At 60.5% G+C, this 57671-nt stretch carries 43 protein-coding genes, 1 tRNA gene and 1 other RNA gene (1 of these 45 running past the window's edge); 7 read left to right on the top strand and 38 right to left on the bottom strand.

All coding sequences use genetic code 11. From position 1 onward, the window contains the following. The 11 genes from wzxE to trxA all read right to left on the bottom strand — a co-directional run. Nucleotides 1-110, bottom strand: the 5' portion of a protein-coding gene (gene wzxE / locus M6G53_RS12470) for a lipid III flippase WzxE (protein WP_253331842.1). 1141 nt of this gene lie to the left of the window's left edge; the window shows 110 of its 1251 coding nt (coding positions 1-110); the start codon lies at nt 108-110; its stop codon lies off the left edge, out of view. 1 nt (nt 111) lies between these two features. Then, nucleotides 112-1242 (bottom strand): dTDP-4-amino-4,6-dideoxygalactose transaminase, encoded by a 1131-nt coding sequence (gene rffA / locus M6G53_RS12465; RefSeq protein ID WP_253331839.1) that lies wholly within the window; start codon nt 1240-1242, stop codon nt 112-114. Beyond that, a complete protein-coding gene (gene rffC, locus M6G53_RS12460) occupies nt 1229-1960 on the bottom strand; it encodes a dTDP-4-amino-4,6-dideoxy-D-galactose acyltransferase (protein WP_253331837.1) in 732 nt (243 codons plus the stop codon). The genes rffA and rffC overlap by 14 nt, the downstream gene beginning before the upstream one ends. Next, entirely contained in the window at nt 1938-2819 is an 882-nt protein-coding gene (rfbA, locus tag M6G53_RS12455) for a glucose-1-phosphate thymidylyltransferase RfbA (protein ID WP_253331835.1), read from the bottom strand. Before rfbA ends, rffC begins: the two co-directional genes overlap by 23 nt. Nucleotides 2820-2867: 48 nt before the next feature. Then, nucleotides 2868-3941, bottom strand: a complete 1074-nt coding sequence (gene rffG, locus M6G53_RS12450) for a dTDP-glucose 4,6-dehydratase (protein ID WP_253331833.1) — start codon at nt 3939-3941, stop codon at nt 2868-2870. After that, nucleotides 3932-5194 (bottom strand): UDP-N-acetyl-D-mannosamine dehydrogenase, encoded by a 1263-nt coding sequence (gene wecC, locus M6G53_RS12445; protein ID WP_253331831.1) that lies wholly within the window; start codon nt 5192-5194, stop codon nt 3932-3934. The genes rffG and wecC overlap by 10 nt, the downstream gene beginning before the upstream one ends. Next, on the bottom strand, nt 5191-6321 hold the full coding sequence (gene wecB, locus M6G53_RS12440; protein ID WP_253331829.1) for a non-hydrolyzing UDP-N-acetylglucosamine 2-epimerase: 1131 nt from the start codon (nt 6319-6321) through the stop codon (nt 5191-5193). Before wecB ends, wecC begins: the two co-directional genes overlap by 4 nt. Before the next feature lie 79 nt (nt 6322-6400). Then, on the bottom strand, nt 6401-7459 hold the full coding sequence (gene wzzE, locus M6G53_RS12435; RefSeq protein ID WP_253331827.1) for an ECA polysaccharide chain length modulation protein: 1059 nt from the start codon (nt 7457-7459) through the stop codon (nt 6401-6403). 27 nt (nt 7460-7486) lie between these two features. Beyond that, nucleotides 7487-8584 carry a UDP-N-acetylglucosamine--undecaprenyl-phosphate N-acetylglucosaminephosphotransferase gene (wecA, locus tag M6G53_RS12430; protein WP_253331826.1) on the bottom strand — a complete coding sequence of 366 codons (1098 nt, stop codon included), beginning with the start codon at nt 8582-8584 and terminating at the stop codon, nt 7487-7489. A gap of 296 nt (nt 8585-8880) precedes the next feature. Further along, nucleotides 8881-10140, bottom strand: a complete 1260-nt coding sequence (gene rho / locus M6G53_RS12425) for a transcription termination factor Rho (protein ID WP_004934188.1) — start codon at nt 10138-10140, stop codon at nt 8881-8883. A gap of 400 nt (nt 10141-10540) precedes the next feature. Continuing rightward, on the bottom strand, nt 10541-10867 hold the full coding sequence (trxA, locus tag M6G53_RS12420) for a thioredoxin TrxA (RefSeq protein WP_004934187.1): 327 nt from the start codon (nt 10865-10867) through the stop codon (nt 10541-10543). A 131-nt stretch (nt 10868-10998) separates the two neighbouring features. Between trxA and rhlB the strand changes: the two genes are divergently transcribed. Both rhlB and ppx read left to right on the top strand, forming a co-directional pair. After that, on the top strand, nt 10999-12285 hold the full coding sequence (rhlB, locus tag M6G53_RS12415; RefSeq protein WP_253331824.1) for an ATP-dependent RNA helicase RhlB: 1287 nt from the start codon (nt 10999-11001) through the stop codon (nt 12283-12285). Nucleotides 12286-12290: 5 nt separating this feature from the next. Then, nucleotides 12291-13787: an exopolyphosphatase gene (gene ppx / locus M6G53_RS12410; RefSeq protein ID WP_253331822.1), complete on the top strand. Its 1497-nt coding sequence runs from the start codon at nt 12291-12293 to the stop codon at nt 13785-13787. Nucleotides 13788-13833: 46 nt separating this feature from the next. Here ppx and rep read toward each other — a convergent pair whose 3' ends face one another. Continuing rightward, the gene (gene rep / locus M6G53_RS12405) at nt 13834-15858 is read right to left on the bottom strand and encodes a DNA helicase Rep (RefSeq protein ID WP_253331820.1); all 2025 of its coding nucleotides are present in this window, start codon (nt 15856-15858) and stop codon (nt 13834-13836) included. A gap of 109 nt (nt 15859-15967) precedes the next feature. On the opposite strand from rep, the gene ppiC reads away from it, so the two are divergent. After that, entirely contained in the window at nt 15968-16249 is a 282-nt protein-coding gene (ppiC, locus tag M6G53_RS12400) for a peptidylprolyl isomerase PpiC (RefSeq protein ID WP_004934175.1), read from the top strand. A 25-nt stretch (nt 16250-16274) separates the two neighbouring features. Here ppiC and M6G53_RS12395 read toward each other — a convergent pair whose 3' ends face one another. The 9 genes from M6G53_RS12395 to bcsR form a co-directional block, all read right to left on the bottom strand. After that, entirely contained in the window at nt 16275-17777 is a 1503-nt protein-coding gene (locus tag M6G53_RS12395) for a M16 family metallopeptidase (RefSeq protein ID WP_253331818.1), read from the bottom strand. A 260-nt stretch (nt 17778-18037) separates the two neighbouring features. Next, on the bottom strand, nt 18038-19324 hold the full coding sequence (locus M6G53_RS12390; RefSeq protein WP_253331816.1) for a dicarboxylate/amino acid:cation symporter: 1287 nt from the start codon (nt 19322-19324) through the stop codon (nt 18038-18040). Between the two features lie 273 nt (nt 19325-19597). Next, nucleotides 19598-21604 (bottom strand): biofilm formation regulator HmsP, encoded by a 2007-nt coding sequence (hmsP, locus tag M6G53_RS12385; RefSeq protein ID WP_253331814.1) that lies wholly within the window; start codon nt 21602-21604, stop codon nt 19598-19600. Nucleotides 21605-21831: 227 nt separating this feature from the next. Beyond that, complete coding sequence (bcsC, locus tag M6G53_RS12380; protein WP_253331812.1) at nt 21832-25305, bottom strand: cellulose synthase complex outer membrane protein BcsC; 3474 nt, start codon at nt 25303-25305, stop codon at nt 21832-21834. Continuing rightward, entirely contained in the window at nt 25287-26399 is a 1113-nt protein-coding gene (bcsZ, locus tag M6G53_RS12375; protein WP_253331904.1) for a cellulose synthase complex periplasmic endoglucanase BcsZ, read from the bottom strand. The genes bcsC and bcsZ overlap by 19 nt, the downstream gene beginning before the upstream one ends. A 5-nt stretch (nt 26400-26404) precedes the next feature. Next, nucleotides 26405-28711: a cellulose biosynthesis cyclic di-GMP-binding regulatory protein BcsB gene (gene bcsB, locus M6G53_RS12370; RefSeq protein WP_253331810.1), complete on the bottom strand. Its 2307-nt coding sequence runs from the start codon at nt 28709-28711 to the stop codon at nt 26405-26407. Between the two features lie 62 nt (nt 28712-28773). Then, nucleotides 28774-31377 carry a UDP-forming cellulose synthase catalytic subunit gene (bcsA, locus tag M6G53_RS12365; RefSeq protein ID WP_253331809.1) on the bottom strand — a complete coding sequence of 868 codons (2604 nt, stop codon included), beginning with the start codon at nt 31375-31377 and terminating at the stop codon, nt 28774-28776. Continuing rightward, nucleotides 31374-32114: a cellulose biosynthesis protein BcsQ gene (bcsQ, locus tag M6G53_RS12360; protein ID WP_253331807.1), complete on the bottom strand. Its 741-nt coding sequence runs from the start codon at nt 32112-32114 to the stop codon at nt 31374-31376. Before bcsQ ends, bcsA begins: the two co-directional genes overlap by 4 nt. A gap of 3 nt (nt 32115-32117) precedes the next feature. Next, nucleotides 32118-32309 (bottom strand): cellulose biosynthesis protein BcsR, encoded by a 192-nt coding sequence (gene bcsR, locus M6G53_RS12355; RefSeq protein ID WP_253331805.1) that lies wholly within the window; start codon nt 32307-32309, stop codon nt 32118-32120. A gap of 189 nt (nt 32310-32498) precedes the next feature. Here bcsR and bcsE point away from each other — a divergent pair, with 189 nt between their 5' ends. From bcsE to bcsG, 3 genes are read left to right on the top strand one after another with little or no spacing between them, the layout of a single operon-like run. Further along, complete coding sequence (bcsE, locus tag M6G53_RS12350; RefSeq protein ID WP_253331803.1) at nt 32499-34067, top strand: cellulose biosynthesis protein BcsE; 1569 nt, start codon at nt 32499-32501, stop codon at nt 34065-34067. Next, nucleotides 34054-34257, top strand: coding sequence for a cellulose biosynthesis protein BcsF (gene bcsF, locus M6G53_RS12345; protein WP_004934139.1), 204 nt, complete (start codon nt 34054-34056; stop codon nt 34255-34257). The genes bcsE and bcsF overlap by 14 nt, the downstream gene beginning before the upstream one ends. After that, entirely contained in the window at nt 34254-35909 is a 1656-nt protein-coding gene (bcsG, locus tag M6G53_RS12340; RefSeq protein ID WP_253331801.1) for a cellulose biosynthesis protein BcsG, read from the top strand. The genes bcsF and bcsG overlap by 4 nt, the downstream gene beginning before the upstream one ends. A gap of 284 nt (nt 35910-36193) precedes the next feature. Here bcsG and dppF read toward each other — a convergent pair whose 3' ends face one another. From dppF to M6G53_RS12270, 14 genes are all read right to left on the bottom strand, one after another. Next, complete coding sequence (dppF, locus tag M6G53_RS12335; protein WP_015376237.1) at nt 36194-37183, bottom strand: dipeptide ABC transporter ATP-binding subunit DppF; 990 nt, start codon at nt 37181-37183, stop codon at nt 36194-36196. Then, nucleotides 37180-38160: a dipeptide ABC transporter ATP-binding protein gene (gene dppD, locus M6G53_RS12330; protein WP_038874024.1), complete on the bottom strand. Its 981-nt coding sequence runs from the start codon at nt 38158-38160 to the stop codon at nt 37180-37182. The genes dppF and dppD overlap by 4 nt, the downstream gene beginning before the upstream one ends. A gap of 15 nt (nt 38161-38175) precedes the next feature. Then, the gene (dppC, locus tag M6G53_RS12325) at nt 38176-39078 is read right to left on the bottom strand and encodes a dipeptide ABC transporter permease DppC (protein ID WP_253331799.1); all 903 of its coding nucleotides are present in this window, start codon (nt 39076-39078) and stop codon (nt 38176-38178) included. Between the two features lie 11 nt (nt 39079-39089). Further along, entirely contained in the window at nt 39090-40109 is a 1020-nt protein-coding gene (dppB, locus tag M6G53_RS12320) for a dipeptide ABC transporter permease DppB (protein WP_253331797.1), read from the bottom strand. Nucleotides 40110-40279: 170 nt separating this feature from the next. Then, nucleotides 40280-41887, bottom strand: a complete 1608-nt coding sequence (gene dppA, locus M6G53_RS12315) for a dipeptide ABC transporter periplasmic-binding protein DppA (RefSeq protein WP_033645061.1) — start codon at nt 41885-41887, stop codon at nt 40280-40282. A gap of 602 nt (nt 41888-42489) precedes the next feature. Then, the gene (gene chiA / locus M6G53_RS12310) at nt 42490-44181 is read right to left on the bottom strand and encodes a chitinase ChiA (protein ID WP_253331795.1); all 1692 of its coding nucleotides are present in this window, start codon (nt 44179-44181) and stop codon (nt 42490-42492) included. Nucleotides 44182-44605: 424 nt separating this feature from the next. Continuing rightward, nucleotides 44606-44735, bottom strand: a non-coding RNA gene (locus M6G53_RS12305) — RtT sRNA. A 34-nt stretch (nt 44736-44769) separates the two neighbouring features. Beyond that, a tRNA-Pro gene (locus M6G53_RS12300) sits at nt 44770-44846 on the bottom strand. Between the two features lie 120 nt (nt 44847-44966). Further along, nucleotides 44967-46298: an MFS transporter gene (locus M6G53_RS12295; protein WP_253331793.1), complete on the bottom strand. Its 1332-nt coding sequence runs from the start codon at nt 46296-46298 to the stop codon at nt 44967-44969. 95 nt (nt 46299-46393) lie between these two features. Then, a complete protein-coding gene (uhpB, locus tag M6G53_RS12290) occupies nt 46394-47938 on the bottom strand; it encodes a signal transduction histidine-protein kinase/phosphatase UhpB (protein ID WP_253331791.1) in 1545 nt (514 codons plus the stop codon). Continuing rightward, a complete protein-coding gene (gene uhpA / locus M6G53_RS12285; protein WP_123893069.1) occupies nt 47935-48525 on the bottom strand; it encodes a response regulator transcription factor UhpA in 591 nt (196 codons plus the stop codon). Before uhpA ends, uhpB begins: the two co-directional genes overlap by 4 nt. Nucleotides 48526-48643: 118 nt before the next feature. Next, complete coding sequence (eptB, locus tag M6G53_RS12280) at nt 48644-50338, bottom strand: kdo(2)-lipid A phosphoethanolamine 7''-transferase (RefSeq protein ID WP_253331789.1); 1695 nt, start codon at nt 50336-50338, stop codon at nt 48644-48646. Between the two features lie 223 nt (nt 50339-50561). Then, the gene (locus tag M6G53_RS12275) at nt 50562-50987 is read right to left on the bottom strand and encodes an organic hydroperoxide resistance protein (protein WP_253331788.1); all 426 of its coding nucleotides are present in this window, start codon (nt 50985-50987) and stop codon (nt 50562-50564) included. Between the two features lie 160 nt (nt 50988-51147). Next, nucleotides 51148-51612 (bottom strand): MarR family winged helix-turn-helix transcriptional regulator, encoded by a 465-nt coding sequence (locus M6G53_RS12270; RefSeq protein ID WP_253331786.1) that lies wholly within the window; start codon nt 51610-51612, stop codon nt 51148-51150. A gap of 96 nt (nt 51613-51708) precedes the next feature. Between M6G53_RS12270 and M6G53_RS12265 the strand changes: the two genes are divergently transcribed. Next, on the top strand, nt 51709-52308 hold the full coding sequence (locus tag M6G53_RS12265) for an HD domain-containing protein (RefSeq protein ID WP_253331784.1): 600 nt from the start codon (nt 51709-51711) through the stop codon (nt 52306-52308). Here M6G53_RS12265 and M6G53_RS12260 read toward each other — a convergent pair whose 3' ends face one another. The 3 genes from M6G53_RS12260 to bglF form a co-directional block, all read right to left on the bottom strand. Continuing rightward, nucleotides 52309-53703 (bottom strand): carbohydrate porin, encoded by a 1395-nt coding sequence (locus tag M6G53_RS12260; RefSeq protein ID WP_253331902.1) that lies wholly within the window; start codon nt 53701-53703, stop codon nt 52309-52311. 128 nt (nt 53704-53831) lie between these two features. Beyond that, the gene (locus tag M6G53_RS12255; RefSeq protein ID WP_253331782.1) at nt 53832-55235 is read right to left on the bottom strand and encodes a glycoside hydrolase family 1 protein; all 1404 of its coding nucleotides are present in this window, start codon (nt 55233-55235) and stop codon (nt 53832-53834) included. 14 nt (nt 55236-55249) lie between these two features. Further along, nucleotides 55250-57112, bottom strand: coding sequence for a PTS beta-glucoside transporter subunit IIABC (gene bglF, locus M6G53_RS12250; protein ID WP_253331780.1), 1863 nt, complete (start codon nt 57110-57112; stop codon nt 55250-55252). Nucleotides 57113-57671 lie beyond the last annotated feature (559 nt).

Below are 57671 nucleotides of genomic sequence, written 5' to 3'. Positions count from 1 at the left end.
ACCCCGCTGGGGCCAAATGCCACCGCCAGCAGTTTCACCACCAACAGCCCCACCCCGATTTTGATCAGCGTGGAGCCGGCAGTCCATATCGACGCTTTTGCCAACGACATATCAGGCGAAGAAGCTCAGAATGGTATTGATTACCGTACGCTGATTGACATCGGACATATTGTAGAACAGCGGCAAGCGCACCAGGCGCGCGCTTTCCTGCGTGGTGTAACGGTCTTCGCCGGCAAAGCGACCGAACTGTTCGCCGGCCGGGCAGTCATGCAGCGGGATATAGTGGAACACCGCCATGATTTCGGCTTCCTTCAGGTAGTCGATAAAAGCGGTGCGGTCGTCGATATCGCGCAGTTTGATGTAGAACATGTGCGCGTTGTGCACACACTCTGCCGGCACGCTCGGCAGTTCGATGCGGCCGGCCTTCGCCAGCGGCAAGAAGCTGTCATAGTACTTCTGCCACAGCGCCAAACGGCGCAGGTTGATGCGTTCCGCCACTTCCAGCTGGCCCCACAGGTAGGCGGCCTGCAGATCAGACATCAGATAGCTGGAGCCGATGTCGCGCCAGGTGTATTTGTCCACCTGACCGCGGAAGAACTGACTGCGGTTGGTGCCCTTCTCGCGGATCACTTCCGCCCGATCGACCAGGGCCGGATCGTTCACCAGCGTCGCACCACCTTCGCCACCGGCGGTGTAGTTTTTGGTTTCATGGAAGCTGAAGCAGCCGATATGGCCAATGGTGCCCAATGCCTTGCCTTTATAGGACGACATCACGCCCTGCGCGGCGTCTTCCACCACGAACAGGTTATATTTCTTCGCCAGCGCCATGATGGTATCCATCTCGCAGGCAACGCCGGCGTAATGCACCGGCACGATCGCGCGGGTTTTATCGGTGATCGCCGCTTCGATTTTGGTTTCATCGATGTTCATGGTGTCCGGGCGCAGATCGACGAACACCACTTTGGCGCCACGCAGCACAAAAGCGTTGGCGGTTGAAACGAAGGTAAAGCTCGGCATGATCACTTCATCACCCGGCTGAATATCCAGCAGGATGGCGGCCATTTCCAGCGACGCGGTGCAGGAAGGCGTCAGCAACACTTTCGCGCTGCCGAAACGCTGTTCCATCCACTGCTGGCAGCGTCGGGTAAAGCCGCCGTCGCCGCACAACTTGCCGCTGCCCATGGCAGCCTGCATATATTCCAGTTCAGTGCCAACAACCGGTGGAGCGTTAAATGGAATCATGTCTACCTCTGTATAACCAGTATGCGGTGCTTTCAATCACGGCACCCTGTCGTTGATAGAGTCGTAATGCGGCGGTATTGCCTGCCTGGGTTGCCACCCGCAGACGCTGCATGCCCTGACGCCGACAGTCGGCGATCGCCGCCGCCATCAGCCTGGAGCCAATGCCGCGGCCGGATGCGCCGGGAAAAGCCGCCAGCAGGCCGATGCGCGTTTCCCGCTCGCCCAGATTACGCAGGCTGACGAATCCCTCTGGCTGCCCCTGTTCGTCCAGCGCCAACAGACACTGGTGATCGAAGGCGCCCAGAACGGCCTTTTCGATCCACAAGGCATAAAACCGGCCGCTGTCATCAGGTTGATACCAGGGCGCACGAAAGCGGCTGACGGTGAACGCCTGAGCCGCCGCGGCGCGCAATGCCGGGATATCGGCCTCGGTCGCCAGACGGGAAGGCTGAGCACCGCCGCCGGGCTCACCCGCTCGGCCGCTCTCGAGATCCAGAACCAAATCGACCTCGCCCTCAGCCAGGCGGAATCCCAAATCTGCCAGGCCATCCGCCAACGCCAGATGCTGAGCGGGGATTTTTGCCTGTACCAGGGCGTAAGCCGCCAAATCGGCCTCGGCAAGCGCCGGGGCCGAAGGGGAGAAGCTGAGTTTCGCGCTGTCCAGCGCGAAAAACTCGCTTTCCCACGGCAAAGGCTCAATAGTGGCGTGGACGTACATGCAACAGATCCGACAAATACTTGCCGTAGCCGGTTTTGGACAACGAGTTGGCGGCGCGTTTCAGCCCCTTGTCATCCAGCCAGCCATTGCGCCAGGCGATCTCTTCCAGACAGGCGATTTTAAAGCCCTGACGCTTTTCTACCGTCTGCACAAAGCTGCTGGCTTCCAGCAGGCTGTCGTGGGTGCCGGTGTCCAGCCAGGCGAAACCACGCCCCAGCAGCTCGACGGTCAGTTCACCGCGCTCCAGATACATCTGGTTGATGCTGGTAATTTCCAGCTCGCCGCGCTCGGAAGGCTTCACCTGCTTGGCGAACTCCACCACCTGGCTATCGTAGAAGTACAGGCCGGTCACCGCCCAATCGGATTTCGGTTTCTTCGGCTTTTCTTCGATCGACAGCGCGCGGAAATTGTCGTCAAACTCCACCACGCCAAAGCGTTCAGGATCCATGACCTGATAACCGAACACGGTGGCACCTTCGGTGCGGGCCGCCACGGCTTTTAATTTCGGGCTGAAGGACTGGCCGAAGAAAATGTTATCCCCCAACACCAGGCAGCAAGAGTCGCCGTTGATAAACTCCTCGCCGATCAGGAACGCCTGCGCCAGGCCTTCCGGCTTAGGTTGCTCGGCGTAGCTGAGGTTGACGCCGAACTGCTCGCCGTTACCCAACAAACGTTCGAAGGACGGCAAATCTTCCGGGGTCGAAATGATCAAAACATCACGGATCCCCGCCAGCATCAGCACCGACAACGGATAATAGATCATCGGTTTGTCGTAGATCGGCAGCAGTTGCTTGGACACACCACGAGTAATCGGATGCAGACGCGTGCCGGAACCGCCGGCCAGAATAATACCTTTCATACTTACTCCAAAAACCGCCCTACCGCCGCAAAGCGGCACTGCGTTAAATTAATCTGACAACCCCAAACGCTCACCGGTATAAGAACCGTCTTGCACGCGGCGCCACCAGGTTTCGTTAGCCAAATACCAGGCTACCGTCTTGCGAATGCCGCTTTCGAACGTCTCCTGCGGCCGCCAGCCCAACTCACGATCGATTTTGCCGGCATCGATGGCGTAACGCATGTCGTGGCCCGGACGATCCTTGACGTAAGTGATCAGATCGCGGTAGTTCGCCACGCCCTGTGGCTTGTTCGGCGCCAGCTCTTCCAGCAGTTCGCAGATGGTCTGCACCACTTCGATATTCTTGCGCTCATTATGGCCGCCGATATTGTAAGTTTCGCCTACCACCCCTTCGGTCACGACCTGATAGAGCGCACGGGCGTGATCTTCGACATACAGCCAGTCGCGCACCTGCGCGCCGTTGCCGTATACCGGCAGCGGTTTGCCGGCTACCGCGTTCAGGATCACCAGCGGGATCAGCTTCTCAGGGAAGTGATAAGGGCCGTAGTTGTTCGAACAGTTGGTCACGATGGTCGGCAAACCGTAGGTGCGCAGCCAGGCGCGCACCAGATGATCGCTCGATGCCTTGGAAGCGGAATACGGGCTGCTCGGCGCATACGGCGTGGTTTCGGTGAACAGATCGTCGGTGCCGTGCAGATCGCCATACACTTCGTCGGTGGAGATATGATGGAAGCGGAAAGCCTGCTTCTTCTCCGCCGCCAGCGGCTGCCAGTAGTGGCGCGCCGCCTCCAGCAGGGTGTAGGTGCCAACCACGTTGGTCTCGATAAAGGCCGCCGGGCCGTCGATAGAACGATCGACGTGGCTTTCAGCCGCCAGGTGCATCACTACGTCCGGCTGATACTGGGCGAACACCCGATCCAGCTCGGCACGATCGCAGATATCGACCTGTTCGAAAGCATAGCGATCGCTCTCGGCCACCACCGCCAGGGACTCGAGATTACCGGCATAGGTCAGCTTATCCACCACTACCACGCTGTCGCCGGTAGCCTCAATGATGTGCCGCACGACTGCGGAGCCAATAAAACCGGCACCACCGGTAACTAAAATACGTTTCAACGCCATACTCCTTTGGTATCAATAACCCATGTTTGTTTTACATCTTCCGGCCGAATGGCCTTGAACTGCTGGTGATCGACCAACATCACGATGACGTCGGCCTGTTGCAACGCGTCGGCAACGGACTTCAACGCCACATGGCCCGCCAGCGATGCCGGCAACTGTTCGACGTTCGGTTCTACCGCCAGCGTTTCGCCAACGTGCCATTCGGCGATCAGGTGTGCCACTTCCACCGCCGGGCTTTCACGCAGATCGTCGATATTCGGCTTGAAGGCCAGACCGAAGCAGGCGATTTTCACCTCGGACGCACGCTTGTCGGTGGCGGCCAGGCAATCGGCCACCGCCGCTTTCACACGGTCAACCACCCACAGCGGTTTGCCGTCGTTCACCAGACGCGCGGTGTGGATCAAGCGCGACTGCTGCGGGTTCTGCGCCACGATAAACCACGGATCGACGGCGATGCAGTGGCCGCCGACGCCCGGCCCCGGCTGCAGAATATTCACCCGCGGGTGACGATTCGCCAGGCGAATCAGCTCCCAGACGTTGATCCCCTGTTCGGCGCAAATCAACGACAGCTCGTTGGCGAACGCGATGTTCACGTCGCGGAAGCTGTTTTCCGTCAGCTTGCACATCTCGGCGGTGCGCGAGTTGGTGATCACGCATTCCCCCTCGAGGAAAATCTTGTACAGCGCGCTGGCACGCGCCGAGCACGCCGGCGTCATACCGCCGATCACGCGGTCGTTTTGAATCAGTTCCACCATCACCTGGCCCGGCAACACGCGCTCCGGGCAGTAGGCGATATTCACGTCCGCCGCTTCGCCCGCTTGCTGCGGGAAGCTGAGATCGCTGCGCGCCTGCGCCAGCCATTCTGCCATCTGTTCGGTGGCGCCCACCGGCGAGGTGGACTCGAGGATCACCAGATCGCCTTTTTTCAGCACCGGCGCCAGCGATTTCGCCGCTGCCTCGACATAGGCCAGATCCGGCTCATGGTCGCCCTTGAACGGCGTAGGCACCGCGATCAGGAACGCGTCTGCCGCCAGTGGCTTGGTCACCGCCCGCAGGAAACCGCCCTCGACGGCGTCCTTGACCACTTTGTCCAGATCCGGCTCGACGATGTGGATCGCACCACGGTTAATGGTATCTACAGCGTGTTGGTTAACATCTACGCCCACCACTTTTTTCTTGCGGGAAGCAAACGCTGCCGCGGTTGGCAAGCCGATATAGCCCAGGCCGATAACCGAAATCGTGTCAAAACTCATAGTGTCACCTGATGATTCTTCAAAGCTTCGAGAATACGCTGACAGGCATGCCCGTCACCGTATGGGTTGTGCGCCCGACTCATCGCATGATATTCGCTTTCGTCCGTCAGCAGCCGGGTCACCGCTTCAACAATTTTGGCGACATCGGTGCCCACCAAACGCACCGTGCCTGCATCTACCGCCTCCGGGCGCTCCGTGGTATCGCGCATCACCAGCACCGGCTTGCCTAACGATGGCGCCTCTTCCTGAATGCCGCCGGAATCGGTGAGGATCATGTACGCATTGCTCATCAGATAGACAAACGGCAAATAATCCTGCGGCTCGATCAGCATGACGTTGTCGATGCCTTTCAATATGCGGTTCACCGGCTCACTGACGTTCGGATTGAGATGCACCGGATACACCACTTGCACTTCCGGGTGGCTACGGGCGATTTCCGCCAGCGCGCTGCAAATTCGCTCAAAACCGCCGCCGAAACTTTCACGGCGATGGCCGGTGACCAGAATCAGCTTCTTGCTGGCCTCGAGGAACGGGTAACGCTGCGCCAGGCCAGCCTGCAGTGCGGCATCGCTCATCACGCGATCGCGCACCCAGAACAGCGCGTCGATCACCGTGTTACCGGTCACGAAAATACGGTTGTCCGGCAACAGCTCGCGCAGCAGGTTCTGGCGCGAGTTCTCGGTCGGCGCAAAGTGGTACATCGCCAAATGGCCGGTCAGTTTGCGGTTGGCCTCTTCCGGCCAGGGAGAATACAGATTGCCGGTGCGCAGCCCGGCCTCGACATGCCCGACGGGAATACGTTGATAGAACGCCGCCAGACTGGTCGCCAGCGTGGTGGTGGTATCGCCGTGCACCAGCACCACGTCCGGTTTGAAGTCTTCCAGCACCCCTTTCAGCCCTTCCAGGATGCGGCAGGTGATCTCCGTCAGCCCCTGGCCGGGTTTCATGATGTTCAGGTCGTAATCCGGCGTTATCTCAAATAACCGCAAGACCTGATCCAACATCTCGCGATGCTGTGCCGTTACGCAGACTCTTGCGTCAAAGGCCTCATCCTGGGCCAATGCATGTACCAGCGGCGCCATTTTAATGGCTTCAGGCCTGGTGCCGAAAACAGTCAACACTTTCACAGCGAATCTCTTTTGGTCGGTTAATCGCAGGCCCCGCCTGCGAATGGGGCGCTCACGCGCCCTGCATCAGATTATTATATTATTTTTCACTACGCGGCCGACGCGCCAAGGCAACCCCTGCGCCAACCAAAGCGCCCATCGCGCCCCACAAAATCAGCCAGAATACCCGGCGTGGGCTGTCGCGCTTTACCGGCTCTTCCGGCGTACGCAAATAGCGATAGGTCTGGAACTTTTCATCCAACGTCGGGCCAACGTTCAGCGTCGCCAGCATCGCGCGATTCTGATCGTAATCCAGATCGTAGGCCGGGCCGGAAGCCTGCAAGCCTTCCAGGCGCGCCTGCAGCATTGGCCGGCCCAGCAGGAACAGATCCGAATCCGGCAGCTGCTCGGCCGGGGTATCGGTTTGCGTGCGGCTGATCCCCTGACTCTCGGCGATCTTCAGCGCCTGCTGCGTGGTGTTCAACTCGCGCTTGTAAACCGACTCCGCTACCGCTTCCTGGCGCTTGACCTGCGCCTTCATCGAGGTGGTGCGAGCGGCCCACGCCCCCTGAATCTCTTCGTTCAGGTGCAGAGCGGCGCGGTGACTGGCGAAGGCCACGTATTGACGCAGCAGGCGGTTGGCGTCCGCGGCGGTTTCCGCCGTCAGCTTCACGCCGTCGTTCGGTACCTTCTTGTCGTCGCGCGGCGTGAACAGGATGTTGTTGATCAGCTCGTCGAGCAACGCCGCGTCGGCGCGGGCATCCCCTTCCTGACGCTGTTTGTAGTAATCGCTCTGCAGCCAGAAATCGCGGCGCGTATCGTAAGCCGCCAGCTGCATGATGAACTCATTGTACGCTTCATCCGCGATGCCCGGCTGCTCGCCGGCCGTCGCCGGCAGCGTGCGCACGTCCAGATTACGCAGGAACTGCTGCTGCGAGTAGTAACCGCCCAACGCATTCACCGTCGGTCTGTCGGTGATCGCGGTGGCGCTCCACTCTTGCTTAACCAGGTAAGAGACGATCAGCGCGACCGCCGCGAACAGCACCGCAATGCCGATAATCCACGGTTTTCCGCGCCACAGGGTGCAGCACAGGCCGCGGATATCGAGTTCGTTATCCACCGCCGGGGTATGCTTGTCAGACGTTGTTTCTGGATTCATCACAGCCAAAAAGCCTCAGGTCTCTGGTTAAGATACTTGCTTGTTATCGCCCGAACGCCGCAGGCGGCGTTTGATACGCTTAATGTACCGCGCAACCCGCCAGGCGCGCTTGATGCAGTAACCGTACAGGAAGAAAGCAAGCAAGAATAATGCCAACATAACCCACTCAGGGATAAAAGTCAGGCGCTCGCCGATCACGCCCACCGCCGCCAGCAACGCGGCCGCCAGGGTTATCAGCACGAAAGCCTGGCGCGGCGTAAAGCCGGCGCGCATGATCAGGTGGTGAATATGCTGACGATCGGGAGAGAAGGGGCTCATCCCCTTGCGTAAACGACGATACATGATCGCTATCATGTCCATCAGCGGAATAGCGATGATCCACAGCGCGGTCACCGGGTTGATCGAGTGCACCTTTCCCTGCGAGCTTTGCAGCAGCAGCCAAATGGCGGTAAAGCCGATCAGGGTGCTGCCGGCGTCCCCCATGAACACCTTATAACGGCGGCCGAGGATGCCGAGGTTGAGCAAAATATAGGGAACGATGGCGGCGATCATCGCAAAGCACCAGAATGCCAGCTCGTCATGGCCGCTCAGGTACAGCAGCAGACCCAGCGCGCCAAAGGAGACGCACGACAACCCGCCCAGCAGGCCATCGATGCCGTCGACCATATTGAAGGCATTGATCGCCGCCCATACCGCGAACAAGGTGACCAGATAGCCGAACGGCCCCAGCAGCATCTCCCAGTCGCCCAACACGTGGCCGAAGCTGCGCAGATACAGGCCGGCGAACACCATCATGGCGATGCCCACCAGCGCTTGCACCAGGGCGCGGATTTTAACGCTGATGTCGAAACGATCGTCAAGTGCGCCCACAAACACCAGAATACCGGCGCAGGTGAGATAAAGCCTGGCGTGCGCGATGGGTTGTTCCGAAATCCAAAACGCGAAGCACAAGCCGGCGTAAACGGAAATACCGCCGACCAGGGGAATCAGCCCCTGATGGCGTTTGCGATAATTGGGTTTATCTACCAGACCAATACGTTTTGCCGCCTTGCGGGCAACAAAGAGAAAAGCCAAAGAAAACAGGAAAACAAATAGAATTTCAGTACTCATAGTGAGTAAGTTCACAGTTAACAGATCTCTGTAGAAGATAGGGCAGCTTACCACGGGCAATGACTTGTGCCATCGGCCCCCGCTACCTTTCGGTCATTTCCTATGACAACGGTGATTCATGCCTATTTTCATCGCTTCGGCTGACAAAACGACAGCAACAAAGCCGATCGGTGCATAGCCGACCGACAAACAAGATGAATTCTCAATAACTCGAGGAAACAACTTACTTTTCCATTACTGCTACTTATCGTATCCGCCAAAAGCAAAAAACGCCACGACTAGGCGTGGCGTTCAGCAAATTTTTTAACGAATTATGAGCGTTTCATCATATCGAAGAATTCATCGTTGGTTTTAGTCATCGCCAACTTATTAATGAGGAACTCCATCGCGTCAATTTCACCCATCGGGTGAATGATTTTACGCAGGATCCACATTTTTTGCAGCTCTTCGGAGGTGGTGAGCAGCTCTTCTTTACGGGTACCGGAGCGGTTGTAATCGATCGCAGGGAATACGCGTTTCTCGGCGATTTTACGCGCCAGATGCAATTCCATGTTGCCGGTACCTTTAAATTCTTCGTAGATCACTTCGTCCATCTTCGAGCCGGTATCAACCAGCGCGGTCGCGATGATGGTCAGGCTACCGCCCTCTTCCACGTTACGCGCCGCACCGAAGAAGCGCTTCGGACGATGCAGGGCGTTGGCGTCCACACCACCGGTCAGCACCTTGCCCGAGGCCGGTACCACGGTGTTGTAAGCGCGCGCCAGACGGGTGATGGAGTCGAGCAGAATGATGACGTCCTTCTTATGCTCAACCAGGCGCTTGGCCTTCTCGATCACCATTTCGGCCACTTGCACGTGGCGCGAAGCCGGTTCGTCGAAGGTCGATGCGATCACTTCGCCTTTTACCAGACGCTGCATCTCGGTCACTTCTTCCGGACGTTCGTCGATCAGCAGCACCATCAGCACACAGTCTGGGTGGTTGTAGGCGATGCTCTGCGCGATGTTCTGCAGCAGCATGGTTTTACCGGCTTTCGGCGGTGCCACGATCAGGCCACGCTGGCCGCGGCCAATTGGCGCCGCCAGATCCAGCACGCGCGCCGTCAGGTCTTCGGTCGAACCGTTACCGCGCTCCATCCGCAGGCGGGAATTGGCGTGCAGCGGCGTCAAGTTCTCGAACAGGATCTTGCTGCGGGCGTTTTCCGGCTTGTCGTAGTTGACTTCGTTGACTTTCAACAGGGCAAAATAGCGCTCGCCTTCTTTTGGCGGACGAATCTTACCGGAAATGGTGTCACCTGTGCGGAGGTTGAAGCGGCGGATTTGACTAGGGGATACGTAGATGTCGTCGGGACCGGCGAGGTAGGAACTGTCTCCAGAGCGGAGGAAACCGAATCCATCCTGCAATATCTCGAGCACGCCGTCGCCGAAGATATCTTCTCCGCTTTTCGCATGTTGCTTGAGAATGGAGAAGATAATGTCCTGCTTGCGCATGCGGGCAAGGTTTTCCAGCCCCATATTTTCGCCGAGAGTAATCAGCTCAGAAACCGGCGTATTCTTTAATTCGGTAAGATTCATAGTGGTGGGTTCTTAAACTCGGGGTATGTCTCGAACTTGTATCGTGAATGGTATGGCAGCGAGATGCGTGCCTGTTTACTGGACGTTCGATCACCGGGCGCAGAGCCGTCGCGGTAAGAAATGGCTTACATCGGGCGCACGCATTGACGGTTGAAGATCGAAGGTACCTTTAAAATGATTTTTGCAAAACCGTTTGATTGCCAAAACACGGGCTGAGTTCAGTTTACTTTCAACGCCAGTGGTTCGACACAGAGTATAGCTTTAGATTCAAACTCTTTAGATTTAAAACTTCGGGCAAGTTCTATATGCAGTGTGGTTAAACTTAACACGCTTCTTGGCAGGCGTCTAGCGGTGAATTGAACATCACCGCCAGGCGCCTGATACTGGGCTTCCCGCCCGATTACAGATTCGCGTTCAGGAAATCTTTGAGCTGACCTTTGGACAACGCGCCAACCTTGGTCGCGGCCACTTCACCGTTCTTGAACAGCAACAGCGTAGGGATGCCACGGATACCGTACTTAGGCGCGGTAGCCGGGTTCTGATCGATATTCAGCTTGGTGATGGTCAGTTTGCCTTCGAACTCTTCGGCAATCTCATCCAGAATCGGAGCAATCATCTTGCACGGCCCACACCATTCAGCCCAGAAATCGACCAGGATCGGCCCTTCCGCTTTCAGCACATCGGCTTCGAAGCTGCTGTCAGTCAGGTGAATAATTTTATCGCTCATGTTCTACTCCACAGGATTATGTCTACCTTGTTGGTGTAGCATTAACCAACTCAAGGTGATTTTATTGCACCGCGTTTATTTCAACGGATGTGCTTTCGTAAAGCAATAGTTAGCTGATATTCTACCACACTATGAGCAAAACACACTTGACCGAACAGAAGTTTTCCGACTTCGCCCTGCACCCGTTAGTCCTTGAAGCCCTTGAGAAAAAAGGGTTTCACAATTGCACGCCCATCCAGGCGTTAGCATTGCCGCTCACGCTCTCCGGGCGTGACGTCGCAGGTCAGGCGCAAACCGGTACCGGAAAGACGCTGGCGTTTTTGGCGTCTACTTTTCACTATTTGCTGACTCACCCGGCGAAACAGGATCGCCAGACCAATCAGCCGCGCGCCTTGATCATGGCGCCTACGCGTGAACTGGCGGTGCAAATCCACTCCGATGCCGAAGCGCTCTCCCAGAGCACCGGCCTGAAACTGGGCCTGGCCTACGGCGGCGACGGCTACGACAAACAGCTGAAAGTGCTGGAAAGCGGCGTGGACATTCTGATTGGCACCACCGGCCGTTTAATCGATTACACCAAACAGAACTATGTCGATCTCGGCGCGATGCAGGTTGTCGTGCTGGATGAAGCCGATCGCATGTACGATCTCGGCTTTATCAAAGACATCCGTTGGCTGTTCCGCCGCATGCCTGCGGCCGATCAACGCCTGAACATGCTGTTCTCCGCCACCCTGTCCTATCGCGTACGCGAGCTGGCCTTCGAGCAGATGAACAACGCCGAATATGTTGAAGTGGAACCGGAACAGAAAACCGGCCACCGCATTAAAGAAGAGCTGTTCTACCCGTCCAACGAAGAAAAAATGCGCCTGCTGCAGACGCTGATCGAAGAAGAGTGGCCGGATCGCGCCATCATCTTCGCCAACACCAAGCACCGCTGCGAAGACATCTGGGGCCACCTGGCCGCCGACGGTCACCGCGTGGGCCTGCTGACCGGCGACGTGGCGCAGAAAAAACGTCTGCGCATTCTCGACGACTTCACCAAGGGCAACCTTGATATCCTGGTCGCCACCGACGTCGCCGCACGCGGTCTGCACATCCCGTCCGTCACGCACGTCTTCAACTACGATCTGCCTGACGACTGTGAAGACTATGTGCACCGCATCGGCCGTACCGGCCGCGCAGGCGCCAGCGGCCACTCCATCAGCCTGGCGTGCGAAGAGTACGCGCTCAACCTGCCGGCGATCGAGACCTATATCGACCACAGCATTCCGGTGAGCAAGTACAACAGCGATGCGCTGCTGACCGATCTGCCGGCGCCGAAGCGCCTGTCGCGTCCGCGCGGCGGCAACGGCCCACGCCGCAACTCCGCGCCTCGTCGCGGCGGCGCGCCGCGCAACAACCGTAAACGTCCGGGCTGATCGCCATGCTCAGTTCCAGCACGCTTTATGCTGCCATCGATCTCGGTTCCAACAGCTTCCATATGTTGGTGGTGCGCGAGGTAGCTGGCAGCATTCAGACGCTGGCGCGGATCAAGCGCAAGGTGCGCCTGGCGGCCGGGCTGGATCAGAACAATCACCTGTCGCATGAGGCCATGCAACGCGGCTGGCAATGTCTGCGGCTGTTCTCCGAACGCCTGCAGGACATTCCGCGCGATCAGATCCGCGTCGTCGCCACCGCCACGCTGCGCCTGGCGTCCAACGCCGATGAATTCCTGCAGGCGGCCGAGCACATTCTCGGCTGCCCGGTGCAGGTGATCAGCGGCGAAGAAGAGGCGCGGCTGATTTATCACGGCGTCGCGCATACCACCGGCGGGCCGGATCGGCGGCTGGTCGTCGACATCGGCGGCGGCAGCACCGAGCTGGTCACCGGCACCGGCGCACAGGCGTCTCAGCTGTACAGCCTGTCGATGGGCTGCGTCACCTGGCTGGAACGCTATTTCAGCGATCGCAACCTCGGGCAAGAAAACTTCGAGCGCGCCGAGCAGGCCGCGCGCGACATGGTGCGGCCGATCGCACCGCAGCTGCGCCAGCAAGGCTGGCAGATCTGCGTCGGCGCCTCCGGCACCGTGCAGGCACTGCAAGAGATCATGGTGGCGCAAGGCATGGACGAGCGCATCACCCTGGCCAAACTACGCCAGCTGAAACAGCGCGCTATTCAGTGCGGCAAGCTCGAAGAGCTGGAAATCGAAGGGTTGACGCTGGAGCGCGCGTTGGTGTTCCCGAGCGGCCTGTCCATTCTGCTGGCCATCTTCCAGGAGTTGGGCATCGAGAGCATGATGCTGGCCGGCGGGGCACTGCGCGAAGGCCTGGTTTACGGCATGCTGCATTTGCCGGTGGAGCAGGATATTCGCATCCGCACCATTCGCAACCTGCAACGCCGTTATCTGATCGACACCGAGCAGGCCGAACGCGTCAGCCAACTCGCCGCCAACTTCTCGCAGCAGGTCGCCAACGAGTGGCAGCTGGATGCGCGATGTCGCGAGCTGTTGCACAGCGCCTGTCTGATCCACGAACTTGGCCTCAGCGTCGATTTCAAGCAGGCGCCGCAACACGCCGCCTACCTGATCCGCCACCTGGATTTACCCGGCTTTACCCCGGCGCAGAAAAAACTGCTGGCCACCCTGCTGCAAAACCAGAGCAACACCCTCGATCTGTCGCTGTTGAATCAGCAAAATGCGCTACAGCCACGCACTGCGCAGCGTCTGTGCCGCATTTTGCGCCTGGCGATCATCTTCGCCAGCCGCCGCCGCGATGACACGCTGCCGGCGGTGCGGTTGCGCGCCAATCAGGACGATGAACTGACGGTGATCTTGCCGCCGGGTTGGCTGGAACAGCATCCGCTGCGCGCCGAGGCGCTGGAGCAGGAAAGCCACTGGCAGAGCTACGTCCACTGGACGCTGCGGTTGGAAGAACAGCGTTGACATGACCAGGGCGCGATGAGCGCCCTGTCTTTTTAATTCCCGCCTTTTAATTCCCGCCTTTGGCCTTGGCCAGCTGGGCGCGGATATTGGCCAGATGACTCTGCCCCTTCTGCATCCGCTCCTGCGGGCTCACCACTTTGCGCTCGGTTTCCCACGCCAGATCGTCCTGCGGCAGCTCCAGCAGGAAGCGGCTCGGCTCAGGCCGCACCAGCTCGCCGTACTGACGGCGCTCACGGCACAGGGTGAAGATCAGCTCCTTTTGCGCGCGGGTGATGCCCACATAGGCCAGGCGGCGCTCTTCATCGACATTGTCTTCATCGATGCTGCTCTGGTGCGGCAGCAACCCCTCTTCCATACCGACCAGGAACACGTAGGGGAACTCCAGCCCCTTCGAGGCGTGCAGCGTCATCAGCTGCACCTGATCCAGCTCTTCTTCGCTTTCGCCGCGCTCCATCATGTCGCGCAGGGTGAAGCGCGTCACCACCTGGGTCAGCGTCATTGGCTCGTCCAGATCGTTGCCTTCCAGCATCTCCGTCATCCAGCCGAACAGCGTATTGACGTTCTTCATCCGCATTTCGGCAGCCTTCGGGCTGGTCGAGGTTTCAAACAGCCAGCTCTCATAATCCACGCCGCGGATCAAATCACGCACCGCCGCTATCGGCTCGCGCTCCGCCTGCTGGGCGATGCCGCCCAGCCAATGGGTGAAACGCTGCAATGACTCCAGCCCGCGCCCGGTCAAGTGCTGGCTCAGCCCCAGATCGAAACTGGCGTGAAACAAACTTTTGTTGCGCTGGTTGGCCCACTCCCCGAGCTTCTGCAGCGTCGCCGGGCCGATCTCGCGCTTGGGGGTATTGACGATGCGCAGGAAAGCGCTGTCGTCATCCGGGTTGGTGAGCACGCGCAGGTAGGCCAGCAGGTCCTTGATCTCGGGACGCGAGAAGAACGACGTGCCGCCGGAAATCTTGTACGGGATGCGGTTCTGCATCAGCATCTTTTCAAACACCCGCGACTGGTGGTTGCCGCGGTACAGGATCGCATAGTCGCCGTAGTGGGTCTTTTTCACGAAGTGGTGGGCGATCAGTTCCCCCACCACCCGCTCGGCTTCGTGATCCTCGTTGTTGGCGGTCACTACCTTCAGCTCTTCGCCATAGCCCAATTCGGAAAACAGCCGCTTTTCAAACACGTGCGGGTTATTGGCGATCAGAATGTTGGCCGCTTTCAGAATGCGCTCGCTGGAGCGGTAGTTTTGCTCCAGCTTGATCACCTGCAGCGCCGGGAAATCCTCCTTCAACAACACCAGGTTTTGCGGCCGCGCACCGCGCCAGGAGTAGATCGACTGATCGTCGTCACCCACCACGGTGAAGCGCGCACGGTTGCCCACCAACAGCTTCACCAGCTCGTACTGGCTGGTGTTGGTATCCTGGTATTCATCCACCAGCAGATAGCGAATACGCTGCTGCCAGCGTTCGCGCACCTCTTCGTTGCGTTGCAGCAGCAGCGTCGGCAACAGGATCAGGTCGTCGAAGTCCAGCACGTTGCACGCCCGCATATGGGCGTGGTACAAACCGTAGCAGTGGGCGAACAGCTTGTCGCGCTCCGAGCGCGCCAGCTCCGCGGCTCGCTTGGGATCGATCAGGTCGTTTTTCCAGTTGGAGATGGTCGAGATCAGCTGCGCCACCAGCGTTTTGTCGCTTTCCAGCCACTTTTCGGTCAGCTCTTTCAACAGCGCCAGCTGATCCTGGTCATCGAACAGCGAGAAGTTGGATTTCATCCCCAGCGCCACGTATTCCCGCTTGATGATCTCCAGCCCCAGGGTATGGAAGGTGGATATCATCAGCCCGCGCGCCTCTTTACGCCCCAAGGTTTGCGACACGCGCTCTTTCATCTCGCGCGCGGCCTTGTTGGTAAAGGTCACGGCGGCGATATGCCGCGCCTGATAGCCGCAGTGGTGGATCAGGTGGGCTATCTTGTTGGTGATAACGCGCGTCTTGCCGGAACCGGCACCGGCCAACACCAGGCAAGGCCCGGTAACGAATTCGACGGCTTGTTGTTGGCTGGGGTTTAATCGCATGGTGCTGGCTTGCTCGACTGTAAAACGTGGAAGAGAATTGTAGCAGAAAGCGCCGATGAGATTTAGCGGGTATAATCAGCGCAATTTTCGCATCGACAAAGGCATTACCATGGCAAAAACGGCGTGCGCCCTGCACATTCTGGTAGACAATGAAAAGCTGGCCAACGAGCTGCTGGCCAAGCTGAAGCGCGGCGTCAGCTTCGACACGCTGGCGCGCAAATACTCGAGCTGCCCGTCAAAGCGCAACGGCGGCTCGCTGGGCGAATTCAACAAGGGCGCGATGGTGCCTGCGTTCGACAAAGCGGTATTCAGCATCCCGCTGCTCAAACCTTACGGCCCGGTCAAAACCCAGTTCGGTTACCACATCATCAAGGTGCTGTACCGCAACTGAGCGGGGGCCGGGGCCCCCGCCACGATCACTGCACGCCGGTGTCCGTCGCCGGCGCAGCCACTGCGGTGTCGGCCGGTTTGGCTTCTTCCGTCACCACCGCCGGTGCCGGCATCATGATGCCGTTATACGTTTCCTGCAGCTGCTTCATGCTCATTTCCGGCTCGCCCTTCGGCTGCAACAGCACCAGCGTCGCCTCCTGAGAGAGCTGCAGCTTCAGCGCCTGATTCAGCGTCTCCAGCGTCAGGCTGGACAGGAACTCCTGGCGCAGCTTCTGATACAGCTCCGGTGCGATATCCACCACACCGCTCTGTTGCGAACGCAGGCGCTGGCTCATCAGCACGTCGGTGTCGGTGCGGGCGTAGGTGGCGAACAGCTTGCTCAGCTGATCGTTTTTCTGCGCCAGCAACGCATCAAACTCCTCTTTGGACAGACCGTTGTCACGCACGTTGGCCAACTCGCGGGCGATAAAGCCCAAGCTACCGTTCAGGTTGTTGTTTGGCGTATCCAGATGGATGGCGCACTGCCCGCGCTGGTATTGCACGCGGCAATCAAAGCCCAGGTGCAGGTTTTTCTGGTCGCTTTTTTCCAGCGTTTGCTGGAGATGCCAGAACAGCGCCTCGCGGGCAAGATCGCCGCGCCAGTAGCGGATCAGGCTTTGCGAATCGCGAATCGGGTGCCACGGCGAATCCCACATGATCGACAGCGTATCCTGTTTCACCTGCTCGCTGATCAGGCTCACCGGCTGCTGCGGCAGCGGCGTCAGCGTCGGCATCGGGGCCGGGGTTTCACGTTTGCCCTGCAGCGGCGAGAACGCCTTGTTGATCTGCTCGCCCAGGCTGCGGCTGTCCACCTTGCCCACCACGAACAGCGTCATGGCGTCCGGGGTGTACCACTGTTGATAGAATTTCTTCAGTTGCTCGAGATTGACCGGCCGTTTCGCCGGCTGCGCCGGATCGTGCGCCAACAGCGTCGAGCCTTTCAGGCGGTAACGCCACCAGGCGTCTTTGGTATTGGGCGGAAAAGTGCCGACCGGGTTGATGCTGGAATTCATCACCGCATGCACCGTATGCTCGTCGATCGCCAGTTTGCCGGTGGTGTCCGCCAGCCAGGCCAGCGCTTCTTTCAGCAGGTCGGGCCGGTTGTTCGGCAGGCTGAGGTTATACATGGTGAAATCATACGAGATGATCGCCGGCGGCAGCGGCCGCTCGCTATCCACGCTCTGTTGCCACAGGGCGCGCAGCTGCGGCGCAGTAAAGCTTTCGCTGCGCGTCAACGCCAGCCGCGGCAGCAGGTGGGCGAAGCCGGTCTGCTGCGCAGACTCCACCAGAGAGCCGGTATTGACGATCAGCCGCAGTTCCACGCGGTCGCTTGGCCGCTGCGGCGTATCGAGAATTTGCCACGAAAACCCGTTGGCCAGCGCCCCCTGCTGCCAGGCAGGATCGGGTTGTAGTGCTTCAGCCTGCACGCTGCTACTGGCGGCAGCCAATAGCAGCCCACCAACTATAAGATGAATTCTGGTGCCCTGCATGTGAACCCCTACTTAATGACTATCCAATTTCTTATGCAAATGCGTGTATTCCATTCAATGGAATCATAAAAATACGCCCTGAGTTTCACAGTGGGGCGGAAAGCAGAAAGTGTACCATCGTGTTAGACCGCGCGCCTTTGCGGATGTCACTCATTAGAGTGAAAAATAATAGATAGCGGGGTTTTTAATGCAAGAAATCGTTACGAGGCAGGGGTTACACCTCACCGGCCGCGGCTGCGGCCGGTGAGTCGCTGCCGATATCAGGCGGAAGGTAGCGTTTTGTCCGCGCCGGCGTTTCTGTTGTTCAGCGTATCTTTCAGCTGTTTCTCATCCAGTTGGTCACACCACTTCGCCACCACCACGGTCGCCACCCCGTTGCCCACCAGGTTGGTCAGCGCGCGGGCTTCCGACATGAAGCGATCGATGCCGAGGATCAGCGCCAGTCCGGCCAAAGGCAGGTGGCCGACGGCGGAAATGGTGGCGGCCAGCACGATAAAGCCGCTACCGGTCACGCCCGCCGCCCCTTTGGAGGAGAGCAGCAGTACGACCAGCAGGGTTACCTGGTGCATGATATCCATGTGGGTGTTGGTCGCCTGCGCGATAAACACCGCGGCCATGGTCAGGTAGATAGAGGTGCCGTCCAGGTTGAAGGAATACCCGGTCGGGATCACCAGGCCCACCACCGATTTCTTGCAGCCCAGCCTCTCCATTTTATCCAACATGCGCGGCAGCGCGGATTCGGACGACGATGTCCCCAGCACGATCAACAGTTCTTCTTTGATGTAGTTGACGAATTTGAAGATGCTGAAGCCGTTGGCGCGGGCGATGGCGCCCAGCACCACCACCACGAACAGGATACAGGTGATATAGAAGCACAGGATCAGCTGGCCGAGTTGCACCAGGGTGCCGACGCCGTATTTGCCGATGGTAAACGCCATGGCGCCGAAGGCCCCCAGCGGCGCCAGGCGCATGATCATGTTGATGATGCCGAAAATCACCCGCGAGAAGCTGTCGATCACGTTGAAGATCAGCTGCCCCTTTTCACCCAGGCGATGCAGGGCGAAACCGAACAGCACCGCGAACAGCAGCACCTGCAAAATGTTGCCGCTGGCGAACGCGCCGATCACGCTGCCGGGGATGATGTCCAGCAGGAACGGGATGATGCCCTGCTGCTGCGCCTGCTCGGCGTAAACCGCCACCGCCTTGGCGTCCAGCGTGCCGGGATCGACGTTCATGCCGGCACCCGGTTGCACCAGGTTGACGATCACCAGGCCGATAATCAGCGCGATGGTGCTGACGATTTCAAAATACAGCAGCGCGATGGCGCCGGTGCGGCCCACCGCCTTCATGCTTTCCATACCGGCGATGCCGGTCACCACGGTGCAGAAGATCACCGGGGCGATAATCATTTTGATCAGTTTGACGAAGCCATCGCCCAGGGGTTTCATCTGGGCACCGAGGTCAGGGTAGAAGTGGCCAAGCAGGATACCCAGCGTGATCGCCGTCAGCACCTGAAAATAGAGGCTCTTAAAAATCGTTGTTTTCATATGAACATCCTATGGGGGGAAGACACGCACCAGGCGGCAGTCTAAAAATCCGGCCTGTTCATCGCTTGCGCGGAAAATAACACCCACTTAACAACATGGAAATAATTTGTTGCACCCGTCTGTTGGGGTTGATGTGAATTTAAGAGCTGAAACGCGTCAGTCTGGGTGCAAAGCTGAAAATTGCGTAAGCCTTTGTTTGCACTAACGCAAAAGGGGTAGAAGGGAAATGGCGATTTTCGGACCGGGAAAAGTACCGGAAAGGTAACGCGGCGCTCACGGCGCCGCGCGGCAAAATTCGGCTTCGAACGCTTCGCGCGGCAGCGGCCGGGCGAACAGGAATCCTTGCCCGCTGCGAATGCCGTGTTTCAGCAGCCAGTCGCGCTGCTCGGCGTTCTCCACGCCTTCGGCCATCACCGGCAACGCCAGCACTTCAGAGATCGAGCTGACGATACGCACCATCGCATCGTCGGCCGGCAGCCCCTGAATGAAGCTGCGATCGATTTTAATCAAATCGATCGGCAGGGATTTCAGCCGGTTCAGGTACTCCAGGCTGGAGTAGCCCATGCCGAAATCGTCCAGCGCGATCGACAGCCCCAGATCGTGCAGCTCACGCAGCAGCGCCAGCGCGTGGTCGAGATCGTCGATGCGCACCGTCTCGGTGATCTCCAGCAGCAGCTTGCGCGGATCGATCCGATACTGCGCCAGCAGGTTTTTCAGATGCGGCACGAACGCCTCGTGCTGCATCTGGATACCGGAAACGTTGACCGCCAGCGGCAGCGCAATGCCGCGTTGCTGCCAGTCCGCCAGGATACGGCAGGACTCTTCCAACACCCAGTTACCGAGGGGCACGATCACGCCCAGCTCTTCCGCGAGCGGGATGACATCGGCCGGCAGGGTATAGCTGCCGTCATACTGCTGCCAACGCAGCAGCGCTTCGGCGCCGACCACCTCGTTGGACTGCATGTCGATCTGCGGCTGCAGGAACAGCGTGAAATGCCGCTGCTCGATGCCGTGCAGGATCTCGCTCTCCTGCGTCAGCCGCTTCTGCGTGCGCTCCGTCAGGCTGGGCTCGAAAAACAGGATCTGATTTTTTCCTTCGCGGTGCGCGGACATCATCGCCGAGGTGGCGCTGCGCAGCAGCTGTTCCGCACTTTCCCCTTGATTGAGGTAGTGCGCGATGCCGATGCTGGCATTGGGCCGCAGCGCCAGACCTTCCAGCGTCAACGGCGCGTTGATCTCCGCCATGATGCGCCGCGCCAGCTGCATGGCGTGGAACGGCCGCTCGGTGCCCTTGGCCAGAATGGCAAATTCGGTATTGCTCAGCTGCGCCAGCACGCCGTTTTCGTCGATGCAGCCGCGCAGCTTCTTCGCCAACGCCAGCAACAACGCTTCACGCATCGCCGGGCTCATCACGCCCGAGGCTTCATGCAGCGTCTCGATGCCGATCACCAGCAGGTTAAAACGCTCGGGACGCAGGCTGGAGGCGATATGCTGCTCCAACAACGCGTTCAGCAGCGCCTGATTCGGCAGTTCGGTCACCGGGTGGCGAGTGCTGAGGCGGCTCATGTCGGCATGCGCCTTGGCCAGCGTCTGTTGATTGCGGTTGTAGTTGCGCACCAGCAAGCCGAGCTCGTCGTCCTGATGCAGCGCCGGCAGCATCAGCTGGTGATAGGGCGCTTCGTCCTGCGAGATGTTTTCCAGTTCCTTGGCCATCGCGCGCAGCGGATGCACCATCAGCCGGTTCATGCACCAGGTGATGGCCACCGACAGGATCAGCGCCAGCAGCAGGTAGGTCGACAGCATGGTCGACAAGATACTGAGGATAAACTGGTACATGCGGAACGAATCGGCCTGCAGCACCAGATAGGCCAGCGGCTGTTGGTTGGCCGGCACCCGCTCCAGCGAATAGAGCGGCACGGAGATTTGGATCGGCAGTTCGAACAGCCGGGCGACCAGCGTTGGCACCGGCCGCTCCGGCGGGAAATTGGCATGCAGCGCCTGAAATTCGTTCGGCAATACGATATCCGCCCGGCTCAGGATGCCGACCGGCAACAGCGTGTTCAGCACCTTTTTGGCTTCCGGCACGTCCATGCGCAGCACGGCTTCCGCCAGCGGCTGGCGCACGGAGTGAGCGATATTCTCCAGTTGCTGGGCGTAGTCATCCCTGCGCTGCTGCACAAAGTGGAATAACTGGATCACGATAAAGATGCAGATCGTGACCAGCGCCACGCCGGACACCGTCGCCATCTGCTTAATCGTTAACGAACGCCTGACCCGCAAACCTGCTCTCCGTGAAATCGGGCTGAAACAAAAAGGGGGCTGACTCTCACCCGCCCCCCGAACCGGGCTGAGTATACTCGATTATCGGCTGTTTTTATCTGGCCATGCCGCAGGCAAAACCAAGAAAATCGCGGGTTTCAGTCTTTTCCTAAAGCGGACAAACGCCACCCGGACACAGGGTAACAAAACTCCCCTGTGTCCGACACTCCGAATCTTTCCCCTCCCGGTTACTTGAAATCGGCGTAAGGCGTCAGCGGCTGCGGCGGCAAGTCGAGATCCCCCTGCCAGCCGGCCAGGGAATAGCGCAGATAAAGCAAAGCGTGGCTCGGCGTATAATCCTTCGCCTGTTGAATGTCGATGCCGGCGCCGAGCGTCCAATGCGAACTGAGGCGGCGTTCGACGATTGCCCGCAGGGTATAACCGAAGCCGCTGGAGGCGCTGCCGTCCTCGACGGCGAACTTGTCGGGCAGAGAATCCGGGATCAGCCCCGGCAGTGGATAACGGCGCTGGCTGTCGGTTTTCGAATGGGACAACGACACCGAACCGCCCAGCTCCCACGACCAGTTTTCGGTGCGCTGGCGGTAGTTGACCGGCAGCGACAGCGACAGATATTGCTGCGGGCTGTAATAGCCGCCCTGTCCCAGAGAATAGCCGCTCAAATCTTTCTGATAGTGCCACAGCATGGTATTGAGCCCGACGCTCAGGCGGCGATTGTCTTCGTTGATCAGCTTGTAGTAGTAGCCGGCCATCAACCGCTGCCGCTGGTTATCCGCCACGTTCTTGCCGGTGATCTGGTGCGCGCTGAGATCGGCCCAGACGCCGTTCGCCTCGCCGCGATCGTAGCTGGCGCTCAGGCTGACACCGGTGGCACGCACGCCGCCCCAGGTGATGCCGGTATTCGGATCCCTGGCGCCGCCGAAGGCCAGCAGCGAGCTGGAGATCGGCCGCCGCGAGGCCGCCAGCGTCCAGCCGATGTGATTCCAGTCGCCGCTGTAGGCCAAGCCGCCGGTCCAGTCGACCACCGCAAAGCCCATCGGCGTGGTGCCGATATCGGTGGCCCAGCGATCGTTTTTCCAACCGACCGCCACGCTGGTGCCGGTGGTTTTTTGATGTTCGTCGCCGCGGCACCCTTGCGTGTGGCAGGTGCCGAAGGTCTCGTAATAGTTGCCGCTGCCGTCGGTCGAGAAGCGGCCGGCGTCCAGTTGCACGGTGTCGGTGCGCAGGAAGGCGCGCCCGTCATACAGCGGCATGTCCGCCTGCAGCATGGTGTCGTGCGCGTTGAAGTCGGAAATGCCGCCGGTGCCGCTCGATCGCCAGTAATCGTGATCGAGGGTGACGTTCACGTCTTGCTGCCGATACAGATCCGCAGCGTCGGAACGGATGCCGCGTTTCAACCAGTCATCGTCCGGGTGATTGCGCGTCAGAGAGGTATAGCTGTCATTGTCTTGCGGCAGCGTCGGCGTGATGCCGCCGGCCACCATCGCCTGCCGGTAATCCTGCTGCGCCCGCTCAGGCTGCTGCTGCGCCCGTTCCAGACGGGCGGCGTCGCGGTAGATCAGTGCCTTGGTCTGTCCCACGGGCTCCGAGGCCGCCGCCGTTTTCAGCCGGCTGAAGATAGCGTCGGCCTGCCGCGGATCGCCGACCGCGCTCCAGGCGTTGGCCACCCGCCGCTGGCTGTTGAGCGAGGCGTCTTGCGGCTGTGGTTCGGTTTTCAGCCGCTGGCGCGCCGCTTCCAGATCCCCCTGCGCCACATAGGCTTCGATCTCGCCCAGCTGCGCATCCGGGTTGTTCGGTTCACGCCGTTTCACCCGCTGATAGTCGTCCAGCGCCGCCGCATACTCCCCGCGTGCCAGCGCCCAGTCGGCCAACAGCAAATCGATGCGGGTGTCCGCCGGCTGCCGACGCAGGTAGGCTTCCGCCGCCGGTTCGTTGCCGGCCGCCCGCAGCCGTTCGGCATGGTCGATCACCGCCTGCATTTTCAGCCGCTGCGCCAGCTCGCGCATGTTGTCGTTCCACTGTGAAGCGGGCAACGTATTGAGTTGCGCCAGCGCCTGCGCGTCGCGCTCGCTGCCGGAAAGATAGAGCGCATAGGCATAAGCCAACTGCGGATTGGCGCGCTGACGCTGCGCCAGCTGCCTGAACAGGCTATCCGCCTGCTGCGGCTGCCCGGCCTGACGCAGCGCCTGGGCATAACGGTAGGTCAGCCAGACATCGTCGGGATCCATCGGCTGGGCGCGGCGATAGATTTCCGCCGCCTGCTGCCACTGTTGCCGTTCCGCCAGCGCCTCCGCCTGCTGTTTCAACATATCGAGCCGCAGGCCGTCGAGGGTGCTGCGCAGCTTGGCCTGTTGGTTGCGCGGCAAGCCGTTGAGGTAGGCCAACGCTTTCTCCGGCGATTGCCGTTGATAGATATTCACCAGGCCGCGCAGCGCGCTGCCGTTGCCGGGATCGCGCCGCAGCGCCTGCTGATAAAACCCTTCCGCCGCAGCGTCATCCTTACTCGCCACCGCCACATCGCCCAGGCCGATAAACGCATCGCCGTCGCTGTCGTCGAGCTGGCGTGCCTGCTGATATTTCTGCCGGGCCAGCGGTAAATTGCCGGCCTTCAGCGCCTTGTCACCTTCGTCGATCGCCAGCCAGTAGCTGGTGCTCTTGATCAGGCTTTGCCACTTGCCGCTGTCGTAGCCGTTCTTGTCGGCAACCAGCGCCTGGCGGAACAGCTTCAGCGCCTGCGGGCGATTGCCGGCGCGCGAATAGGCCTGCCCGAGCGCGCCCAGCACCTCGGCATCGTTCGGCGTCGCCGCCAGCGCTTTTTGCAGTTCCGGAATGGCCGCCCGGCTGCCGCCTTTATCCACCTGCGCCAGGCCGCGTACCCGCGCCTGATAGGCCGGATCGCTCAGCAGTTTCTGCTGTCTGGCCAGTTCTTCTCGAGCGCTGGTCGCTTGATCGCCGGTGTCGAACACGCCGAGGAAACGGTTGAGCGCCGCCACGCTCTGCGCGCTGACCGGCATCGCTTTCACCTTGTCCAGCCACAGGTCGGCGGCATCACCGCGCCCGGTCGGGTCGGCGGCGATCTTCTGCAGCAGCTCGTAGGCCTGCGCATCCTGATTCTGGTTGAACAGCATGCGCGCCAGCGACATGCGCAACGCCACGTTGCCGGAATATTGCCGGTCCAGCGCCTGCAGCTGTTTCAGTGCGTTAGCCTCCTGCCCCGGCAACCGCGCCACCAGCCGCCAATATTCCACCGCCAGATCGAGCGTCGGCGGCTCGCCGTGGAACAGCGCATCGTACTGCGCCTTGGCCTCCGGCAACCGGCCGGCGGTTGCCATCAGGCGCGCCTGCTGCAGCTTTTGCCGGGTTTCCGGCTGGGTCAGCAGCATGTTCATTTGCGCCTGACGGTAGGCGCTGGACTGCGGTGCCAGGGTCTTCAGCTTGTCCAACTGCTGCTGCGCCAGCGCCATATTGCCCTGCCGCAGCGCCAAACGCAGGCGCGCGGCGATCACGTCCGGGTTGTTCGGATCCATCAGCTCGAGCCGGTACAGCGACTGGCGCACCAGATCGTCCTTATTGCCGGCTTCGCCAATGCGCACCTGCTCCAGCAGCCACTGCTCCGGTGCCACGGCCTCGGCAGCGCGCGCCTGCGGCAGCATCGCCAGGCTCAGCGGAATCAAATTCAGCCAGTTTATTTTGAAATTGTGCATTGGCCTTCCCACGAAGGTTGAAGTTCACCCTGACGATTAAAGCGATAACGTTGTTGGTCCCACCCCTGACCGAACAGCGTCAGCGAGGCGCTGAAATAGGCATCGTCACCCGGCGGCTGTTCACTGATGCGTTGACGCTGTGCCACCAGCGCCTCGCCCTGCGTCGCCAACATCGGCAACATCGAGGCGGAGAAACCGACCGGGCCGTTCCCGGTGGTTTTGCCGCTGGCGGTATCGGTTTTCTCCGGCGGTACGCCCTGCTTGGCGGTGAGCTGCGCCATCGGTTGGAAGCGTTCGAGCAGCGCGGCCTTGTGCTCATCGTCGTCCGCCAGCATGCCGGCCCACAGGTAGACCCGAATGGCGTCGTAGCTGCCGATATTCGGTTTGACGGTGTCCGGCTGCCAGCCTGCGCCGACCCGCCACACCACCCAGTCCGGCGAGAAACCGTGCGGCGCCGTGTCCAGCCACAACCGCTGATTGACCTGACGCATCGCGCGCCACGGGCCGTTCAGCGCGGCAAAACGCGCCAACAGCTGCGGCGGCAGATAGCTGGGATTCAGCCGCCAGCGATCTTCCGCCACGAACCCGACTTTGCCCGGCAACAGCATCAGCCCCAGGCCGGGAATGTCGGCCACTTCCTCGCGGCCGATACGTTGCAGCAGCAGCGTCCCCAGGGTTTGATAACGCCGACTTTTCCACAGGCGACCGGCTTCGAGCAGGTTGTAAGCGATCCACAGATCGGCGTCCGATGCCGAATTGGCATCCAGCACCTTCCACTGCCTGTCGTTGCTCTCACCCCACAGCCAGGCGGGTAAACGGGCGCTGAGATCGCCCGCCGCCAGGTTGTTTTCCGTCCAGGTCAACAGCAGGTCGAAGGTCGGCCGGTCGTTGGCCACCAGGGCGAAGAACAGACCGTAACTCTGCCCCTCAGAGGTGGTGATTTTGTTCGGGCTGCTCGGATCGATCACCCGCCCCTGCGGGCTGATGTAGAACTGCTTGTACTGTTGCCAGCCCGGCCACTCGCAGGCCGCCGCCGCGCTGAAGGTGCACAGCAGCAGCATACCGAGCGACAGGCGTTGCAGCATCGCGTTCACCACCGTCAATCCCGATCTTCAGGTGCCAGACGACGCCGGCTGAAGGCCTTCAGGCCACGCCACAGCATCAGACCCAGGATCACCACCAGCACCACCGCGATCACCGCCAGCAGCACCGGATGGGTGGAGAGGGCGTACCACAGCCGCTCCCACCACGGCAGATGGCCGACATAGTAAATATCGCCGACGCGCAGGCTGTTAACCCCCGATTCGCGGATCACCGCCACCGAGCCGAACATCGCGGCGCGCTTGCCGCTGTCCAGCAGCGCATCGTTCAGCAGCTCATAGCCGCGCGGGCTGTCCGCCAACAGCGCCACAATGCTGCGCTGGTCGTGGAACGGCGACTGAACGCCGATGATCGCCGACATCGCCCCCTCGGAACTGACGGTGGTTTTGCTGTCCGGTTTGGTATCCTCCGCCATCACTTCCGCATTGGGCAACGGCGGCTGACGTGTCGGCTGCTTCACCCAACTGAGGGTGGCATCCACCAACAGACTGATTTTCTTATCGTCACGCAACTCCGGCGGAATGGTGCCGACCAGCAGGATATCGTCGTCGCGATCCTTGGCCTGCGACCAGTCATCGCTCAGCGTGAAGGCCAGCGCCGGATAGCCGGTTTGCGCACCGACCACCCCCAGCGCGTTCAGCAGCGCGCTGACCTGCGCCGGCTGCGGTTTCTGATTCACCAGCACCAGCGTTTGTGACAGATCCGCCAGGCGGCTGAACGGGAAGCCGGCGTTGGCGAAGGCGCGCAGATCCGGCATCGCCATGAAGTGGCGATAGCCGGAGAAATCGATGGTGGAAGCGCCGTCGATCACCGCGTGGTTTTGCGTGAAGGAATAGGTTTCGCAGCGCCCTTCCGCGCCGCTGGCCAGCAGTGTGGTGTAGTCGAAGTCAAAGCGCAGCTGGTTGGTGGCGCCCAGCCGCAGCGCCGGGATATTGACGTTCTTGTCGGAGTCGAGCAGCCCCTGCGTCAGCGGCAGGCGCAGCAGCTGCGCGCCCTGCTCGTGTTCCGGCACCAGCGAGTAAGCCTGCACAAACTGGTTGTTCAGGCTGACGCTCAGCCGCGAACCGTCCTGAATGCGCGGCGCGGTGTAACGATATTTCAGGTGCATGTCGATGCCGGTGCTGCGGATCAGGAACAAATCCGGCGGCAGGTTCATGGTCAGCGAAATCGGCCCGGGCTCGATGCCGCTGGTTTGCAGCTGTTCGGCGTATTGCTGCAGCTCGGCGAAGGTCATCGGCCGATCGGTGCGCACCCAGTTCGGCGCGTCGTAAGGCTGACGCGGCACCAGTTGCTCCACTTTGTCCACCGTCACGTTCTGGCCGCGGAACAGGATGTTGCCCTGCGCGATGCCCTTCACCGCGGTGATCAAATCGTTATCGTCGCGCCCCTGGATCAGCAGCAGCTTAACGTAAGGATTGTCGGGGTGGCTGATCATCTCCACCGTCGGGCCGTTGACCGCCGGGTAATCGCGCAGGAAATCCGGGCGCTGCTGGTTGGTGGCGAACACCACCGCGTGCTGCGTCGGCAGCGCGTTATACAGCGTCGGGAAGGATTGCCCGCGCCACTGCGCCTTGCTGCCGAACCAGGAGGCCAAAATACCCGCCGCGCGCTGCTGGGCGAGATCCGGCTGGCCGGCGAACACCATCGGCAGCGTCAACGGCCGATTATCGCGGCTGTCGAAGAACGGCTCGGGGAAGTGCGACAGCTCGTTTTTCAGCGGCAGCGTTTGGAAACGCAGCTTCAGCGCGCTGGATTTGCTGACGTCGAGCCATAGCGAGGTGCTGGCCGGGTTTTCGCAGATGTTCTGATAATGGCCGACGAACACCAGCCGGACGCGGTTAAAATCGGTGATATAACGCGGATCGATCGCCATCTGGATGTGATTGGGCTTGCCCAGTTGCTCCTTGGCGATGGTCGTCACGCCCATCAGTTCGTCGTTCAGGTAGACCTTGACGTGCGATTCCACCGGGATCAGCGCCGGCGACGGCGTAAACTCCATATCGAGCATCGCCTGCGAGACCACTTCATCGCTGCGTACGCCGAATTCGATCTGCCCGTCCGGCCGGGTGCCGCGCAGAATAAAGGCCCCCGGCGGCGGCGCAATCTGCGCGAACGGCAGCGACACATCGCGCACCGGCGCATTCGGATCTTGCGGTGCGCCAGACGGCGATGGCAGGATCGCCGTATCGGCCGCGGCGGCGATCGGCGGCTGGGCCGCCACGGTCGGGGCGGTAGCGGTTTCGGCCTGCGACAGGGTGCTGATGCCTAAGGCCAGAGCAGTTAACCAGGTTATTTTTCTCGTCATCGTATCATCATCAATGTTGGAGCCTGTTCACCGTGCGAGTGAGCGGGCGGTTGAACTCGCAGCTAACCCACTGTTTCTTGTTGACCCAAGGCCGGTTGCCTGCCGACGCCGCGCGGAATAAACGACACGACCCAGGCGGTCAGCGAAGTGACCCCGACCAGCAAACCGCGCACCAGCGGCGGCGCGTAGTCCGCCATGCGCACGTATCCACGGAAACCCAGCGCCAGTACGTCGCGCAGGCTTTCTATCGGCCGGTCTTCAGGGAACCCGTCCTGCCACAGCGCCCAGGTATCGGCGCGGGCGAAGGTGCACTGAATGAAATCGATGTGTTCACGGGTGGAGAGGTCGACCAAACGCACCCCTACCTTGCTGCCGAAGGCGCGCGTCACCACGCAGGGGAAGCTGAACTCCTGCTGACCGCGCTTGAGCAGCAGCGAGGCTTTGTCGCCGTCTTTCAGCGCGTTTTCCACCCGCATTTCGATGCCTACGCCGCCATCGGAATAATCGCGCAGCGTGCAGGGATACAGATGACCGTCGGCGCGCGCGATCGCCGCCGGCATGGCGATCTCCACGCGGTGCGCCTGGCGCACCTGTTTGGCTTCCACCGCCACCGCCACCGCGCCACCGAGAATGGTCATGTTGTACAGCACCCACACCAGGCTGATGATCACCGTCATCACCTCGTCCGTCGGGCCATAGGCCAGCCGCCAGACCCCGAACGCCAGCCCGGCCAGATTCAGGATCACCAGGAACATATAAGGCCGGGTGATCACCCAATCGACGTGTTCTTCTTCCACCAGCCCGCCCTTGGCGGTGACGTTGAATTTGCCCTTGTGCGGATTGAACAACGCCACCGTCGTCGGCCGCGCGATATACCAGGCCAGCACCGTTTCATAGATTTCGCTCCAGAACGAATGGCGATATTTCCCCTGGATACGCGAGTTGGTCAGGCTGGCATGGATCATGTGCGGCAGCACATAAAGCGCGATCGCCAACGCCGGCGCGAAGATGATGTAGGCGTGCAGCAACAAAAACGCCAGCGGCGCGGTGAGGAAGATCAACCGCGGGATGCCCGACAGGAAATGCAGCATGGCGTTGGCGTAGCACAGGCGCTGCGCCAGCTTCAGCCCCTTGCCCAACAGCGGGTTGTCCAGCCGGAAGATCTGCACCATGCCGCGCGCCCAGCGAATGCGCTGGCCGATGTGCGCCGACAGGCTCTCGGTCGCCAACCCGGCGGCCTGCGGAATGCGGATATAGGCCGAGGTGTGCCCGCGCCGGTGCAAACGCAGCGAGGTATGGGCGTCTTCGGTGACGGTTTCCACCGCGATGCCGCCGATCTCGTCCAGCGCGCTGCGGCGCAGGATGGCGCAAGAGCCGCAGAAGAAGGTGGCGTCCCACATGTCGTTGCCGTCCTGCACCAGCCCGTAGAACAAAGTGCCCTCGTTGGGCGTCTGGCGGAAGCGGCCGAGGTTGCGCTCGAACGGATCCGGCGAGAAGAAGTGGTGTGGGGTTTGCAGCATTGCCAGCTTTTTGTCTTTGAAGAACCAGCCCATGGTCAGCTGCAGGAAGGAGCGCGTCGGCACGTGGTCACAGTCGAAAATCGCCACGAACTCGCCGGTGGCCTGCTTCAGCGCATTGTTGATGTTGCCGGCCTTGGCGTGTTCGTGGGTCGGCCTGGCGATGTATTTCACCCCCACTTCGGCGGCAAACGCCCGGAATTCGGGGCGATTGCCGTCGTCGAGGATATAGATATTCACCTTTTCCTTCGGCCAGTCGATGCCCAGCGCCGCGTAGATGGTCGGCTTCACCACCCCGAGATCTTCGTTGTAAGTCGGCACCATCAGATCGATGGTCGGCCAGGTGGCGCTATCGGCGGGCAGCGGCACCGGCTGGCGGTTAAGCGGCCAGACGGTCTGGAAATAGCCCAGCACCAACACCACCCAGGCGTAGGTTTCCGCCACCAGCAGCAACAGACCGCACACCAGGCTGAGCGGATCGTCCCAGTTCAGCGTGGCGGTATAGCGCCACCACAGGTAGCGGCAGGATACGGTCAATGACAGCACGATCAGCATCAGCCCCGGCAAACGCCCCGGCACCCGGCGCACCACCATCGCGATCCCCCACAGCAGCAGGACGAACACGAACTGCGCCGGCAGATCGAACGGTTGCGAGATGCACAGCATGGCGAGGATCGCCGCCAGCACGCTGACCAGAATAAACAGCGCGCGCCGCATGCCCCGGCTCAGGCGGCCGAGGCGTTCTACCGAGCGTTGCTCCACACCGGCGTTCTTCAGCCGCTGCGGCAGACCCTGCAGCCAGTCGGCATAGCGCTGCTGCAGGCGGCGCCAACCGGCGAGATAGTCGCGCTGTACCGGCGCGCGGCCGCTGCGAAACAGCAACAGCCACAGCCCCTGCAGCAAATAACGCAGCGCATCCGCCGGGCGCGGGCGCTCGGCGGACAGGTGCGGGAACCAATAAGCGCGGCCGGCGCGCACGCGCTGCCACGCCGGCGATTCGAAGCGCAGCAGCAGCCATCCCAGCGCCACCAGCAGCGTGGCGAAAAAGGCGGTCAACGCCGACGCGCCGTTGCGGCGATAGCCGCGGTAGCGCGTTTGCACCGCCTGACGCACCGGCGGCACCAGCAGCAGGCTCAGCACCCGGCTCATGGCGCAACGTCCCGTTTGAGGTTGATAAGGCACCAGTTGGCCAGCGTCAGCACTTCATCCGCCGCCAGGCTCTCGGGGCGGTACTCGCCCAACGGCTGTTTGACCGCCAGCGCTTCCGCCAACGCCTCATCGCGATGGATCGTCACCGGCAGCAGACCGCCCAGGGTTTGCAGCCACAGCTGATGCAGATCCTGCTGCAGCTGACTGGCGGAGGAGTAGTGATTGACCAGGAAACGGCAGCCGTTCGGCAGCGTCTGCTGATGGAGCCGTACCTGGCAGTTGGCATCGGGATTCAACAGCACGAACACGCTGTCGGCAAGCTGCAACGCCTGCTGCGCCAGCACGCCGTCCCCCGTCGGCACATCCAGCAGGATCCAGCGCTGCGGGTCACCGGCGCTCAGCCGGCGCAGATTGTCGCGCCAGCGATCGGGATGTTCCCGGCACTGATGCTGCACTTCCAGCCGTTCCGTCGCATTAAGGCGGCCAAAGGGCAAAAAGTCGAGGTTTTCGCAGTAACGCAGCGCGCCTTCCTGCCAGCGTCCGCCGTCTTGCTCGGCGCGGGCCCAGCCGCGCGCCAGCTCGAACGGCGTGTTGAAATGCAGGCGCAGCAGATTGTCCGGCGTGAAATCGATCGCCAACACCGATTCGCCCAGCTGTTGCAACGCCCAGGCGAGCGCCGCCGTGATCGACGTCGTTCCCATTCCCCCCCGCAACCCTTGCAGCGCGATCACCGGCATAGATCAGTGGCTCCCCATAGTCTGCGCCAATTCGGCCAGCAGTGGCCAACGCGTCATCATTTGCGCTAACCGCTCCTGCCGTGAAATATCGACATAGCTTAATTGCGGCAAGGAAAAAGCCTGACTGAGCGCCTGCAGGTCATCCTGGCTCTCCCCAGGTAGCGCTGCACGAAAATGGGTGGGTGAGTTATTCATGCTTCCGCCTTTGCGAAAATAGGCTATGTTAATTAACTATAGCAACGATACAAAAAGAGATAGGCAATAAGATGATTCTCAACAAATATTGTTGCAAAGCTTCGGAGATTTGTTATTGCCAGAGTAAAAATGGCTATCATTAAATATAAACGCCTTTAGTCGGCTTTCAACGAAAGTAGAACATATCCTATGGCGCACTCTTTTTCTCTAGGTATTCGGCAGATTTGGGAAGAGCTGTCGGTGATGCAGGCCCCAGGGCTGTATTGGATCAATATCGATCGGCAGAGCGACGCCGCGCTGCTGTGCCGCCAGGCCATCGCCGCTCAGCCGGCCACGGAAAAAGCCGCACTGATCTGCAGCGGCGACAAACCCGACCGCCTGCTGGCCGAGTTGGCCTCGCCCGCTTTGCAGAAACTGCCGCTGTATCAACTACCGGAGAAAAAAGCCGCGCTGACGCAGCTGAGCGACGATCTGATGCGCGCTCTGCGGCCGCAAAATCGCTTACTTATCCTGCTGGCGCACGCCAGCCTGTGGCAAACCTTCACCACCGCTGAGCTGCGCGAGTGGACGCGCGCGCTTGCCGCCTGGCTACGGCAGCAAGGGTGTACGCTATTGATCCTCAGCCACGGCGGCGGCATCAACAAGCTCAAGGGGCAGCTCAGCACGCAGCACCGTATCCTGAACGGCCTTGCCAGCCTGCAATGGCAGCAGGATAGCGCGCAATACCTGGTGAACTGGTGGAGCACCGAAAACGGCATCAACGCCAATCAGTTGCTGACGCTGTACGCCGCAGAAGGCGGCTGGCAAGGCGAGGATGAAAATAGCCAACCCTCCCCCACCGCCCTGCGCAGCGACGAAGGCCAGTATCTGGCCGAACGCAGCATTCTGGAAGGCGCACCGCCGCTGTCCGCCAACTGGCAGCTGCTGGAGAGCAACGACGAACTGGCGCAGCACGGCATGTTGAGGCTCTCGGCGACGTTGGTGTTCGCGCTGTATCAAAGCGACCAAATCGATCACCTGGCGCATCAGATCCACACCCTGCGCCGCAGCCGCGGCAACGGCCTGAAAATCGCGGTGCGCGAGATGAGCGCCAGCCTGCGCTACAGCGACGAGCGGCTGCTGCTGGCCTGCGGCGCCAACCTGATCGTGCCGCACGTCGCGCCGCTGTCGCGTTTTCTCACCATGCTCGAGGGCATCCAGGGGCAGCGCTTCTCGCGCCATGTGCCTGCCGACATCGATGCGCTGTTGGCCGGCTTGCGCCCGCTGCAGCTCAAAGGCTATATGCGGCCGGAGCCGTTCAGCCAGGCGGTGCTTTCGCTGATGGGCAACACGCTGCTACCCGAGGACGGCAAAGGCGTGATGGTGGCGCTGCGTCCGGCCACCGGTCTGCGCGCCGAGCAGGCGATGACCCTGTGCCACCTGCGGCGTTTCGGCGATGTGATGACCGTGGTGCAGGGGCGGTTGGTGCTGTTTCTCTCCACCTGCCGCATCAACGATCTGGATACCGCGCTGAAGTTCATCTTCCGTTTGCCGGTAGACGAAGCCTTCAGTAACCGGGTGGTGTGGCATCAGGATGTCGATATCATTTCAGAAATCAAACGCATGGCCCAGGGGCACTGGCAGATCTCGGCCACCGGCGCCGCCGGCATCTCACCGCGTCCCAGCGTGACGCCGACGGCGGCGCCCGCAGAACGGCGCCAGCCGGTCGCCTTCACGCTGCCGCTCGGTCCGCAGGAGGAACCGCATGCTGAACCTTAACGACATCGTGCAACTGATCCTGCTGTGCGCGCTGATCTTCATTCCGTTGGGCTACGCCTTTCACCGGCGCTTTCCCCATTTGCGTCAATACTGGCAAAACCTGTTGTTATCGCCGCGCTATTTGAAATCCGCCGGTTTGTGGGTGCGCACAGGCTCCTCATCTCAGATTAAACGTAAGAAGCAGCCATGAATCCAAACAAGAATATGCAATCCGATAACGCGCTGTGGCGCTACTGGCGCGGGCTGGGCGGCTGGAACCTCTATTTTTTGGCTAAATTCGGCCTGCTGTGGTTCGGCTATCTCAACTTCCACGCGCTACCGAATTTGGTGTTCATGGCATTTCTGCTGATGCCGATCCCCTCGCAACGCCTGCATCGCTGGCGCCATTATATCGCCATCCCGATCGGTATCGCGTTGTTCTACCACGATACCTGGTTGCCGGGCATCAACAGCATTCTCAGTCAGGGCTCGCAGCTGACGGGCTTCAGCGCCCAGTATCTGCTGGAGCTGGCCAATCGCTTCATTAACTGGCAGATGGTTGGTGCCGCCTTCGTGCTGCTCATCGCCTACCTGTTCGTCGCGCAGTGGGTGCGCGTCACGGTATTCACCGTGGCGGCGCTGACGTGGCTCAATCTCGTCAACATCGCCGGGCCGGCGATCTCACTGCTGCCGGCCAGCCCTACCGCATCGACCGACACCGCCAACACCGCCGCCGCCACGGCCCCGGCGGCGGGCGATAAGGCGCCGGCAGACAGCCTGCCGCCGACCAGCGCCAACCTGACGGCCTACCTGAACCAGTTCTACGAGCGGGAAAAAGGCCGCGCCACCGCGTTTCCGGCCACCCTGCCCACCGATGCCCAGCCGTTCGATCTGTTGGTGATCAACATCTGTTCGCTGGCCTGGGCCGATATGGAAGCGGTCAACCTGCAGAATCACCCGCTGTGGTCGAAAATGGACATCATGTTCGACAGCTTCAACTCGGCTACCGCCTACAGCGGCCCGGCGGCCATTCGCCTGCTGCGCGCCAGCTGCGGCCAGCTCTCGCATCACGACCTGTACCAGCCGGTCAATCAACAGTGTTATCTGTTCGATAACCTGGCGAAGCTGGGCTTCAAGGAGCAGCTGATGCTCGATCATTCCGGGGTATTCGGCAACTTCCTGAAAGAGCTGCGCGAACAGGGCGACATGCAGGCGCCGCTGATGTCACAGGCCGGCATCAGCAACGAACTGACCTCGTTCGACGGGGAACCGGTTTACAACGATCTCGAGTTGCTGACTCGCTGGCTGGATCAGCAGCAAAAAGCCGGCGACGGCCGCACCGCGACCTTCTTCAACATCATCCCGCTGCACGACGGCAACCGCTTCGTCGGCGCCAACAAGAGCGCCGACTATCAGCCACGCGCGCAGAAGCTGTTCGATCAGCTGAACACCTTCCTCGACCAGCTGGAAAAATCCGGCCGCAAGGTGGTGGTGGTGATCGTGCCGGAACACGGCGCCGCGTTAGTGGGCGACAAGATGCAGATGTCCGGCCTGCGCGACATTCCCAGCCCGAACATTACCCATACGCCGGTCGGCATCAAACTGGTGGGCATGAAAGCGCCGCACCAGGGCAGCCCGCTGCAGATCAAAACGCCGAGCAGTTATCTGGCGCTGTCGGAGCTGGTGTCGCGCCTGGTGGACGGCAAGGTCTTCAGCGAATCCAGCGTCGACTGGCAGGCGCTGACGCAGGGGCTGCCGCAGACCCCGGTCATCTCCGAAAACGACAACGCCATCGTGATACAGTATCAGGGCAAGCCTTACATTCGCCTGAACGGCGGCGACTGGGTGCCTTATCCGCAATAAACGCGGCCACCTCAACCCAAAGCACGCCAACGGCGTGCTTTTTATGATTTGTAAAATATAAAACGGCAGAGCCTCTCGGCCTGCCGAATGTTATTGATGACGCCCCGTTGAATCTTATTACCTTGATAAGAAGATTCCTAAAAAAATAACTTTTGTCAGGATTTCGTTAAGAAAAAAATTAAATATACGGGTTATAGCGATCGTTTAATGACTAACCATTTGATTGAATAACAAAAAACGCCGGCATTATGCCGGCGCTGGTTTAAAGGGTGGACCCCGGCGCGTTACGCCCCCGGATGTTCGTCCTGATCGACCGCAAAGCAGGCCACCATCTGCTCGCCGTACTGTTTCAGCTGCGGCTGCAGTTGCACGCAGGTGCCGAAGGCGCGGCGGCAGCGGGCGTTGAACGCACAGCCAGGCGGCGGGTTCATCGGGCTGGGCAGTTCGCCGGTCAGCTTGATGCGCTCGCGGCGCATATCCGGGTTCAATCGCGGCGTCGCCGACAGCAGCGCCTGAGTGTACGGATGGCGCGGGTTGTTGAAGATCGCCTCTTTGCTGCCCTTTTCCACGCAGCGGCCGAGGTACATCACCATCACCTCGTCGGCGATGTGCTCCACCACCGACAGATCGTGCGAGATGAACACATAGGACAGCCCCAGCTCCTGCTGCAGATCCATCATCAGGTTCAGCACCTGCGCACGCACCGACACGTCCAGCGCCGACACCGGCTCATCGGCGATCACCACGTCCGGGTTCAGCATCAGCCCGCGGGCGATGGCGATACGCTGACGCTGGCCGCCGGAAAACATGTGCGGGTAGCGGTCGTAATGCTCGGTCTTCAGGCCGACCTTCGCCATCATCTCCAGCGCTTTTTCCCGCCGTTCGGCGGCGCTGAGCGAGGTATTGATCAACAGCGGCTCCTCGAGGATCTGCCCGACCTTCTTGCGCGGGTTGAGCGATCCGTAAGGATTCTGGAACACGATTTGGATCTTCTGGCGACGCAGTTTCTCGGCCGAGACGTCCGGCTTCAGCAGATCCTGCCCCTGATAGTACAGCTCGCCGCCGGTCGGCACTTCGATCATCGTCAGCAGACGGCCGAGCGTCGATTTTCCGCAGCCCGACTCGCCGACCACCGCCAGCGTTTTGCCGCGCTCCAGGGTGAAGGAGACGCCGTCCAGCGCCTTGACCAGCCGCTCCGGCGCGAACAGGCCCTTTTTCACCGGGTAATGCTTCTTCAGGTCGATCGCCTGCAGTAAAGGTTGATTCTGGCTCATACGGTCGGCCTCCCCGCATCATCCAGCGGTGTGTGACATTTAACCTGACGGCCGGGAATACTGCGCAGTTCCGGCTCCTCGTTACGGCAGCGCTCGTTGGCGTAGGGACAACGCGGGTTGAGCAGGCAACCGGTCGGGCGATCGTATTTGCCCGGCACCACGCCCGGCAGCGAAGCCAGGCGCGCCTTGTCGGCGGCGAACTCCGGCAGCGCACGCAGCAGCGCCTGGGTATAAGGGTGGCGCGGAGCGCGGAAAATCTCCGCCGCCTTGCCGGATTCCACCACCTGGCCGGCGTACATCACGATGATGTGGTGCGCCGCCTCCGCCACCAGCGCCAGATCGTGGGTGATCAGCACCAGCGCCATGTTTTCGCGCTGCTGCAGATCCAGCAGCAGTTCGATGATCTGCGCCTGGATGGTCACGTCGAGCGCGGTCGTCGGCTCATCGGCGATCAGCAGCTTCGGCCGACAGGCGATAGCCATGGCGATCATCACGCGCTGGCTCATGCCGCCGGAAAGCTGGTGCGGGTACACGTCCAGCCGCGAGGCCGGATCGGGAATGCCCACCTGGGTCAGCAGATCGATAGCGCGCTGGCGGCGAGTGCGGCGATTGCCGCCCTGATGCACCTTCAGCGCCTCCATGATCTGGTAACCGACGGTGTAGCACGGGTTCAGGCTGGTCATCGGGTCCTGAAAGATCATCGCCACTTCGGAACCCACCAACTGGCGGCGCTCTTTTTCGGAGATCTTGCGCAGATCCTGGCCGTTGAACTCCAGCTTGTCGGCCATCACCTTACCGGGGAAATCGATCAGGCCCATGATCGCCAGCGAGCTGACGGATTTGCCGGAGCCGGACTCACCGACGATGCCGACCACCTGGCCTTGCTCCACGCTGTAACTGATGCGGTCTACCGCGCGGAACGGGGTGCCTTCGTCACCGAAGTGCACCGAAAGCTTGTCTACATTTAATAACGCCATCTCTCTCGTCCTCTGTTACTGCTTGAGTTTGGGGTCGAGAGCGTCACGCAAACCGTCCCCCATCAGGTTAAATGCCAGCACCGTCAGCAGGATCGCCAGGCCGGGGAAGGTCACGACCCACCAGGCGCTTTGCGCGAACTGCAGCACGTCGGAGAGCATGGTGCCCCACTCCGGCGTCGGCGGTTGCGCGCCCATACCCAGAAAGCCGAGAGCGGCCATGTCCAGAATGGCGTTCGAGAAACCGAGAGAAGCCTGAACGATCAAAGGCGCCAGGCAGTTAGGCAGAATGTTGACGAACATCTGGCGCAGCGCGCCGGCGCCCGCCACCCGCGAAGCAGTGACGTAATCGCGGTTTACTTCCGCCAGCACCGCCGCGCGCGTCAGACGCACATAGTGCGGCAAGGCGACGAAGGTAAGCGCCAGCGAGGCGTTGACGATCGACGGCCCGAACACCGCCACCAGCACCAGCGCCAGCAGCAGGCTCGGCAGGGCCAGCATGATGTCGACGACGCGCATGATCACCGCGTCCACCACGCCACCGAAGTAACCAGCCAGCAGGCCGAGCACCACGCCCATGATCAGCGACAGCACCACCACCAGACAGCCGACCAGCAGCGACAGGCGCGCACCGTACATCAGGCGCGACAGCACGTCGCGGCCCACGTCGTCGGTACCGAGGAGATATTGCCAGCTGCCGCCCTCTTGCCACACCGGCGGCTTGAGCAGCGCGTCGCGGAACTGGTCCGCCGGCGCATGCGGCGCCAGCACCCCGGCGCCGAGCGCGATCACCAGCATCAGAACGATATACACCAGGCCGACCACGGCCCCTTTATTGCGCTTGAAATAGTGCCAGAACTCCTGAAACGGGGTCATCGGCTTCGGCGCACCTTTAACTGCAGACTCAGTGATTTGAGACATGAGAGCGCCCCTTATTTCTTGTGGCGAATACGCGGGTTGACCACGCCGTAGAGCACGTCTACCAGCAGGTTAACCAGAATGATCATACAGGCGACCAGCAGCACCCCGCCCTGCACCACCGGGTAATCGCGGCGCTGCAGCGCGTCGATCAGCCAGCGGCCCAGCCCCGGCCAGGAGAAGATGGTTTCCGTCAGAATGGCGCCGGCCAGCATGGTGCCGACCTGCAGCCCGATCACCGTCACCACCGGCAGCAGCGCGTTGCGCAGCGCGTGGATGACGATCACCCGCATGCGGCTCACGCCCTTGGCGCGCGCGGTGCGGATATAGTCTTCGCCCAACACTTCCAGCATCGAGGAGCGGGTCATGCGCACGATCACCGCCAGCGGGATGGTGCCCAGCACGATGGCCGGCAGGATCATGTGCATCACCGCGTCGATAAAGTCGCCCGGCTCACCCCAGATCAGAGTGTCTATCAGCATGAAGCCGGTCAGCGGATGGCTGTCGTCGAGGAATACCGTGTCGCTGATGCGTCCCGACACCGGCGTCAGGTTAAGCTGCACCGACACCAGCATGATCAGCATCATGCCCCACCAGAAAATCGGCATCGAATAGCCGGTCAGCGAGATACCCACCGCAGTGTGATCGAAGACCGAGCCGCGTTTGACCGCCGCCAGCACCCCGACCGGGATACCTACCAACACCGCGAAAAGCATCGCGCAGAAGCCCAGCTCCAGCGTGGCCTGAAAGCGCGGAACGAACTCGCTCCAGACGGAGATGCGGCTTTTAAGCGAGGTGCCCAGATCGCCGTGCAGCACGTTGGACACGTAGGAGAAATATTGTTGATAGAGCGGCTTGTCCAGCCCCATTTCCGCCATCAGCTGCGCGTGGCGCTCGGCGGAGATACCGCGTTCCCCGGCCATGATGGTCACCGGGTCGCCGGGGATCATATGGACGAATGCAAAAGTCAGCAACGTAATGCCGATAAACGTTGGGATAACTAACCCCAAACGTCGGAGTATGAACTGCAACATATCCCGAACTCTCTGTATCAATGCCCGGCAGCTCATCGTCCGCCAGGCTTATTAACGCTCACATGCCTTTGAACGACTCGACGGCCATACGCCGGAGACTGGTCAGCAGGGGCGCAAACCCGTTGCGCCCCTGCAAGTCCATTCGTGCGTCTCCGGTAAAGCGGTCGAAATCAGTCTACAGAGACATTCTCGAAGTGATGCTTACCGAGTGGATCCACGACGTAGCCTTTCACTTCCTTACGCACAGGCTCGTACACGGTAGAGTGTGCGACAATCAGCGCCGGAGCCTGATCGTGCATCACCACCTGCGCCTGCTTGTACAGTTCGATGCGCTTGTCGTGGTTGGATTCGGCGCGCGCCGGTTGAATCAGATCTTCAAACGGCTTGTAGCACCAGCGGGAGTAGTTGGAGCCGTCTTTCGCCGCCGCGCAGCTGAACAGCGTGGCGAAGAAGTTGTCCGGATCCCCGTTGTCGCCGGTCCAGCCCATCATCACCGTCTGGTGCTCGCCCGCTTTGGCGCGCTTGAGGTATTCACCCCACTCATAGGTCACGATTTTGGCTTTCACGCCGATCTTGGCCCAGTCGGCCTGGATCATTTCCGCCATGCGGCGCGCGTTCGGGTTGTAAGGACGCTGTACCGGCATCGCCCACAGGTCGATGCTGAAGCCGTCGGCCATGCCCGCTTCTTTCAGCAGTGCTTTCGCCTTGGCCGGATCGTAAGCGTAATCCTGCACCGCGTCGTTATAGCCCCACATGGTCGGCGGGATCAGGTTCTTGGCCGCCTGGCCCGCCCCCTGATAAACCGCGTCGATGATCGCCTGCTTGTTGACCGCCATGGTCAACGCCTGGCGCACTTTCACGTTATCCAGCGGTTTTTTCTCGGTGTTGAACGACAGATACCCCACGTTCAGGCCCGGCTGTTCCATCAGGTTGATGGATTTGTCTTGCTTCATGCGGGCGATATCGGCCGGGTTCGGGAACGGCATCACCTGGCATTCGTTTTTCTGCAGTTTGGCGTAACGCACAGAGGCGTCAGGCGTGATGGAGAACACCAGGCGATCGATCTTCGGCTTGGTGCCCCAGAAACCATCGAACGCCTTGTACAGGATCTTGGAGTCTTTCTGGTATTGCAGCAGTTGGAACGGGCCGGTGCCGATCGGATTCAGGTCGACTTTCTCCGGCGTGCCGGCTTTCATCATTACGTCAGCGTATTCGGCGGACAGGATGGACGCAAAGTCCATGCCCAGGTCAGCCAGGAACGGCGCTTCGGGGCGGTTCAGCACGAAGCGCACGGTGTTGTCGTCCACTTTTTCAATCTTGGCGATCAGCTTAGGCATGTCCATGCCTTCAAAGTATTCGTAACTGCCGCCGGACACTTTGTGGTAGGCGTTGTTCGCATCCAGCTGACGTTCAAAGGAGAACACCACGTCGTCGGCGTTGAAGTCGCGCGTCGGTTTGAAGTCTTTGCTGCTCTGCCACTTCACGCCCTTGCGCAGGTGGAAGGTGTAGGTTTTGCCGTCTTCACTGACGTCCCACTTCTCAGCCAGACCCGGCTGCAGTTCGGTGGTGCCGACTTTGAATTCGACCAGGCGGTTGTAGATCGGTACCGAGCTGGCGTCGTAGGTGGTGCCGGAGGTGAACAGCTGCGGGTTGAACCCTTCCGGGGAACCTTCAGAACAGTAAACCAACGTCTTGGCCTGTACGCTGGCCGCCACGGTCAGCGCGATCAGCCCAATGCCGAATTTCAGAACCCCCGATTTACCCAAGGAACGTGTCATCGTTAGTGCTCCATTGTGTGATGTGATGTGTGTAATTGCCGCCAGGCCTGTATTTTTTATTGCGTGGCCTGTGCGATCGGCGCCCGAAGGCAGAAGGCGTAAGATGAGAGAATGCCGGATGGAACGCATCGCGGCGGGGACGTCTGAGCGCGTGGAATTCACTCAAACAACTCTCGCTCTTACCCCTGAGGCTATCAAGTTGCCAACTGTTTGGGGTGTCGTCAATATAACCAGTGGGGATTTACGCAGACTGTGAGAAACAGCAAACAAACATAAAAAAAACCTTTTGTTAACAGTTCCAGCATGAAAATTTATGCTAAGCGGTCATTTTTAGCGCATTGATCTGACCCTCACGAACTTACTGGTTTTTAACTCCGCTAAAAAACGCCAAAACTTTGTTGCTGAATGATGAATATCTGAACGGTTATTTTTGTGATCGCCGTTAAAGACAGGAGGAAATGCTGAAGGATTACCCAAAAGGGTGAGTCCGATGGCCGCGTTTTGCGGCGGCGAAGGCCACAATCTGTGCGGCGTAAAAAAACTTTCGGCGGTGAAAAAGCCGGGGGCGAAAGGATATCCCCCCGGCAACGTACTGCAACCGATTATTGAACGCCGGCGCTGTTGCCCAGGCTGGCGTTCATGCTGTTGAGAATATCGCCGTTGTCCGCATCAATCTCCCAGGAGAACAGGCCGCCCAACTGCTTATCCAGCACGTACTTGCCTTTGGCCTGCACCGAGCGGGCATCGTCGAAGGTGATCAGATCGCCGGTGGAAGGTTTGAACACGTAAGGCGCTTCCGCCGTGGCGTCGTAGGTGTACTGCCACTCGCCGCTCATGAACTGGCTGGCGATTTGGCGGTAGTCCACGATGCCGTTCTCCCAGGTGCCTTTAACCGGCCCGGTGGCGGTGCCGGTGAACGGAATCGCGTTCTGGTAGCCGTTCACCCCGGTCCAGCCGCGGCCATACATGGCGGTGCCGACCACGATCTTGCCCGGCTTGACGCCCTGCGCCAGCAGCGCATTGACGCCGTTCACCGTGGTGTAGGCGGTGTCCGGTTTCCAGGCCGGCGCATTCAGCGCGGTCTGATGCCCCAGGTTCTTCAGATCGAAGGCGCCGTAGAAGTCGTAGCTCATCAGGAAGATGTGATCCATCGAGTTCTGCGCGACGTTGTAAGCCACCTTGTCGATCTTGTCCTTGCCGGCGCTGATGGCGGAGGTCAGCTCATACTTGCGGCCGGTTTCCGCCGACAGCTGATCCAGCATCGCCCGCAGCTCCTTCATCAACAGCACATAGGTTTCCCCGTCCTGCGGGCTGCCCAGGTTCGGGTTGGCACCTTTGCCGCCCGGGAACTCCCAGTCGATATCCACGCCGTCGAAGAACTTCCAGGTCTGCAGGAACTCTTTCACCGAACCGACGAAGCGATCGCGCTTCACCTTGTCGCCCATGAAGAAGAACGGGTCGGACAGTGTCCAGCCGCCGATCGACGGCAGGATTTTCAGGTCAGGACGCGCCTGCTTCAGCGCCATCAGCTGGCCGAAGTTGCCCTTGTAGGGGTCATCCCAGGCGGTGACGCCCTTCTGCGCTTTTTGCAGCGCGGCAAACGGATCGTGGATCGAGACTTTGAAGTCCTCGCGGCCCTGGCAGGAGCGTTGCAATGCCTGGAAACTGCCTTCAATCTCTTTCAGGCTGTCGTTGATGCCGTTACCGCCGCAGATCGGGATAAAGCCGTACAGCAGGTGAGTCAGGTTTTGCGCCGGGATCTTGTCGACGGTGAAATTTCGCCCGTAAACGCCCCACTCGACGAAATAAGAACCGACGACTTTGCCGGAGTTTTGTTTATACGGTTTGTTCTTTTCCAGCAGCGGCTCTTTCAACGGTGCCAAATGGCTGCCGTCGGTGTCAGCCACCACAATTTCGGTGGCATCGCTGGCGGTGCAGCCGTCGGCATTGCACAACGCCACCTGCATTTGATAACGGCCGCCTTTATTCACTTTAAAATTCGCCGTACCGGAAGAACCGGTTGAAGGGCCGCTCCACGCCTCTTTGCCATTTAATAAAATTTTTGCCGTCGTGCCGGTGTCGCCATTCCATAAATTCCACGAAACCGAAACGTCGGCGGCATTTTTTACCTTCACCAGATTATTATAAGCGGTGGCTGCCTGATCGACTTCAACGATAGCGAACTTGGTATTGCCCCAGGCGATGGTCGGCTTGCCCGGTGCGGCGGCCTGCGCCGCGGAACACAGCGTGCTGCCGATCAACAGCGCCAACAGCGGTTTATTAAATTTGCGCATAACTGATTCCTTTATTCCGAGAGGATAAACATAAAAGAGTTAATCGTCGTCACGCATTGCCGGAGAAAAATGAACCCGCAATAATCCACGAAGATTAACGTTAATAAATAATCACGGTATTTTCCACGCAGCGGGAATAAGCACTCCCGCGTTGTCCATTCAGACTATAGGTAAAAAAAACGTGAAAACAAGAGCGCTATCAACCGGGTTTTATTTGACAAGCATGAATTTATTTAAATATGAAAAGAAGAACCTAATGGGAATAAGGAGTGTGAATTAATTAAGCGTAAAGGATAAATATATTTCACGAGGGCGGCAGATTGAGGCACGCCATAAAGCGAAGCCAGCAATGTCGGAGGAGATACTCATCCCCATAAACGACGGGCGAAAAAAAACCTGCTTTAAAAAGCAGGTTTTTCGAATGTGGTCGGCGAGAGAGGATTACGCGCATCTTTGATGCGCGCCCTGCGGGCCGTTGCTGAAGCAACGTTGTCTCGCTTCGCGAGACTCGAACCTCCTGCGGAGGTGCTCATCCTCTTAAACGACGGGCGAAAAAAAACCTGCTTTAAAAAGCAGGTTTTTCGAATGTGGTCGGCGAGAGAGGATTCGAACCTCCGACCCACTGGTCCCAAACCAGTTGCGCTACCAAGCTGCGCTACTCGCCGATGCGGGGCGCATCTTACTGCTGGCGGTTATAGGCGTCAATCACTTTTTTTCCCCTGCATTTCAAGTGGTGATAAAAGCGCCATAATACGCTGCGCCGGGGGTTGCGCAGCGTATTTCACTCAGGCTTTGGCCGGTTTCAGCGCCGGCGTCTGCGCACGCAGGAACGGCAGCAGGAACAGCGCCGACAGGCAAGCGGCGATGGAAATCACCACGAAGAAGCCGTTCCAATGCCAGATCTCCATCACCCGCGCAATCGGGTAGCCGGACAGCGCCGCGCCCAGGTAGGCGAACAGGCCGACGAAACCGGTCGCCGCGCCCGCCGCATCCTTGTGCGAACACTCCGCCGCCGCCATGCCGATCAGCATCTGCGGGCCGAAGATGAAGAAGCCGATGGCGAAGAAGCAGCAGGCCTGCAGCAGGTAGGTCACGCCCGGCATCAGCCACAGCGCCGCCACCGACAGGAAGATACCGATGGCGAAGATCAGGTTCATCGGGCCGCGGTTGCCGCGGAACAGCTTGTCGGAGCCCCAACCGGCCACCAGCGAACCGATAAAGCCGCCCACTTCAAACAGCGAAATGGCCGAGTTGGCGGTCATCAGCGAATAGCCCTTTTCCTGCGTCAGGTAGAGGTTGCCCCAGTCGTTGATCGCGGTGCGCACGATGTACACCAGCACGTAGGAGACCGCCAGCAGCCAGATGTACTTGTTGGTCAGCACATAGCGTTTGATGATCTCGCGGTTGCTCAGCCCCTGGCCTTCCGATTCCTGCACCAGCTCCATGGCGTCGTTACGCCATTTGCCGACGCTCGGCAGCCCCAGGGTGGAGGGCTTGTCGCGCAGGCGCCAGCACATCAGCAGGCCGAGCACCACGCCGATGATGCCGGGAATGATCATGCCGTAACGCCAGCTGAAGTGCAGCGAGATAAAGCCCACCAGCAGCGGGATCAGCGCGCCGCCGACGTTGTGCGAGGTGTTCCAGATCGCCCACCAGCTGCCGCGCTCGGAGCGCGAATACCAGCTGGTGAGGATTTTGGAGCACGGCGGCCAGCCCCAGCCCTGGAAGAAGGCGTTGAGGATCCACAGCGTGCCCAGCATCAGCAGCGACGAACTGAGGCCGAAGAAGATATTCAGCACCCCGGTCATGATCAGACCCAGCCCCATAAAGTAACGCGGGTTGGAGCGATCGCTGATCATGCCGGAAATGAATTTCGAGCAGCCGTAAGTGATGTAGAACAGCGTGCCGAGGATGCCGACGTCGGACATCGTCAGGCCCAGATCGCTCAGCATCGCCGGCATGATGAAGTTGAAGCTTTTGCGCGTGAAGTAAAACGCGGCGTAGCCGATGTACATGGTGCACATCAGCTGGATGCGCCAGTATTTGTAGCTGGCGTCGATCTGCCGTTGATCGGTGACCTGCGGCGCGTCCGAGCGGCTTTTAAGGAAAGACCACATATGGAACCTCAGAGGATTGAATAAAGTGCCGCTATGATGCTCCTCGCGCGCGCGGGAGGCTTACGCCGGATTCCCGACGCGGTTAGGAGTTTTTCCTAGTTTTGCGTTTGCGCCGGTGAAACTGTGGGCAAGATCACACTCAAACAGGCGCCCCGTTCAGCGGTGAACCGCAGGCTGCCGCCGAGGGCGCTGATGCGCTCCTGCATGCCGCGCAGGCCATACCCCGGCTGATGGTTTTCCGCCTCGAAACCCACGCCGTTGTCGCGGATGGTCAGGGCGATCAGCGGCGCGGCGCCTTTGCGCGGCTGCAGGCGCGCGTCCAGTTCCAGGCGGCTGGCGCCGGCGTGGCGGCACACATTGGTCACCCCCTCCTGGCACACCCGGTACAGCGTGATTTTCAGCGTTTCATCCAGCAGCTCGTCCGGTACCTGCCATTGCAGGCTGCTCACCAGCGACGCATCCTGCGGCAGCGACTCCCGCAGCATCGCCGCCACCGCCGCCGACAGCGGCAGGTTGTTCAGCGCCGCCGGCCACAGCTGAGTCAGCACGTCGTGCACCCCGTCGTAGACCCGCAGCGCCAACGCATCGATGGCATCGGCACAGCCGATCACCGCCGGTTCAGGCGCCAGGCGTTTGACGATGCTGGCCTGGGTGCGGATCACGGTGATGGTCTGCCCCACCTCATCGTGCAGCTCGCGCGCCACCTCGCGCCGGGTTTGCTCCTCCGCGGTCACCAGCGCCCGCGCCAGCTGGCGGTTCTCCGCCAGCCGCAGCCGCAGCTGCTGATTCAGCTCGCGCTGGCGCTGAATGCCGGCCCCCAACAGCAGCCCGGTCAGGCTTTGGGCCAGCAGCGACAGCAGCAGATCGCGGTGCGACTCCGGCTGCGGCGGCTCGTTGACCATCAGTGCCACGCCGTTGAGCAGCGTCGCCAACAGCGCGCCCTGCCAGCCGTAGCGGTAAGACATGAACACGATGGGAATAGCCAGGCAGAACGGCGCGAAACGGCGCAGCTCGGCGGCGTTCACCTGCTGCTGCAGCCAGATGCTGAACGCAAACAGCAGCAGATAGCCGGCCAGGTGGCCCAGGCGCAGCTCCACCGGCTTGTGGATCAGCCCCGGCTCCAGCGGCACCCAGATTTGGCGCGCCAGATAGTGCCACAACAACAGGCAGGTCGGTGCGATGGTGAAACCGCCGGTCAGGCCGAGCAGCAGCGCGCGGGCGCCTTCGCCGCTCACCAGCTGCCACACCAGCGCCTGCAGCAAGGCGGCGGCCACCACCACCGCGCCCTGCAACAGCGGCCAACGCCATTCGCTGTCACTCTGCTGATGGCGCAATAGCCACGGCGAGGCCACCAGGCTGAGCAACACGGTCAACACCAGCACCGCCACCGACGCCCACAGCGCCGGGCCGTAGCCGAACTGGTCCGCCAGCAGCGCCATCAGCAGCAGATCGGCCAGCAGGATCCCCGGCCAGAAACGATACGGGCTCTGCAGCAAAATGCCCATGCGCAGGCCAAACGGGAACAGCAGCAGCGCCTGCCAGGGCGGGTCGATCAGGGCGGTACCAATGCCCCACAGGCAAAACGCGCTGGCGGCGTAGATGAAAAACAGCGCCAGCTGGGTGATCAGACGCTGCGTCACAGATTCAGCATCCGTCTGGCCAGCTCGACGTTATTGTTGATGCCCAGCTTGGCGAACAGGTTGGCGCGATGCACATGCACCGTCTTCGGCGACAGCCCCAGCGCGGTGGCGATCTCGCGCACCTCCTGGCCCTGCGCCAGCAATAGTGCGATCTCGCGCTCGCGGCGGGTCAACGGATCCACCTTCACCCGCGCCAGCTGCTGGGCGATTTCCGGCATCAGGTAGACGCCGCCGCCGGCGACGGTACGCACCGCGGTAATCAGATCTTCCGGTTTGCAGCGCTTGGAGAGAAAGCCGCTGGCGCCGCGCTCCAGCGCCATTTCCACCAGCGCCGGGTTGTCGTGCATCGACAGCATCACCACGCGGATGCCGGAGGGAATGTCCGCCAGCAGATCCAGCCCGCTGCCGTCCGGCATCGAAATATCGCAGATGCAGATTTCCGCCTCTAGCCCCGGCAGGCCGGCACGCGCCTGCGCCGCGCTGCTGAACTCGCCCACCACCTGAATATCGGCCTCCAGCGACAGCAGCTGCACAAAGCCCGAGCGCACAATGTCATGATCGTCGATAAACGCCACGCGCAGGGTCATGGAAATCTCCGGTTAGAAGGGAAGTGCGCAAGTATACCGTATGCACACACCGGAATAATTGATGAAGAGAATGTATTGAGTGAAATGAGCGGGTGCGCAAGGCACCCGGCGGGAAGGATTACAGGCGAGCGGGCGCCGTTTTATGCTGCGGCAGAGAGCACCAGTTGTTTTTATCCACGATACCGCCGTTCGGCGAGGTGTAGCCGAGGCAACCGAGGATGGTGTCGAACAGCTCGACGTGGCGATGCGTTTTGCCGAGGCGCTGCTGCGCCTGCAGCTGCTCAAAGGCGCTGAGGTGCTGCGGGTTCTCGAGGAACTTGTCCGATGCCCATACGATCATCGGCACGCGGAACTGCTCCGGTGGCGCCATTTCGCGCGGCGTGCCGTGCAGGTGCGTATTCTCGCCGATCGACTCGCCGTGATCGGCGGCATAGAACACGATCGCCTTCTTGTCGCGCACCTGATCGATCACATTACTGATAAAGCTGTCGGTGTACAGCACCGTATTGTCGAACGCGTTGATCAGCTGCGCCTTGGTGCAAGAGTCATCCACCCCCATGCACTCCGGCTGATAACGCGCATAGCTGCGCGGATAGCGCTGCGAGTACAGGTAGTGCGAGCCTTTGGTATGCAGGATCACCAGGTGCTTGCCCTTCGGATAGCGCGCCAGCGACTCCTTCATTTCGTCCACCAGCAGCATGTCGTCGACCGCCTTGCCGTCGTTGCGCTTCTCGGACGCGATCATCTCGCGGAACGAATAGTTGTTCACTTCGGTGTTGTTGTAGAACCACACCTCGCTCTGCATGGCGAACAGCTCGGAAGAGAAGCCCAACTCTTTCAGCACCGCGAACACGTTCTGCTCTTTCAGCGTGCGCTGCGGGTTATCCTCGGTGCCGCCTTCACGCACGAACATGCAGCGCAGCGACAGCTTGGTAGCGGTGTCGCACGACTCGCCGCGAAACGCCACCAGGTTCTTCTCTTTCGACAGCCGCGGCGTGGTATCGCGCTCGTAGCCCAGCATGCCCATGTGATCCCAGCGCGTAGTTTCGCCGATGATGAACACCACGTAGGTGTCGTCGATATCCGCCGGCGGGACATAGGTGAAGTGTTTGCCCGGATCGAACAGCGTGCTCTGGTCCTGGCTTTCGTCATAGCGGGTATAGGCAAACAGCCCCAGCGCCGACAGCCAGTTGGACGGCAGATACGAGTGCGCCACCACGCCGCCGTAGCTCGGCAGATCGACGTTGGCGAGTTTCTCCTGCACGCTCTGCTCGTCGTCCAGCATGCGCAGCGGCAGCCAGACCAGCGCCACCACCGCCAGCAACACCAGCAGCGGCTTGATGCGATGGCCGGGGGTTTTCAGCTGTTCGATCAGGGTGTAACGCAGGCCGTTTTTCCAGATCAGCAGCAGCGGCAAGGCACTGAGCGCCACCATCCACAGCACGAAGTGCAGGCCAACCACCTCTTTCGACAGATCGATGTCGGTGGTCATCACCGACACCACGATGCCGTAGCCGATCACCACGTTGAAAAACGTCATGTAGTAGCTGGCGGCAACCGAAATCAGCACCAGCAGCGAAGCGACGATGCGATAAAACAGGCGGCCGCCGAGCGACACCAATCGCATGATAAAGAAAGTAAATAAAACGATGGCGATCACTTCCGTCACCGCCGAAATAAGCTTAATCCCCTGAATGCCGTGCGCAAGCGAGTCAAAACGGCGGTAAAAAACGGACAGGTTTAAAAAGATGCCGATATAGATCGCTAACAATAACGATAAATTCTGCTGTGATAGCGATTTTATTTTGTTCATGTAGTGCGGTGGCTCCGGAGGGCGATAGCAATTCTGAGTTTTTCAGACAGTCAATGCGGCTGCAGGTTCAGCCAAGCGGCAATAAGCGTGGTTTTGCAGGCAACAATCAAGAGAATTCTCACAAAACGGACATTTTTTGCCATTTTTGTGAACTGTTTTCAGGCGGGGGACATGAAAATGGAGGGGTAAACCCTCCATTTTTTACCGAATGTCGGCAAAACGCTTACTTAACGTGCAGAGTTACATCGATATTGCCACGGGTGGCGTTGGAGTATGGGCACACCACGTGCGCCTTTTTCACCAGATCTTCCGCCACGCTGCGCTCGATGCCCGGCAGCGAAATATCCAGCTGTACTTCGATACCAAAACCGTTCGGGATCTCACCGATGCCGACGGTGCCGTCGATCTTCGCTTCGGCCGGGATTTTAACCTTTTCCTTCGCCGCGACAAACTTCAGCGCGCCGAGGAAGCAGGCCGAGTAACCGGCCGCGAACAGCTGCTCGGGGTTGGTGACTTCACCGCCGGCGCCACCCATCTCTTTCGGCACGCCCAGTTTCACGTCCAACACGCCGTCGGAGGAGGTCGCACGGCCGTCGCGGCCGCCGGTTGCGGTGGCGTGAGCGCGGTAAACCACTTTCTCAATAGACATCGTTCATTCCTTCTTGCTGGTTGGCGAGATGACTACGGCTTCCACGAGGTAAAGCCGGTCACATATTTATCTTTTGCGATTAAATCGCGCACTACTTATTTTTTGCACTTACTCAATAGTGTAGACCACCCGCGCCGTTCTTGCGTCCGGCGGCGGCGGGTCAAATCTGGTCGATCAGGCTGCCGCGCAGCTTTTCCAGCTGCTGTTTGAGCGAAACGATCTCGTCCAGGCTGCAGTCGGTGGCGCACATCACCGCCTCAGGCACCGATTGCGCCCGCTCGCGCAGCGCGCAGCCGGCTTCGGTCAGGGCGATGATCACCTGCCGCTCGTCGGTGGTGGCGCGATAACGCACCAGCAAACCGGCAGTTTCCAGCCGCTTCAGCAGCGGCGTCAGCGTAGCGGAATCGAGGAACAACCGCTCGCCGATATCCGATACCGTCACCCGATCGCGCTCCCACAGCACCATCATCACCAGGTATTGCGGATAGGTGAGTTCGAGCTGACTCAACAGCTTGCGGTAGACTTTGTGCAGCGCCAGATTGGCGGAGTACAGCGCGAAACACAGCTGCTGATCGAGCTGCAGCAGGTTCTTCGCCCTGGGTTGTTCGGTATCGGTGCTTTTCATGCTTGTGAATATAGATAGCGCACGATGTAATCGCAAGCTATTTCTTGTGAGGTATGCTACATTTTTTCATGCAGAGGATGCTCGGAGGGAATGGAAATGACGAACACGCTTGCAGAACGCGCGCGCCGCTACGCCACCAAGGCGCATGCGGCCATCGATCAGCGCCGCAGATACACCAACGACCCCTATATTGTCCACCCGCAGGCGGTGATGGAGCTGGTGCGCAGCGTGCCGCACACCGAAGAGATGCTGGCGGCCGCCTGGCTGCATGACACGGTGGAAGACACGCCCACCACCCTCGCCGATATCGACAGCCACTTCGGGCCGAAGGTGGCGGAACTGGTGCGAATGTTGACCAACGTCAGCCACGCCGAGGACGGCAACCGCTTCGAGCGTAAAAACCGCGATCGGCGCCACAGCGCCGGCGCGTCACCGCAGGCCAAAACCATCAAGCTGGCGGATCTGATCGACAACACCCGCTCGCTGCTGGACTACGACAGCCACTTCGCCCAAACCTATCTTATCGAGAAGCAGCGCCTGCTGGAGGTGCTGACCGAAGGCGACCCGACGCTGTGGCGCCAGGCCAGCCATATCGTTGAACAAGGGCTGCTCAGGTTGCAGCAGCCGCCGCACAACGTGCCCGCCAGCTGGTTCGAACACGCCCGCCAACGCTACCGCGAGAGCGACGCGGCCTGATCAGAAGGTCACCACCGTTTTCAACGCCGTCACCCAGGCGTCCTGCGTCTCGCTGACGCCCGCCGGGTGATGCCAGTATTGCAGGCCCGGCTGCAGCTGCAGCCACGGCGTGACGTTAACGCGATAATACAGCTCTGCCGTCACCGAGTGGCCCGGCACCGGCCGATAGTTCGGGTCTTGATAATCACTGATACCGTTGATTTGGTTGAGATAACGCTGATTATCTTTGTAGCGGTCGCTCAGCTTCACCACCGAAACGCCCAGCCCCAGCCAGTCGTCCGGCCGCGCATCGAACAGCCCGCGATAGCGAATGCCGGTCGAAGTGGACCAGTGCAGATAGTTGCTGCGCTGATCCCCCAGCCCCAGGCTGTAAAACACGCTCAAGCCGCGGTTGACGTCGTCCGCATGGCGCGTTACCTGCTGGTTGAAACCGGTATACAGGAACCAGGTGCGATCGTGGCTGCGATAGCCCTGCGGATCGCTGGCACCCGGCCCGCCGGACACCCCTTCATAGAGATCGCTCTGGCGCGCGTTGGTGAACAGCACGCCCAGGTTATACACCCCCGGCAGCTGGTTGACGGCGTGGGTTTTCAGCTCCAGCTCCATCGGCAACAGGAAGCCTTTGCTGCCCTTGGTGGACCAACTCCAGGCGTGGCTGCGGCTGGGGGCGCTCGGGTTCTGCTCCATCACGCCGCCCTTGAGCGTCAGGCCGTCGGTCAGCTTGTATTGCAGCGTAGTGCCCCAGTAATGCACGTTCCAGTTGTACCAGGTCAGTGAGTTGGCGGACTTGCCGCCGCACAGCGTCAGCGTCTGAAAATCGCAGGGGATGATCTGATCGAAATCCTGCACCTTGTTCATCATGCCGATGCGCCACTGCAGCCGTCTGTCGAGGAAGGAGCGGCTGAAGGTCAACCAGCCCAGCCGGGTAATCGACTGCCCGCCAAAGCTCTCCTGCGACAGATCGGTCAGCCCCACGCGTGGATCCTGCAGCCGATCGCGGGTCAGGTTGTTGTCATGGTTGCGGTTGACGATATTGCCTTCGATCGCCGCGTCCGGAATGCCGGTCAGCGCCTGCAAATCCTGGCTGAAGGTCAACGAGAATTGGTCGATGTACGACGCCTGCTTATCGTGGTTATAACCGCCGCCGGCGTTATACGACAGCTGGCTGAGGTAGCCGAGATTATAGTGAAAGCCGTGATCCTCCAGGATCGGCCTGATCCCCAGCATATCCCCCAACAGCCCGGGCTGCGGCGGCTCAAAGCCGAGCGCCACCCCTTCCCATTTGGCGGTGGGCGCTTCGACGTCCTTGCCGGTTTGCAGCGTTTCCGCCTGCGCCTGGCTACAGAGCAGCGCCAGCGCCGCCAGGGTGATGGAACGAGGTAATAAGCTTTTCATCATTATTATATTTCTCCGCATAATGGCTGACTGCGGGCAACAGCATTCCCTGGGAGAGAATTTCCCATCATGAACAGCAGCGAATAACGTTTAGGTTAGCGCCCGGCGTTTGCCGCCGGGCTTAAGGGTTAACTTCGGGTTTTCAGGCTGGCGCCGTTGCTGTGGATCACATCGCGATACCAGTAGAAACTCTTCTTGCGGCGGCGCTCGAGGCTACCGTTGCCGGCATCGTCTCTGTCGACGTGAATGAAGCCGTAGCGCTTCGACATTTCCGCCTTCGAGGCGCTGACCAGATCGATCGGCCCCCAGCTGGTGTAGCCCATCACCTCGACGCCGTCGTCGATCGCTTCCGCCACCTGCACCAGATGGTCATTGAGGTAGTTGATGCGGTAGTCGTCGTGGATGCTGCCATCGGCCTCGACGCGGTCTTTGGCACCCAGCCCGTTCTCGACGATGAACAGCGGTTTCTGATAGCGGTCGTAGAGCACGTTGAGCAGGTAGCGCAGCCCGAGCGGGTCGATTTGCCATCCCCATTCCGAGCTGGCCAGGTGCGGGTTCGGCACCATATCGAGGATGTTGCCGCGCGCCGTTTCGTACTGCGCCGGGTCGGCGGTGACGCAGCCGCTCATGTAGTAGCTGAACGAGATGAAATCGATGGTTTCGCGCAGCGTTTGCCGATCTTCCTCGCTGATCGCCACCTGAATGCCGTTTTCACGGAAAAAGCGCTGCATATAGGCCGGGTAATAGCCGCGCGCCTGCACGTCACCGAAGAACAGCCAGTCGCGGTTTTGCCGCTGGGTTTCCAGCAGATCTTCCGGCTTGCAGCTCAGCGGATACAGAATGCCGCCCAACAGCATGTTGCCGATTTTGCCCTCCGGCACGATCTCGTGGCAGGCCTTCACCGCTCTGGCGCTGGCCACCAGCTGATGGTGGATCGCCTGATAGACGGCGCTCTTGTCGCTCTCCTGCGGCAGGCCGACGCCGGTGAAAGGCGCGTGCAGCGACATGTTGATTTCGTTGAAGGTCAGCCAGTGTTTGACCTTGTGCTTATAACGTTCAAACACCGTGCGCGCATAGCGCTCGAAGAAATCGATGGTGCGCCGATCGCCCCAGCCGCCGTAGTGCTTCACCAGGCCGTAAGGCATCTCATAATGCGACAGCGTGATCAGCGGCTGAATGCCGTACTTTGCCATCTCGTCGAACAGCCGATCGTAAAACGCCAGCCCGGCTTCGTTCGGCGTCTCTTCGTCACCCTGCGGGAAGATGCGCGTCCAGGCGATCGAGGTGCGCAGACACTTGAAGCCCATTTCGGCGAACAGCGCGATGTCCTCCGGGTAGCGGTGATAGAAATCGATCGCCACGTCCTTGATGCCGCTGTCGCCCGCCGTACGCGGCGTGATGGCGCCGAAGATGCCCTGCGGCTGCAGATCGGAGGTCGACAGCCCCTTGCCGTCGGCCTGATATGCGCCTTCCACCTGGTTCGCCGCTACCGCGCCGCCCCACAGAAAATGTTGCGGAAACTTGCCGTTCATCGCTTGCTCCTCAATTAACGTAATAAAGTCAGCAGCGGCGCCTGTTCCTGCACCGGAGACAGGCCGCTGGTCAACACGTCCACGTAGTCATCGCTGTTGCTGATGATGATCGGCGTGGTGGTGTCATAGCCGGCGGCATGGATCGCCGCCTGGTCGAACTCGATCAGCAGATCGCCCACGGCGACCCGCTCGCCTTCCCGCACGTGGGCGGTGAAATGCGCCCCGTCCAGCTTCACGGTATCGATGCCGACGTGGATGAGGATCTCCGCGCCGTCGTCCGATTCGATACCGATGGCGTGTTTGGTTTTGAACAGCGACGCCACGCTGCCGCTCACCGGCGCCACCACGCGCCCCTGCTGCGGCGCGATCGCCACCCCTTTCCCCAGCAGCCCGCTGGCGAAGGTCGCGTCGTTCACCTGATCCAGCGGCACGATGTCGCCGGCGATCGGGCTGAGGATGGCCTGTTTGCGGTTAAGCGGCGCGTCGGCTTCAGGCTGCGCCGCGTCTTCCGCCGGCGCAACGCCGAACAGGTAACTGGCCAGCGCGGCAAACACGAACGACAGCAGGGTGCCGCCGATCGCGCCCCATACCGTGGCGTCGATGCCGCCGCCGGGGATAATCTGCGCGAAGGTGAATACGCTCACCAGGCCGAACGAGTAGACCGAGGTATGGAAGTAGCCGATCACCGCACCGCCCAGCGCGCCGCCGATGCAGCCGAAGATGAACGGGCGTTTGTTCGGCAGCGTCACGCCGTACACCGCCGGTTCGGTGATGCCGAAAATTCCGGCGCCGATGGCCGAAGCGGACAGCGCCCGCAGCCTGGCGTCGCGGGTGCGCAGCATCACGCCCAGCGTGGCGCCGACCTGCCCCATCACCGCCGGCAGCAGCAGCGGCACCATGGTGTCGCGCCCCAGCACGCTCAGGTTATTGATCATCAACGGCACCAATCCCCAATGCAGACCGAAGATCACACACACCTGCCACATCGCCCCCATAAAGGCGCCGGCGATGATCGGGTTAAAGGCGTAAATGCTCTGATAGCCGTTGGCCAGCAGGTGGCTGAGCCAGGTCGCCGCCGGGCCGATCAGCAGGAAAGTCAACGGCACGGTGATCGCCAGGCACAGCAGCGGCGTGATGAAATTGCGCAGCGCGCTGTGGATCGCCCGGTTAAACAGCGGCTCCAGGCGGCAGGACACCCAGGCCGCGAAGATGATCGGGATCACCGACGAACTGTAGTTGATGAAGGTCAGCGGGATGCCGAAGAAATATTCGCGCACCGCGCCCGGCTGCTGCGCCGCTTCGAACGCCGCCATCATCAGCGGGTGCGTCAACGCGCCGCCGATCGCCATGGTGACGAAGGGGTTGCCGCCGAATTTTTTCCCGGCGGTGTAGCCGAGCATGATCGGGAAGAAGTAGAACAGCGAGTCGCTGGCGGCGAACAGCATTTTGAAGGTGCCGCCGCTCTCCAGCAGCCAGCCGCAGGCCAGGCTCAGCGCCAGGAAGCCTTTCAGGATCCCCGAAGCGGCCATCACCCCGAGCAACGGGGTAAAAATGCCGGACACCAGATCGATAAAGCGGCTGAGCAGGTTGTCTTTTTTGCCGCCCGCGTCGTCGCTCGGCGCGCCCTCGGCCAGCCCGCCGACCCGGTTGACCGCGTCGAACACCTCCGCCACGTGGTTACCCACCACCACCTGGAACTGGCCGCCGCTCTGCACCACCATGATGACGCCGGGGTTTTTCTTCAGCGCTGCCGCGTTGGCACGATTGTCGTCGCGCAGCTTGAAGCGCAGACGGGTGGCGCAGTGCACCAGGCTTTTCACATTGTCGCGGCCACCGACGCCGGCCAAAATCTCACTGGCTAATGTGTCATATTTCATACGGTTATCCTTAGACTTCGCGTTCTGCCGCTCCCCTCCCCGCGCTGGCCTGGCGCTGAGGCGGAATTCGGCGCAAAAAAAAAAACCTAAACCTCGCGGCCTCTGCCCCATCGGGGAACAGAAACGCGAGGTTTAGGTTTTGCCTGCCGTAGCAGTAACAACCCTAAATCGGTTGAGTTATGACGTTAACACCGCAGATTTTACCTGGGCAAGGCTTTGCGCCGGCAAATTGCCGAACTGTGATCGGGCGGGCAAAACCGTTCTGAGATATCAAATAAGGCCGGTTGCCCTCTATCGGCTTCAGCGCCGCGGTGATATATCGCGCAGGCGATAGTAGAGAGGAGTCGCTTCCCTCTGCGACAGAATCATAAGATTAACTAACCTAATAATTCACTATCAAGCTAAAGCGATACGCGCCTCCGCCCGCTACCACCTGTCTCTTCTACACAAATCCCCAGGTCAGTTGTCTGGGGATTTTTTTGAATCTTTTCACCTGTTCCCGATCTGATATGAAAATTATCGGCGGGAGATAGCTATGTTTTTATCCAATACTGCACAA

The organism is Serratia nevei (genome assembly GCF_024160145.1).
GTDB classification, from domain to species: Bacteria; Pseudomonadota; Gammaproteobacteria; order Enterobacterales; family Enterobacteriaceae; genus Serratia; species Serratia nevei_A.
Note: the sequence above shows the minus strand (reverse complement) of the source record. Positions and strands in the feature narration are given on the sequence as shown.

Excerpts from the sequence above, each read along its gene's own strand:
- rffA (WP_253331839.1), bottom strand. The coding sequence starts at position 1,242 with ATGATTCCATTTAACGCTCCACCGGTTGTTGGCACTGAACTGGAATAT.
- rffC (WP_253331837.1), bottom strand. The coding sequence starts at position 1,960 with ATGTACGTCCACGCCACTATTGAGCCTTTGCCGTGGGAAAGCGAGTTT.
- rfbA (WP_253331835.1), bottom strand. The coding sequence starts at position 2,819 with ATGAAAGGTATTATTCTGGCCGGCGGTTCCGGCACGCGTCTGCATCCG.
- rffG (WP_253331833.1), bottom strand. The coding sequence starts at position 3,941 with ATGGCGTTGAAACGTATTTTAGTTACCGGTGGTGCCGGTTTTATTGGC.
- wecC (WP_253331831.1), bottom strand. The coding sequence starts at position 5,194 with ATGAGTTTTGACACGATTTCGGTTATCGGCCTGGGCTATATCGGCTTG.
- wzzE (WP_253331827.1), bottom strand. The coding sequence starts at position 7,459 with ATGAATCCAGAAACAACGTCTGACAAGCATACCCCGGCGGTGGATAAC.
- rho (WP_004934188.1), bottom strand. The coding sequence starts at position 10,140 with ATGAATCTTACCGAATTAAAGAATACGCCGGTTTCTGAGCTGATTACT.
- trxA (WP_004934187.1), bottom strand. The coding sequence starts at position 10,867 with ATGAGCGATAAAATTATTCACCTGACTGACAGCAGCTTCGAAGCCGAT.
- rhlB (WP_253331824.1), top strand. The coding sequence starts at position 10,999 with ATGAGCAAAACACACTTGACCGAACAGAAGTTTTCCGACTTCGCCCTG.
- ppx (WP_253331822.1), top strand. The coding sequence starts at position 12,291 with ATGCTCAGTTCCAGCACGCTTTATGCTGCCATCGATCTCGGTTCCAAC.
- rep (WP_253331820.1), bottom strand. The coding sequence starts at position 15,858 with ATGCGATTAAACCCCAGCCAACAACAAGCCGTCGAATTCGTTACCGGG.
- ppiC (WP_004934175.1), top strand. The coding sequence starts at position 15,968 with ATGGCAAAAACGGCGTGCGCCCTGCACATTCTGGTAGACAATGAAAAG.
- M6G53_RS12395 (WP_253331818.1), bottom strand. The coding sequence starts at position 17,777 with ATGCAGGGCACCAGAATTCATCTTATAGTTGGTGGGCTGCTATTGGCT.
- M6G53_RS12390 (WP_253331816.1), bottom strand. The coding sequence starts at position 19,324 with ATGAAAACAACGATTTTTAAGAGCCTCTATTTTCAGGTGCTGACGGCG.
- bcsC (WP_253331812.1), bottom strand. The coding sequence starts at position 25,305 with ATGCACAATTTCAAAATAAACTGGCTGAATTTGATTCCGCTGAGCCTG.
- bcsB (WP_253331810.1), bottom strand. The coding sequence starts at position 28,711 with ATGACGAGAAAAATAACCTGGTTAACTGCTCTGGCCTTAGGCATCAGC.
- bcsA (WP_253331809.1), bottom strand. The coding sequence starts at position 31,377 with ATGAGCCGGGTGCTGAGCCTGCTGCTGGTGCCGCCGGTGCGTCAGGCG.
- bcsQ (WP_253331807.1), bottom strand. The coding sequence starts at position 32,114 with ATGCCGGTGATCGCGCTGCAAGGGTTGCGGGGGGGAATGGGAACGACG.
- bcsR (WP_253331805.1), bottom strand. The coding sequence starts at position 32,309 with ATGAATAACTCACCCACCCATTTTCGTGCAGCGCTACCTGGGGAGAGC.
- bcsE (WP_253331803.1), top strand. The coding sequence starts at position 32,499 with ATGGCGCACTCTTTTTCTCTAGGTATTCGGCAGATTTGGGAAGAGCTG.
- bcsF (WP_004934139.1), top strand. The coding sequence starts at position 34,054 with ATGCTGAACCTTAACGACATCGTGCAACTGATCCTGCTGTGCGCGCTG.
- bcsG (WP_253331801.1), top strand. The coding sequence starts at position 34,254 with ATGAATCCAAACAAGAATATGCAATCCGATAACGCGCTGTGGCGCTAC.
- dppF (WP_015376237.1), bottom strand. The coding sequence starts at position 37,183 with ATGAGCCAGAATCAACCTTTACTGCAGGCGATCGACCTGAAGAAGCAT.
- dppD (WP_038874024.1), bottom strand. The coding sequence starts at position 38,160 with ATGGCGTTATTAAATGTAGACAAGCTTTCGGTGCACTTCGGTGACGAA.
- dppC (WP_253331799.1), bottom strand. The coding sequence starts at position 39,078 with ATGTCTCAAATCACTGAGTCTGCAGTTAAAGGTGCGCCGAAGCCGATG.
- dppB (WP_253331797.1), bottom strand. The coding sequence starts at position 40,109 with ATGTTGCAGTTCATACTCCGACGTTTGGGGTTAGTTATCCCAACGTTT.
- dppA (WP_033645061.1), bottom strand. The coding sequence starts at position 41,887 with ATGACACGTTCCTTGGGTAAATCGGGGGTTCTGAAATTCGGCATTGGG.
- chiA (WP_253331795.1), bottom strand. The coding sequence starts at position 44,181 with ATGCGCAAATTTAATAAACCGCTGTTGGCGCTGTTGATCGGCAGCACG.
- M6G53_RS12295 (WP_253331793.1), bottom strand. The coding sequence starts at position 46,298 with ATGTGGTCTTTCCTTAAAAGCCGCTCGGACGCGCCGCAGGTCACCGAT.
- uhpA (WP_123893069.1), bottom strand. The coding sequence starts at position 48,525 with ATGACCCTGCGCGTGGCGTTTATCGACGATCATGACATTGTGCGCTCG.
- eptB (WP_253331789.1), bottom strand. The coding sequence starts at position 50,338 with ATGAACAAAATAAAATCGCTATCACAGCAGAATTTATCGTTATTGTTA.
- M6G53_RS12275 (WP_253331788.1), bottom strand. The coding sequence starts at position 50,987 with ATGTCTATTGAGAAAGTGGTTTACCGCGCTCACGCCACCGCAACCGGC.
- M6G53_RS12270 (WP_253331786.1), bottom strand. The coding sequence starts at position 51,612 with ATGAAAAGCACCGATACCGAACAACCCAGGGCGAAGAACCTGCTGCAG.
- M6G53_RS12265 (WP_253331784.1), top strand. The coding sequence starts at position 51,709 with ATGACGAACACGCTTGCAGAACGCGCGCGCCGCTACGCCACCAAGGCG.
- M6G53_RS12260 (WP_253331902.1), bottom strand. The coding sequence starts at position 53,703 with ATGAAAAGCTTATTACCTCGTTCCATCACCCTGGCGGCGCTGGCGCTG.
- M6G53_RS12255 (WP_253331782.1), bottom strand. The coding sequence starts at position 55,235 with ATGAACGGCAAGTTTCCGCAACATTTTCTGTGGGGCGGCGCGGTAGCG.
- bglF (WP_253331780.1), bottom strand. The coding sequence starts at position 57,112 with ATGAAATATGACACATTAGCCAGTGAGATTTTGGCCGGCGTCGGTGGC.